Here is a 56,452-nt window from a genome sequence, read left to right as displayed (position 1 = left end):
GCTCTTGCGGCGGCCGGTGCCGTAGAACTGTTCGGGTTGCTGAATCGGCATTATTTGACCTCGAGCGTCTGGGGCTTCTGAGCCGCGTGGGGGTGCGTCTGGCCAGCGTAGACCTTCAGGCGGCTGTGCATGGCGCGGCCCTGACGGCCCTTGGGCAGCATGCCAAACACGGCGTGTTCAATGACGCGCTCGGGGTGCTTGGCCAGCGCCTGGCGGGCGGTTTCGGTCTTCAGGCCACCCTGGTAGCCGGTGTAGCGAGTATAGACCTTGCCGTCCAGCTTGTTGCCCGTCAGCGCGACCTGGGAGGCGTTCAGGACCACCACGAAGTCACCCTGAATCATGTTGGGGGTGAAGTCGGGGCGGTGCTTGCCACGGATGCGGCTGGCGATCAGGGTCGCAAGGCGGCCCAGGGGCACGTTGGCTGCGTCCACGACGACCCAGTTCTGCTCGTCATTTTTGGGGATGTAGGTTTTCACCGTCAAACTCCGTACAAAGGGGGATTTGGCTGCGACACGCCCCGCGGTTTCGGGGGAGAAACCTGTGCGTGCGTGTCCGGGTGCCTCCCGGTCGCCCCGCGCTCTACCAAGCGCAAGACACTAAAGGCCAAGGTATCAGAAATGGGGGAGTGTGGGCAAGAGCCGCTGTATCCGCCGCGCTCTGCTGGAATTTCATGCAGCAAGACACTGAATGAAGTTGGAGTCTGTATTCAGTCCTCTTGGCGGGGCCAGAGCCGTTCTGGGGCCTGGGAAAGTTGCCACTCGGCGTATTCCTTAGGTGGTGCGCCGATATCACAGATATGCTCTGCCTGAAAAGGGACTTCGGCACCAAAGACGAGGTAGTGATCTGGCGGAGTCGAGGCCGGCTGAGAGTCCAGAATTCCGATGTAGCCCGTGCTGGTGCGTCCGGCCACGATGACCCACATGCGTTCTGTACCGATCTCGTGGGCGCCAGTCTCAGTTTGAACAAGAATATCGAACAGCAACTTGGCCGCCTGACCCCGCTGCAAGTTCTGCCGTTCTGCCTCGGGTGGCAGCCAGAATGTTGCGGGTGAGGCCTGATGCTGCTGCTCTGCCGACACCAGTTCAAAGCTGTCACGATCAAGAGCGGGCAATCTCACGCTCTGTCCTCCACCAGCGCTTCCATGCCCAGCCGGTAACCCAGGAAGCCCAGGCCGCTGATTTTGCCCCGGCACACGGCGGCAGTCACACTTTTATGCCGGAATTCCTCGCGCGCGTCCACGTTGCTGATATGAACCTCGACCACCGGCACACTTTGCCCGGCAATCGCATCGCGCAGGGCGTAGGAGTAATGCGTCAGGGCGCCGGGGTTGATGACAATGCCTGTAAAGCCGTGCTCCTGGGCGTCCTGCACCCACTCGACCAGCTGGCCCTCGTAGTTGCTCTGACGGCAGGTCACCGACTCGCCCAATTCGGCGCCCCAGGCCTCACACTGCCGTTCCAGGTCTTCCAGGGTGTGAGTGCCATACACCCCCGGTTCACGCAGGCCGAGGCGGTTGAGGTTGGGGCCGTTCAGAACGAGCAGCATGAAAAGAAGGTAGCAGTGAGTGGGGGCCGGCACGCAGGAGAAGAGGAGGGGTTGGTTAGCTCTCTGCGCGCCCGGCCGCCTGTAGCCCACGTACCTCTGCCTGCCACCCTTCAAACTCGGCGCGCAGCACAGGTTCAGGCACCCGCCCCAGATACGGCTGGGCCAGGTCTCGCAGCAGGACAAAGCGCACACCATCGGCATCTGCCTTCTTGTCGCGCGCCATGTAAGGGGCTGCGTCGTCATAGGTCAGGGGGGGCAGGGGAGCAGGCCGCTGCCAGCGTAGGAAGGTCAGGGTGTGGCCCGTCAGGTCAGCGCCGCCCAGCGCGCGTGACAGCCGCGCCGCGTAGTGCATCCCGTACCCCACCGCCTCGCCGTGGGAGATGGCGTGATCGGTCACGGCTTCTAGCGCGTGGGCCAGCGTGTGCCCAAAGTTGAGGAAGGCCCGCTCACCCTTCTCGGTTAGGTCGCGCGTGACGACCCCGGCCTTAACGGCGATAGCGTCGGCCACGGTGCCTTCCAGAGTGGGGCCGCCGGCGTGAAAGTCCGGGCTGGTCACGCGGCCCAGTAGGGAGGGGTCGGCAATCAGGCCGTGCTTGTAAGCTTCGGCGGCGCCTTCGCGGAACACCGCGCTGGGCAGGGTCGCCAGCGTGTCGGTATCGCACCACACCGCCTGAGGTGGCCAGAAAGCCCCCACCAGATTCTTGCCCTCAGGGAGATTCACGCCGGTTTTGCCACCTACTGCGGCGTCTACCATGCCCAGGAGGGTCGTGGGTACCGTGTAGAACGCCACGCCGCGCAGGTAGCTGGCGGCCACAAAGCCAGCCAGGTCGGTGGCCGCGCCGCCGCCCAGCCCCACCACGGCGCCGTCGCGGGGGATGTTGGCGGCGGCCAGCGCCGAGAGTACCCCCGCCAGCACCGACAGCGTCTTGCAGTCGTCGCGGGCAGGCACGGGAATGGTGACCACGGGCTGCACACTGGCCTGCACCTGCGCCACAAACGCGGGCGGCAGGTCTTCGGGATGAATCAGGGCCACATGGCGGTGGGGCACACGCAGCTGGCCGAGGAGACCTGCCCCCACTGTGACCCTGTAGGGCGCGCCGCCTCCGACCTCAATCTGCCGCACGTTCCCCCAGGTCGGCGCCGCTGGCCCAGGCATGCTGCACATCGGCCCAGGCCCACAGGCGCTCAATGATTTCTTCCACGATTTCCTCGCTGGGGCGGCCGTCGCTGTGGACATGAATGGTGCCCTGGCGGTAGACGGGTTCGCGCTCGTCCATCAGGGTGCGGATTTGACCTAAGGGATCCTCGACGCGCAGCAGCGGGCGGTCGCTGTGCTTGGTGCGCTGATAGACCGTTTCAGGGCTGGCCCACAGCACCACCACAGGGCCGCGTTCAAGGAGGGTACCCCGGTTGTCCTCGTTGATGAAAGTGCCGCCCCCCAGGCTGATGACCGCGTGTTCCAGGCGGGTTACGCGCTGAACGACCTCGTGTTCGCAGGCGCGGAAGTAGCCTTCGCCTTCCTGGGCAAAGACTTCGGGAATGCTTTTGCCGACCACGCGGGTAATCAGCTTGTCCGTGTCCACGAAATGCAGGGCCAGGGCGCGCGACAGTTCCCAGCCGATGCGACTTTTGCCTGTGCCCATGAACCCCGCCAGCGCCACCCACGACACCGGGCGCTCGATGAGGCCGGAACTGAACATGGAGGACAGTGTACGGCAGTCCTCTGAACTTCGATTGAAGCCTCTGTCATAACGCCCGCCGGTCTGGAGGGGCACGAACGGCGCTGCCGTGCCCTGCGCCCGGTTCTCTTCTTCCTGAAGTTCAGCGCGCAGGGCCGCGTCCAACGCTCTGCGGAAGTCGTGCGGGGCGCCTCCCGCCGGGTCGCTCAGCACCGGCTCAGTACGCCTGGGCGTAAGCGCGCGCGGCGCTGACCCGCTCTTGCAGCTCAGGCAGGGTGTCGCCGCCAAACTTCTCCAGCATGGCCTCGGCCAGTACCCAGCCAATCACGCACTGCAGGATGACCCCGGCGGCGGGCACGGCAGTGGTGTCGCTGCGTTCACGGGCGGCGTCGGACGCTTCGTGCGTGACCACGTTGACGGTGGGCAGCGGCTTCATCAGGGTGGCGATAGGCTTCATGGCCACGCGCACAATCAGTTCCTCGCCGTTGGTCATGCCCGCTTCCAGGCCTCCAGCGCCGTTGGTGTCGCGGGCATAGGTGCCGTCCCGGTAATGAATAGGATCATGCACGCCGCTGCCCGGCTTCTGGGCGTTGTCGAAGGCCCGGCCGATCTCTATTCCTTTCATGGCCTGCACGCTCAGGCAGGCGGCGGCAATGCGGCCGTCCAGCTTGCGGTCGGCGTGGACATAGCTGCCTAGGCCCACCGGCAGCCCCCGGAACCGCACTTCCAGAATGCCGCCCAGGGTGTCGCCGTCCTTCTTGGCCTGGTCAATGCGTTCCCGCATTCGGGCCGCAGCGTCCTCGTCAGGGGTGCGCAGGTCGCTGTCCTCAATAGCCTCCAGGGCGTCCCAGGCAAAGGGCGTTCCAGTCTCAATACCCGCCAGGCTGGAGACATAGTTGGCCCCCTCCACGCCCAGTTCAGCCAGCAGTTTCAGGGCCACGCTGCCCACCGCCACGCGCGCCGCTGTCTCACGCGCGCTGGCCCGTTCCAGGACGTCCCGCAGGTCTTTGTGCCGGTACTTGATACCGCCCGTGAGGTCGGCGTGGCCGGGTCGGGCATCGGTCAGGGCCTTCTTGCGCGGCTCGCCGCCGGGTTCGGGTGACATGATGTCGGTCCAGTTGCGGTGGTCCTTGTTGGTGATCGCCAGGGTAATGGGCGCGCCGGTGGTTCGTCCGGCCCGCACACCGCTCAGAATCTCAGTCTCGTCGGTTTCGATGACCATCCGCCGCCCGCGCCCGTAGCCGCCCTGCCGTTTTTTCAGCCAGGGGTTGATGTCCCCTTTGCCCAGCGGCAGCTGGGCCGGCAGCCCTTCCAGAATGGCCGTCAGTTGCGGCCCGTGCGATTCTCCGGCGGTCAGGTACCTCATGAGGCCGACTGTAGCGTGCGCCGCACTTAAGGCGTCCAACCTGCACAAACAAACGCCCCCAGCTAAGGCCAGGGGCGCAGATAACAACGGGATTTAACGGACGACGTTGCCAGTAATAACCACTAGAAGCTGCGTCTGTTCGCGCGAGGTTGTCTGGTTGCCGAAGAGCGCTCCGACCACAGGCAGACTGGACAGGAAAGGGATGCCGCCGTTCGTGGTGGATTCCCGGTTCGACAGCAAGCCACTCAGAAGTAGAGTTTCGCCACTCTTGAAGGTCAGCGTGGTCTGGGCTTCGCTGTTGGTGAACTGCAGCAGATTTGGCAGGGTGGTGGCATTGATGGCCGTTTGCAACGCATTGACCTGACCCCGCACGCGCAGCGTAATAGTGCCGTCGGGCGCTACCTGGGGGCTGTAGAAGTCCAGATTGACGCCGTAGTCAATCTGCTTTTGAATGCTTTCACCATTCCCCTGAGCGGGAATATTCACTTCTAGGCGCCCACCGCTCTTGATATTGGCGGCGGCGGTGCTCGACGCGTTCTGAGTTTCGGTCGAGCTTCCCAACGAGCGCTGACCGCTTTGCATGGTAATGCTGCCGTCATACACACTCTTGCTCAGGCCCTGGGTTTGCAGGGTATTCAGTGTAGCGCCCAGGTTAAAGCCAATCAGGCTCTGGGTTGGGTCGAAGGACGCGGCCAGACCAGCGCCGCCACTGCTGGACACCGTGAAGCCGCCAAAACCCGCCCGCAGATTGACACCCAGGCTACGGGCGGCGCGCTCAGTAATTTCCTGAATACGCACTTGCACGTTGATTTGCGGGACTTGCTGGTCTAGTTGTGGAATCAGCTCGGCGATCTGGGTGACCTGTTCAGTTGTGCCGCGCACAATTAAGGTGTTGGTACGTTTGTCAGCAATGATGGTCGCGGTGTTGGTCTGCGGCGTGGCTGTGGGGGTGCTGGTCGTTGCGCCAGCTGCTGGGGCTGAAGTGACCGAAATGCTGGTGCTGGTGCCACTGGAGGTTGTGGTGGCAGAGGGTGTGGTGCTCCCTGCCCCTGACGTGACCTCGCGCGCCAGCGTGCCCTCCAGTGTCGCTTTGACTTCCTCGGCGCTCGCGTTAATCAGGGTAAAGACGCGCTGGGTGATTTGGGCGCTCGTGACGGCGGGCGCGGCCCGGTCGACTTGTCCCAGGAGCGTCAGGGCGGCGTCCAGCTGGTTTTGCGGCCCCGTAATCACCAGCTGCCCAGTCTGGCCCACCGGCGTGACTTTCAGCCCTGGGTACTGCGCAGCCAGCAGGCCCGTAATATCGGCCTGGGCGCCGCGCACGGCATAGACACGCTGCACGGTCTGCGTTTCAGCTGAAGGGGTTGCGCCGGTGGTCGTCGCTGTCGTGCTGTCGAGCTGCGCCAGCAGGCGCGTGACTTCCGCCACCTCACGGTTGGTGCCGCGCACAATCACGGCGTTGCTGCGAATATCCGGCACGATGCGCAGCGTGACCGAATCCAGTTTCACGTCCACCAGGCTGCGGGTCACGCCCACCGTATTGCCCTGGGCGTCGCGCTGCGGGGTCTCGCTGTAGGTGGGTGTGCCAAAAAACAGCTTGACCTGTTGCGTGGCCTGGGTGGCGTCGGCATTGCGCAGGGTCACCGTGCGCTGAATCGGCGTGTTGCTGACGCGTAGCACGGGCTGGCCGCCGAGTTGCAGCACGTCGTAGCTCAGGCCGTACACGTCCATCAGCAGGGGCCAGACCTCGTTAAAGGGCTTGTTCTGGAAGGAGTACACGATGGGCCGGGCTGTGGTGGTCGCTGTGCCAGTCGTGGCTGTTCCTGCCGGGGCCGTTCCTGTCGAAGCCGGCGTGCCCGCAGCGGACGTGGCCGGGTCGGTCGTACCGCTGGCGGCGGCCAGGGCGTCCACATTGGTGTCCAGAATCAGGCCGTAGCCGGCCGACTTGGCCAGGGCGCCCAGCAAGCTGGACAGTGGCCCGCCGTAGCGGCCAATCTCGATGGTCACGTTGGCGCCCGACAGGGCAGGGTCAGCCGAGGCGGGAACGGCCGGCGTGGTGGTCTGTGCGGCGGCCATGCCCAGTGCGGCAGTCAGCAGGAGGGATGCGAAGCGTTTAGTCATGGCTCACCTTTTATCCAGTTCGAGTGTGGTCGTGTTGTTGCCCAGGCTGAGGGTGGCGCTTGTGGCCGTGACTTCTCTGACGGTCACCTGCGTATCGGGTAGATTCTGGCCCACTGACACGACCACAAAGCCGTCCTTACTGCGGAAGATGGCGGTGTTGACGGGGCCCAGCACCACCGCGTTAAAGCCCAGCTCCTGCGTCTGCACAAAGCTGTCCAGGGCCGTTGTGGTCGTGGCCGGGGTTGTGCCGGTCCCCGAAGCGGGTGCGGCGGCCAGGTCGGTAATCACCTGGGGCGTGCTGGGGGTCGGCGTGGCCGTGACGGCTCCTGTGGTGGTGGCGCTGCCCGTGGTCTGTTCACCCGACGCGCCGGGGGTGCCTGGCACCGCCGCCACCCCTGAGGGCAGGCGCGTCACAGTGGGGACCCGCACGCCAGCGATCGGCGGAGCAGGGGGCGGGGTGGGCGTTGGGGTGGTGGCTGTCCCGCCTGAAGTGGAAGGCGCCGAACCAGTGCTGTTCCCACCTGAGGTGCTGGCGCCAGACGTGCCCGGTCCAGTGGCCACTGGCACCTCGTCGGTGGGGATGGGCGTGACCACCACTGGGCCCGTGCCGACAGAAGTTTCTCCATTGCCACCGGGAATCGGCGAAATCGGGAAAGCACCTGTATCACTGCTGCCCGTGTCGCCTGCACTTCCTGGAACAGGGCTGACACCCAGCACGCCGCCCGTGTTGGTGATGGGCTGTACAGGCGCCGGGTCAGGTGTGGTCGCCGTCACGCCCGTATCCGTGGGCAGAGGCGTGGTGGTGGCCGTCCCTGTTCCCCCCTCAGTCGGGGCGAGCGCCAGCGGGCGGAACGGGTTGTTGCCCGGCAGGGCCGACAGCGCTGTGTCAGGGTTGATGCCAGCCGGTGCGGGAGACAGGTCGTCTGTGCCCGTCTCGCCGAGGAGGGTCTCGCCGCCCGTGGGGAAGGGCGGAATCACCTCGACCTCCACCTGACCGTTGCCGCCCACGCCGCTGGTGGTGGGGCCGCTGGGATTGGTGGGGTCTGTGCCGGGCGTCACGGGGACTGTGGTCCCCGGATCGGTGACCGGCGGCTGGGTGGTCAGCGTGTCGTCGGTCTGACGGTTGCTGGTCAGGATGTACCACAGCCCGATGGCCGCCACCAGCAGCAGCAGCCCCAGCAGCACCTTCATTTCACGGGTGAGTTTGATGGGCGCGCGCGTCACTGTGTGCCTCCTGCGGGCGCGGTGCTGGGTGCGGCTGGGGCTTCGGGGGTGCCGCCGCTGCCTTCGGTGCCTGTGCCCGCCTGCGTGGGGTCAAAGGTGTAGACCGTCAGGCCCATGGTGCTTTCCAGGGTCGGGTTGAAACTGGTGGCCTGCGGCAGTTGCAGGTTCACGCTGGTGACGGTGCTGAAGCGGCTCATGGTTTCAAGTGAGCGCAGGAAACGGAACAGCTGACCAAACTGCCCGCTGACATTCAGGTTCAGGCTGATGGGGCGCACGCCAGCCGGCAACCCCGTGACGTTACCGTTGGCCACCGTAAAGCCGCTCATCTTGGCCCCGGCGGCGCTGGCGTTCAGGCGCACCTCGTCCAGTACGGCGTTGTAATTGGCCGTCTGGGGCAAGGCAGACAGGAAGATCTGCTGCTCGGTGGTCAGGTTGGCCACCTCTTCGCGCAGGGCCGGCAGGCGCGCGGCGTTGGTGCGCAGGGTCAGCACGCGGGCATTGACGCTGTCCAGTTCGCTCTGCAGGCCGCTGATCTCGGTCTGGCGGGCCTGAAAGCGCATGACATACCACAGCGCACCGACCAGCAGGCAAACCGCCAGCACGATCAAGAAGATGTTGCGCGGGGCCAGTTTAGTTGACACTGCCTGCTCCTTCGGCGCTGCCGGCCGGCGCAGCGGGGGCCGGTGCCGTGCCGTCCTGAGCAGGCGCCGCTGGGTCTGTCGCCGGGGGGGCAGTCACCGCCTGCACGATGCCCACCGAGGCGTTAAAGGTGTAGTTGCTGGTTTCGCCTTCGCTTTGCAGGCTGCGGAAGTTCACGCCGAAGTTGGGGTTGTTCTCGAAGGTCCGCAGGAAGTTCACGACGGCCTGCTGGCTGCTGGCGGTGCCCGTCAGGTCAATCTCGCGGGTTACATTTTTGCCGGTGTAAACGCCGGTTTGTTGCAGGGCCGTGAGGGCGTTGGCGTCCACGGCCTTGACTGCCATGCTCTGCAGCGCCACACCGCCGCCAGTGGGCAGCTGCGCGGTAAAGGCGGCCAGGTCGTTGGTCCAGTAGGTTTTGCCTGCCCGCAGCTGCTCCGAGACGGCCGTAACCTGCTCCAGCGTGGTTTTCTGCTGATTCAGCTGGGCGTACTCGGCGTTGGCCGGAGCCAGCGCGGCGGCTTCGCCGTTCAGGGCGTCCAGTTGCTTGCGCAGGTCACCCGCGCGGGTGCCCGTCACGACCTCGCCGGCAATCAGGGCCAGAGCTGTGACGGCGGCCAAACCGATGGCGCCCGGAATCCAGGCGTTCGGCTCGGCCTGCTTGCGGTACTGCTGCGGCAGCAGGTTGACTTCAACCACGGCTGTTCACCCCCCGCAGGGCCAGCCCCAGCGGCACGGTAAATTCGGGCGCGTTGGCCTGAAGGTAGCCGGTGTCCACGTTGGCCTGGTCAGTCTGCACCGTCAGCCAGGGGCTAGCAACCTCGACCCGGAAGCCCAGCGCGTCGCTGATGGCGGCGGCCAGGCCGCGCAGCTTGGCGCCGCCGCCAGCCAGGAACGTCCGGTCAATGACCACGTCGCCGCTCTGCACGCGGTAGAACTCCAGGCTGCGGCGAATCTCGGTAATCAGGTCGCCCAGCACCGGACGAATCACCTCGAACACGCGCGCCGGGCTGTACTGCTCGCGGGCCATGTCGAAGTTCAGCAGGTCTTCCTCGTCCTCGGTGGGGGTGGTCGCCGTGGCGTAGCCCAGCTTCACGTCCTCGGCGGCCGTGAAATCCAGGTCGAAGGCCTTTTGCAGCGCAGTCGTGAAGTCATCCGCCGACACATTGATGTTGCGGGCCATCAGGACACGCTCACCGCGCACGAGGTTGATGACGCTGCTGCTGGCGCCGATTTCCATGACCAGCGCGACCTCGCCGGCCTCGGTGTAATTGGTGCCGGTCAGGGTGCTTTTGGTCAGGTGTTCGCCCAGCAGGTTGCCGCGCAGGGCGCGCAGCGAGGCAAAGCTCTTGAGGTCCACCACCACAGGTTCCAGACCCGCCAGGCGCAGCACCTCGACCTGCCGGGCCACGGCCTCGGTGGGGGCCGCCGCGATGACGACTTCCATCTGGCCGTCGTCGGGGACGTTGGCGGGGTCATCGAGCAGGTCAAAGTCCAGGCTCACGTCATCAATGGGGTAGGGGATATAGCGCTCGGCCTCCCATTTGATGGCTTCTTGCAGGTCCTTGCGCTCCATCTTGGGAACCATGATGTTGCGGGTCACGGCCACCTGATTGGGCACCGCCGTGACGGCGTGCCGGGTGGTGATGCGGTGCTGGGCCAGCAAGTTTTTCAACTCGGTGGCCACTGCTTGCGGTTCGACAACCAGCCCGTCGCGCATGCTGCCGATAGGGGTCGGCACCATGATGGCGTGCTGGAGGGAAGGCGGAGAGCCGGGACGCAGCGCCACAACCTTGATGGCGCTGGTGCCGATTTCGACTCCAAGCGCGTTCGGCCGTGGATTCAATAAGCGGTTCAGGAAACTCGACATTCTCCCTCCAGGGTCACGCGGATTTTAGCATTCCCTCATCTGACTGAGGGAAGGGGGCTGGGGGAGCCGGCAAGCAGGCGACAGAAAAAAGGACGTGAGGGTCATGGGCTTGGGCCATATGACCATCATTCCGCTTACCGAACACTTACATCTGTACGAAACCCAATAACACCGCCCTGGTGGGCAAAATGAGAGCCTGGGCAGATTTGAGCAAGAGGGTCGTGGACAGCGCGGGGAGGCTGGTCAGCCTGAGGCTGCGCAGGGCGACCTGGGTGCGTGTAATGGCCCTCCTGACATCTGCTGATCTGCCAATAAAGCGGGTTTAGCGCAGTCGAAGATCAGGGCCGAACACTCGGATCTGACCGCTGGGCGTCACGGTCACCAGCTGAGCGCCCACCACGCCGATGCGCCCCTCGCCGTGCGGCACACTGGCCAGCACCCGCCCCGTGGCATCCAGTCGTTCCAGGCGCTGGCCTGTCAGGTGGTAGGTGCCGCTGGGTGTCTGCACCTGGGGCTGCGCCGCGCCGACCACACTGTCGGGCGTCAGGGTCAAAAACGCGGCGCTCCCGCTGCCCGTCTGGGTCGCCACCCGCACCACCCGGCCAGCCAGTAACACAAAGTCCTCGCCCTGGGGGCTGGTCAGGGCGGCCTCGGGGGCGCCAAGGACGCCGGGCGCCGGCTGACCGCCGTAGGTCACCGCGCTGCCATCTTCGCGGTAGGCGCGGGTGCTGCTCAGGGCCACTACCTGCCCCACGTTGACCGTGCGGGCGGCGCGGTCCAGGGTGACGGTGACCCCTACCCCCGGCAGAGCGGCCCAGGCGTCCTCGCCCTGCCAGGCGACATCGGTGGCCCTGGGTATGGTCGGGCAGACAGGCGAAAAGGACGGCGCCCGCGCCACGCACGCCCGGCCCCCACTCGTCCACGCCACCCCCAGATCGCTGAAAGCCGCCCGGAACGGCGGCGCCGCTCCAGTCGGTGAAGCCGTCTGGGTTGGCGCGCAGGCGGCGAGCAGCAGTGGGGCAAGGAGGGACGGCAGCAGAGCACGCATGGCTGCATTGTCTGTCCCGGACCGCTGAGGGGCATGAATGTCGGGACGGGCGCTGATGAGCCCATTGGTATCAGCACAGTGCGTGGGCGGCGCAGGGGTTTGAGATGGTGTGAGGACACCCGCAACGCCCTCTCTTTGGAAGTGCATCTCACAGAACAACTCAGATTCGTTAAAGGCTATGGGCCTCAACCATGCTGAGGCGAACGAAGTAAGTCTCTACAAGAGGCAGTGGCGAAAGTAGAATCGAGCGGCGTCCTTAGAGCTAAGGTAGAACTGGCCGCCGCTGTCAGGCGTCGCCTCGTGCTTGCAGCAAAGCCTGCACCACCACGTCCAACCCCACTCCTTCCTGAGCGCGGCGCTCTGGCGTCCAGGAAATGCCGCGGCTGGCCTTAACCAGCACGGTGTCGCCGTCCCGAAGGTCCGCCAGGAGGGCGGCGAGCAGCTCGGGCACTGTGGCAAAGGCCCGTTCGCCCAGCTCGGCGGCGAACGCCCCTACGCCGTAGGTCACGTCTGCCTTCTGCCGCGCCGCCTGGCCGACTTCGGCGTGCAGTTCGCGCTCGGTCGGGCCTAGTTCCAGCATGCGGCCCAGCACGCTGATTCGCCGCCCCGGCAGGGCCTGCAAAGCGTCCAGGGCCGCCTGGACCGCCACGGGCGAGGCGTTGTAAGCATCGTCAATCACGGTAAAGCGCCCCGGATGCACCCGGTAGCGCCCGCCGGGCACCTGCACGCCCCGCAGCCGGGCTGCTGCGTCGGGCAGCGCCACGCCCGATTCACGGGCCAGCACCAGCGCCAGCACGGCGGCCTCGGCCTGCACCGGCGCCCCATGAGGCAGAAAGACTGGCACCCCGGCAAAGGTAAAGCGCGCGCCCTCCGGCGTGATCCTGAGGTTCTCTCCCCTAAAGGTGACGTCGCCAAAGCCGTAGCTCTGCGCGCCGGGATAAGAGGCCGCCGCCTGCGCTCCAACCAGGCCGCGCGTGCCGGCCAGAATCTCACCCTTCTCGCGCGCGATGTTCTCCACGCTGCCCAACTGTTCCAGGTGCGCTGGGCCGATGGTCGTCACCACGCCCACGTCAGGCCGCACGAGGGCCATCAATTCGGCCATCTCGCCGGGGCGGTCAATGCCCATCTCGACCACCAGCGGGCGCCCGGCGCGGCTGTGCTCAATCAGAAAGCAGGCGATGGCGGGCATGGTGTTATACACCGGCATGAACAGGGCCTCCAGGGCCGCCGCCGCGTAACTCTTGGCAGTGGTTTTACCAGCGCTGCCGGTGATGCCCACGACCAGCGGCGCGTGCGCCCGCTCGGCGCGTGCCCAGGCGAACAGGGCCGCCTGGGCGTCAGGCACCCGCACGGCCCCCGGCACGTCCAGGTCGGTCAGGATGAACGGTGCACCTGCCGCCTGCGCCTGATCTATGAACGTGTTGCCGTGCATCCGCTCGCCGGGCAGGGCCACGAACGCGGTGTCTGGCCCGGCCTCGCGCGAGTCCCAGGTCAAGTGCTGTGCGGGTCGGGCCTGCGGGTGGACAGCGGCGCTAAACGGCAATTGATGGGGGTCAAGCATGGCCCGAGGCTAGCAAAGCCCCCATTAGGGGAACCTGGCAGACCAGCCCTGACACTCATCCCGCCTTTTTAGAACTGAGTACAATGAAAGCCTCTTATGAGAAAAACGCCTCTGCTGCTGTTGACTGTGGCCCTGGGCCTGAGCGCCTGTACGACGACCCCGACCACCCTGACGCCCGACCCGGTGAATGTGACGGTGCTGGGCCTGAACGATTTTCACGGCAACCTGGAACCGACCGGTTTTACACCAGTTGGAGCAGAGAAGCCTATTAGCGCGGGCGGCACGGAAGCCATCGGCGCTGAACTGACGGCGGCGCGCAAAGCCAACCCCAACACAGTGTTTGTGGGCGGCGGCGACCTGATTGGCGCCAGCCCCATTACCTCGGGTCTGCTGCGCGACGAGCCGGCGGTGTACGCCCTCAGCGCCCTGGGCATGTCGGTGAGCGCGCTGGGCAACCATGAGTTCGACCAGGGCCTGACCGAACTGCTGCGGATGCAAAACGGTGGCTGTGACAGCAATGATAAGGGCAAGGCCTGTAAGTTTGACCCCAACTACAAAGGCGCGAGCTTCAAGTGGATTGGCGCCAACGTGCAGTACAATGCGTCATCCGGCAAGACGGGCCGCCCCTTCGCCCCTTACGTGGTGCAGAACGTGGGCGGTGCCAAGATTGCGTTCGTGGGGGCTGTCACCAAGACCACGCCGACTATTGTGAGCCCCGAAGGCGTGAGCACGCTGACATTCAGCGACGAAGCCGACGCTGTAAACGCTGTCATCCCCGAGCTGAAGAGCCAGAACGTGGACGCCATCATCATGCTGATTCACGAAGGCGGCGAGATTGTTCGCAAGGATGACAAGGGTGCCGAAATCAACAAGGACGTCACCTACGCGACGGTCGGCTGTAAAGTCCTGAACACTGGCAGTGCGATTGTGGACATTGCCAAGCGCGTTGACCCAGCTGTGACGGCGATCATCAGTGGGCACAGCCACCAGGGCTACAACTGCCTGGTGCCTGACCCCGCAGGCAAAGACCGCATCGTCATTCAGGGCGAGCAGTACGGGCACCTCCTGCAGCGCCTGGACCTGACCTTGGACAAAGCCAATCACAAGGTGATGACCGTCAAGGCCCAGAACCTCGTCGTGAACTACGACGCCCGTAAGGCCGCCAACGAGCTTGACTTCGCACAGACGCAGATTGTGACCACGGCCAAGAGCAAAGTGGCTGCGATCAGCAGCGTCGAGATTGCGCGCCTTGGCTCGCCCCAGATTCAGCGCGGCATTGCCAACGCCCGTAACACCGAGTCAGCCCTGGGCGACGTGATTGCTGACGCGCTGCTGGAAACCGGTAAAGGTCAGGGCGCCGTGATCGGCATCATGAATCCTGGCGGTATCCGTGCCGACCTGCCCGACGCCCTTCAGGTCAAGCCGGGCAATGCGGTCAACTTCGGGGACGTGTTCGCTGTCAACCCGTTCGGTAATACCACTACTGTCCTGACCCTCACCGGCGCTCAGCTTGACGAGCTGCTGGAGCAGCAGTTCTCGGGTGGCAACGTGGCGCCTAATGTAAAGCTGCTGCAAGTGTCTGAAGGCTTTACCTACAGCTACAGCCAGAGCGCTGCGGCCGGCAGCAAGATCGACATTGCCAGCATCAAACTCAACGGCACCGCCATCAGCGCCACCGGCACCTACCGCATTGCCACGAATAACTTCCTGGCGGCAGGTGGCGACAACTTCGCGGCGTTCAAGAGCGCGACCAATGTCGTGCAGTTGCCCGGCGTGGCCGACACCGACGTGCTGAGCAACTACCTGAAGCTCAAAGGCCCCAGCCTGACGAACACCGTCAAGGGCCGCATCGTCGTTCTGCCCTAATCCGGCAAGAACACAAAAGGTGGCCGGGGCTTTCATGCCCCGGCCATCGGCCTTTTGCTCTGGCCGCTCTGCGCCTTACAACGCTCCCCGCGCGAAGTCCGCCATCACGCCCGGCGCTGCCGAATCGAAGCCCACCACGTCTAGCATGTCGGTGCGGTTGGGGTCCGCGATGGTAAACCCGGTGGCGGTCAGGCCGACCACGATCAGGCGCGCGCCGATGCCCATCTTCTGACGGTAGCGGTCCAGTGCGGCGGTCGGGTGAACCGCTCCAGCCCAGGTTTCGTTGTCGGTGTAGACCACGAAGGTGTCCACCTGGAGCTTCTGTTGGGCGGCCCACAGCATGGGCTGGGCGCAGTCAGTGGGGCCAAAGCTGGCGCTCTGGGCCTTACGCATGGCCGCTTCCAGCGTGTCGCGCGCCGTGATGTTCAGGGGCCGGAACTGCCCAGCAAAACCCATCGTCAGGGCGCTCGGCTCGGTGCGCAGGGCCACCAGGCTCATGGCGGCGGCGGCCATGTTGGGGCTTAGGCCAGGGACACCGCCTACCTGCCCGCAGGTCATGGACCCCGAGACATCCAGTGCCAGCAGGTGCTGTGTGCCCGCCGCCTGCACATTGCCGAAGGCCCGGTGAAAGGCGTCTTCCAGTGCGTCCACCACGCTCGGCACCGGCAGCCATTCGCCCTTGCCTTTCACGCCGCGTCCCTGGGCGTAGACCAGACGGGCCTTCAACACATCCAGCGGGTGAATGCGCCCGCGTTTTAGAGCTTCGAGGTTGGTCAGAAGCTCGACCACACTCTGCACGGTGTCACGGTCATTCACTGTCAGGACGCCCACGCGGCCCAGGTTGCCGAGGTTGCGCAGCAGCCAGGTCAGGCCGTTGGTCTGCATCGCCGCGCGGTAGACCTCGGCGCCGCGCAGATGTGTAGGCACCGCTTCAATGGGTAGGCTGTAGCCTTGCATCAGTGTGGCGGCGGCCCGGTCGGTCGTGGCACTGGCCGCCAGCAGGTGGCCTTCAATCACGCGCAGGGCGGGCGCACTCACATCGGCGCCCAGCTCGGGCAGCGCGCCGCCGGCCATGAACTTCAGCACCGCGTTGCGCTCGGCATCCACTGTCTTGGGGTGGCTCTTGCGCAGGGCGTCGCGCTGGCTCCAGCCGTCGCGGCTCTTGTACTTCACCGCCCACAGGGCCAGCTTGCTCACATCGGCGGTCTCGTAAACGTTCGCCACGCCCCGGCGGGTCAGACGGCCCCAACCGCCCAGAGCGTCCGCAAACGCCAGAAAGTGCAGCAGCATAGTGCCGGTGCGGGCGACCTCGGGCAGCGCGGCCCAGGCGGCTTGGCGGTCGGCAGCGCCCGGTGCCGTCTTGGCGATCAGCGCCAGCACCAGTAGTGCAGGGTCTGTCTTGGGCGCCCGGCCAGCGCGTACCACGTCTAACGTCACGCGCAGGGCCGCCGCAGCGTCCACCTGCACGAAGGTCTTCACGAACTCAGTAGCCTGAACGGTGTGGGCCCGTTCTGCAGTGTAGAAGGTGCCTCCCTCTGTTCCCAGGATCAGAAAGCGCGTCAGCCGGGCCTCGTCGCTCAGGCCGTAAACGAACCCACCAGCGTTGTTCTTCACCTGGCGCGGGTCAAGTTGTTCAGTCTGGGGGCGGCGGGCAGGGGTGATCGCGTTCAGCAGGTTCTTCATGGGAATCGGCCCTCCTTCGTGGGGGCAGGGGAGATGGGTGCTGGATATGCGCCAGCGGCGAACCCGGCGCTCATCGCCTGGGTGGTGAACCGGGCAGGAATCGAACCTACGCCTGCTGAGCTTTAATCAGCCGCTCTGCCATCTGAGCCACCGGTTCATGTGAGGTGGAACGGGTGGGAGTCGAACCCACGACCTCTCGATTAACAGTCGATAAGCCAGGTGCCATCGGCCCTAGAGGGCAAGGTGCGGCGCTGGCAAGTGCTCTACCCACTGAGCTACCGTTCCAAAAAAAGGGGTTGGGGACGGGCAGGATTTGAACCCGCAGGAAAATGTTCCCTATAAGCCTTCGCGGTCGGCCCGGAAAACGGGCAAGGTGGTGCCAAGGCAAAGCTTCCCAGAGGAAGCAAACGTTCGTGTCTACCAGTTCCACCACCGTCCCCACGGTGATGTTGCGAAGAAGGGGTGCAGCGGGGCGGGAGTCGAACCCGCGACCTATTGATGAAGAGGTAACCTTTCACAGCGGCCCAGAGGTGGACAAATAGGTGTGAAAGCTGGTGCCAATGGCTCTGCCAACTGAGATACCCGCTGCATGTTCAAGAATGGGTGGATCTAGACTGACCTGAAGGCAAAACATTGCCAACTCTGCGCGGCGAATGATCTACGCTACCTGACTGTGGGGAACGAAACTTTCGTCTCCGGCTGGCAGGTTGGGTATCTGGATTCCGACCAGGAACACCACTCATCCTCAAGCTGCGGCCCAAACGGGGTGTGGAAAGCTGCGGGGCCGTGATACCCATCAGGCGCTGCCCTGCGAGGGGCTGGTGCTCCGAGCTGGATTTGAACCAGCACTGACACGGTTCTGAGCCGTGGTCCTCTACCAAGTTGGGATACCGGAGCATAGGGAGACCTCGTGGGGGCCGGAGCGGTCGGGAAGAGAACCCTTGTGCTTCGGCCCACAGACTGGGCAAGGGTGTGCAAAAGGGACGTGAAGTCCCGTGGAGCAGGGTGGTCGGAATTACACCGCCGTCTCCCGGCGGTTGCCGGGCATCTTGCTGACTAGAAGAAACCTGCGTGATAGGGGGTGGACAAGGCAGAGCCGTGAGGGGATTTCCTGGAAAGGGAGAACTCACGACCTTCGGCCCACCCAGAGAAATGGTTCACCTAACCAGAATTGAACGGGCGGGTTCTGAGCAAATCTCAGGCGTATTCAAGCGCTGATGAGGTGCAGGCAGACCGGGCAAGTGAGCGGCGTAGGGGACGTTGACAGGTAACCCTGCGCCTTCGGCCCGGTCTGCGGGCATGTGGGCAAGTGTAGAGGCCAGGCGGCGCGCGCCACATTCGCCGTTCGGCGCACCCCGGCACTAAGCCAAAGCGCGAAGGCCGGGGCGTATGTGCCCCGGCCTTCTGCGCTCTGCCCGTTATTCCAGCGTGACCAGATAGTCGTACAGGTCGGGGCCGCCCAGGTGGGTCTCGATCTCGGCACCGGCGTGCGCGGCGCCAATTCGGTCGGCCAGGGCGTCCAGGTCGTCCTGGGTTTTCTGCGGGCCACCGAAGACAGTAATGATTTCCTGGCCTTCGTAGTGGCGGCCCAACATCTCCAGCACACTGTCGTCTGGGCTGCCGCCGCTCTGCACCAGTTCGTCGTCCATCAGGCCGATCACGTCGCCTTCTTTGATGTCCAGGGTGCGGCCATCTTTCACGGTGATGTTCGTGGTCCGGCTGGCGCGTGTGACTTCCAGGGTGGTGACGGCCCCGGCGGCCTCGGTCATGGCCTCTTTCAGGTCCTCGGCGGGCGTGTCGGGACTGAAGTTCAGCGCTGCGCCCATCCCCTGTCCCAGCGTGCGGGTGGGTACTACGACGGCGCGGCCTTCCATCAGTTCCATCGCCTTCTCGGCGGCCATCAGGACATTCTTGTTGTTGGGCAGAATGACGACTCGTTCGGCACTCACCGAGCGCACCGCGTCCACAATGTCTTGCACACTAGGGTTGGCGGTCTGCCCACCAGAGACGATGCGCGCCCCCAGGCTGCGGAACAGCTTGACCAGGCCGTAGCCGCTGGCCACCGCCACTAGGCCACTGGCCGGCACCTCTTCCTCGGCGCGCGCGGCTGACCCCGCCATGCCCAGGATCTCGGTGTGCTGCTCGCTCATGTCCTCGACCTTGGTTTTCAGCATCTTGCCGTAGCGGCCGACCGTCGCCAGCAGCTGGTCCGGCTCGTTGGTGTGGATGTGGCCCTTGACGTAGCCTTCAGCGCCCACCACCAGCAGGCTGTCGCCAAACGGCGTCACCAATTCGCGGATCTCCTCAATAGGCTTGGTGGCCTCGCTCATCAGGAATTCGGTGCAGAAGCCGAACTCCTCGTTCTCGAACTGCTCCTGGGCATACGAGGTGATGTCGGGGGCCGGGGGCAGCGCCTCGCCGCGCAGCTGCGCCAGCATCCCCTGCACGATGTACAGGTAGCCCTGGCCGCCGCTGTCAATCACGCCGGCCTGTTTCAGGGCCGGCAGCATCTCGGGGGTCTGATCCAGCAGTTCCTGACCCTTAAAGAGCGCCTGCTCCAGCACGGTTTCGATGTCGTCGCCGCGTGCGCCCTCAGCCACGCCGCGCGCCACGGTCAGGATGGTGCCTTCCACGGGCTTCATGACCGCGCCGTAGCCCACCCGCTGGGCGGCCTGAAAAGCGCGGGCCAGCGTGGGGGCGTCCACCACCTTCTGGTCCTTGATGACCTCGGCAAAGCCCTTGAGCAGCTGCGACAGAATCACGCCGCTGTTGCCGCGCGCGCCCAGCAGCGCGCCGTAACTGATGGCGCGGGCGACCTGCGGCATGCTGGTTTCCTCGCAGGTGTCCAGTTCGCGGCGCACCGACTGCATGGTCAGGTGCATGTTGGTGCCGGTGTCGCCGTCGGGAACCGGATACACGTTCAGGGCATTGACCTGTTCGCGGTAGACGCCCAGCCAGTCGGTGGCGTAGCGCAGCATGCGGGCCAGGTCGGCTGGGTTCAGGTGGCGGTGGGCTTCAGACACGCTGCACCCCCACGGCATGCACGCGGATAGCGGCAAGCTCCACGCCGGCCTGGGTTTTGACGGTGTGCTCCACGCGCTCGGCAATGTTGCGCGCCACGGTGGGAATGCTGACGCCGTAGGCCACGACGACGTACAGGTCAGCTGTGTAGCGTGCGCCGTCCTTGCCGATGACCACGCCGTCACTGACCTGCGCGCGGCCCAGCACGCGGCTGAGGCCTTCTTTGAGATTGGCGGGGGCCATGCCGACCACGCCCGGCACTTCATGGGCGGTCAGGCCGATAAGCGAGGCCAGCGCCGCCTCGGTGATTTGAATGGAGCCGTTCACAGTAAGGGGCAGTATACGGGGCGCTGAGGATGGGCTGTAGGGCGAGAGGAGACTCAGGGAGCCGGGCGTGAGTCAGAAGGAATGAGGACGAGTGGCGTGTGCCGCCTCTGTCTGGCCCGTCTGAACAGTCCCAGCCCAGGCGTGCTTTACTCCGCCCATGCCCCTTGTAAATAGGCTGGAACAGGTGGACCTCTCGCTGGTGTTTGCCGCCCCCGAGCATCCGGAGCGCCTGACCCGTGGCCTCAAATCTGGCGAGGTGCGGCTGCTGTCGCGCAGTGGCACCGGAGATGAAGCCGCCGCCCTGCGCCCCACCAGCGCCGCTGAGGCCCGTGAGCTGGGCGCCGCGCTGGCCAGAACCGCGCGCGACCTCCGGGCGGCCTCGGTACAGGTGCCGGCCAGCGAGCATGGCGCGGCTCTGGCCGCCGCCGCCTTGGCCGAGGGCTGGCGGGAAGGCCGTTACCGTCAGGCGTCGGCTTCTGCCCCAGCGCTGCTGGTCGAGGGCCTGACCGAAGGCGACCACGCCCGCATCAACGCCCTGAGCGCGGGTCTGACCTTCGCCCGCGAGCTGACGAGCGCTCCCGCCAACGTCCTGAACCCGGCCACCCTGGCGCGCGAGGCCTGCACCTTGGAAGCCCTGGGGCTGGACGTGGATGTCTGGGACGGCGACGATATTGAGGCGCGCGGGATGGGTCTACTGGCCGCCGTGGCCGCCGGCAGCGTCACCGGCCCCCGCCTGATCCGCGTGACCCTACCGGCTCGCGGCGAGGCCCGCACGGTGCTGGCGCTGGTGGGCAAGGGTATTACCTTTGACACTGGCGGTTATTCCATCAAGCCGGCGGCCGGCATGAACGGCATGAAAAACGACATGGGCGGCGCGGCGGCCGTGCTGGGCGCCATGCGCGCCCTGGGCGAGTTGCGCGCGCACGTCCCTGAAGGGGTAGAGGTCCGGGCCTACATCGCTGCCGCCGAAAACATGGTCGGGCCCCAGGCCATGCGGCCCGGCGATATCTACCGCGCTGCCAACGGCCTGCACGTTGAGGTCACGAACACCGACGCCGAGGGCCGCCTGGTGCTGGCCGACACCCTGACCGTGGCCTGCGAGGAAGGCGCCACTGAACTGATTGACCTCGCCACCCTGACCGGCGTGAAGGTCAGCGCCCTGGGCAGTGACATCGCGGGCCTGTTCAGCAGCGACGCCGCCCTGACCAGCCGCCTCAAGACGGCGGCCGACGCGGCGGGCGAATACGTCTGGGAACTGCCTCTGCACCAGCCCTACCTGAAGGGCTACCAGAAAAACACTGTGGCTGACCTCAGAAACAGCGATATGGTCCCGGCAGGCGCCAGCATCAAGGCCGCGCTGTTCCTTCAGCAGTTCGTGACGCGCCCCTGGGCCCACCTGGATATTGCGGGCAATGCCACCCGCGAAGAGGTGGCGACCGGCTGGGGTGTAGGCACGCTGGTGGAGTACGTGCTGAGAAGGGTGTAGGAGGTGGGTTGGAGGTTGTGGGAACAGCACCCAGGTTGTTTCCCACAACCTACGACCTACACCCCACAACCTCCTACACCGCTGGGCCCAGTTTTCCCCGCAGCAGCAGGCGCACCCGCTGGCGCAGGCGCCGGTAGGCCGGGGGGGAGTGCTCGGCGCGGAAATCCACCGTGGCCTGTTCGCTGCCCACGTCGCGCCCCTCTTCCTGTGTCAGGAAATAGCGGTGATCCATAATCCACAGGTACAGGTCAGCCTCGGTGCGGCCTGGAAAGCGCGCCATCACGTCATGCTTGCCGATGTTCTCCACAATCCGGCAGTACATTCGGCGGTACCAGCTTTCCACGGCCTCTTCCCAGGTGACGGGCGGCAGGCCTGCGCGCCCCGGCTTACGGTCCAGAAAATACTGGCGCGTGCGGATGTGGTCCAGCAGCTTTTCGTAGCGGCCCGGTGTGGTGAACAGCAGTTCGTGGTGGCCCGGCACCACCCGGTCCAGGTTGGTGGCTTTCAGGAACTGCGCGTACTCCCCCTTGATAATCAGGTCCTTGAGGGTGTCGCCTTCTTCGGGCGGCACCGTAACGTGCAGCTCGATCACGTGGGCATCAATGTATTTCTGGCCCTGGCGCCGCGCCACCGAGACGCGGTGGTTGCCGTCCTTGACGAAGTACAGCCCACCGACCTGATACACCTGAATGGGCGGCAGTTCCTTGCCCTGAAGCTGCGCGGCCCGGACACCAATCCAGCGTTCGTCGAGGTGCCGCTCCCGGGGCAGATACTGACGGTCAAACTCGCGGTAGCGGTCCACGGACCCGATGATGTGGTCCACTTCAATGGTTTGCAGGCCGCGCGGATACTCGCCGTCGGGGGCCAGGTGCCGCACCCAGTCAAAGGGCAGCAGCTCGTTGGGCTGGCGGCGCAGCCGGGCCAGAATGTCGCGTACGTCGCTCAGAAAGCGGGCGCGCTCGACTTCGTGCCGGGCCTGGTCGGTGGTGGACATGGGCAACTCCTGGGTGATCCGTGCACAGACGGGTCAGAAGCAGGCGGGGTGCCAAGGCTGCCGGGGAGCAAGAAAAGGCCCCGGTCTGCTGGTGTCCAGCGTACACCAAAGCCAGTCAGCCTTGTGTGATCGGCGCCTCCGCTGCGCCCGCTCTACCGAAAAACTTCATGCTCCGGGCCAAACGTGCTCTGCGTCCAGGTTGGGCGGCGGCCCGCAGGCTTGAATAGGGGCCATGCTGGGCAAATTTTTCAAGAAGCCGGCCGATGATATGGGAGGCCGTGTGCCGCCGGGCCAGAGTCTGACCACCCGGTTTCCGGTGCTGACCTACGGTCCCACGCAGCGGTACGCCCCGCAGGACGTGGTGGTCAGAATCACTGGGCTGGCCGAGGAGCAGACCCTGACCTGGGCCGACCTGCTGACGCTGCCCCAGACCACCCTGACCTATGACATTCACTGTGTCACCCACTGGAGCAAGCTGGACACCACCTGGACCGGCGTGCGGGTCACGGACCTGATGGATCACCTGCGCCTGAAGCCCGGCGCCACGCACGTGATGCAGCATTCGGTGGGAGGCTACACCACCAACCTCTCGCTGGAGGATTTCGTGCGGCCCGAGAACCTGCTGGCCCACACCTTCGACGGCCAGCCGCTGGACGCTGAGCACGGCGGCCCGCTGCGGCTGGTGGTGCCGCACCTGTACTTCTGGAAAAGTGCCAAGTGGCTGACCGAGCTGGAATTTATGAACCACGACCAGCCGGGATTCTGGGAGCGCAACGGGTATCACATGCGCGGCGACCCCTTCAAGGAGGAGCGGTACGACGACGACTGAGCCCCTGACCCCGGACCTGACTGGCGGCGGCGAGTATCTGGTCCCGGACGTGCTGGACAAGGGTCTGACGCTGGTGCTGGTGGGCACGGCGCCCAGCCGCATCAGTGCGCGGGCGCGGGCATACTACGCCAATCCCGGCAACCGTTTCTGGCGCACCTTACACGAGGTCGGCCTGACCCCCACGCAACTGACCCCCCACGACTACGCCCGCCTGCCCCGCTTTGGCATTGGCCTGACCGATGTGGCCAAGCGGCATGCGGGGGTAGACGCCGCCCTGCCCGGTGATGCCTGGGCGCCCGATGAGCTACGGGCCAAGCTGCGCGAGTACCGCCCGCAGCTGGTGGCCTTTACGAGTAAGCGTGGCGCCGCAGAAGTGCTGGGGGTGTCCACCGGGCAGCTGCCTTACGGCCGTCAGTCAGGAACCCTGGAAGAAGCCGAACTCTGGGTATTGCCCAGCACCAGCCCACTGGGGCAGACCTATTTTCAGTTGGCACCCTGGCAGGCGCTGGCGGCGCGCGTTGCGGCGCTGCGGGTCGAGGTGGGAACCCCCGCCCCCAGCGGCGCGTAGGAGTACCATGGCCCCCCCTCCTTCTTCCAAAGCGGCGCGGTCCAGAGCCGTGTGGCGCGTGGCCCGGTCGGGTGTGCGGGCCACCACCACGCTGCTACGGCCAGTTCAGGGTGCACAGACCGACCCCTGGGCGCTGGCGCCGGCTCGGCCTGCGTCGGGGCTGAGGCTGCGCCGCGCGGCGGGGCTGGGGGTGCTGGCCCTGGTGACGGTGCTGGCGCTCTCCATCCTGGGGACACTGGCCATGCTGCTGGCCATTGGGGTGGCGTCGGGCAGCGATGTGGCTGGCTGGCTCTTGGGGGTCACGCTGGTGCTGGCCGTCGGGGTGCTGCTGTGGGCGCGGGGCCGGCTGATGGGCTGGCAGCCAGCGCCGTCCACACTTCCAACGGAAGAGGCCAAGGATTTACAGGCCCTGCGTGTCCTGCACCAGCAGGCGCGTGCGCTGCCCCGGCCCCTGCGCGCCGACCTGGAACGCACCTTGCAGGCCACGGCCGGCGCCCTGCGCGCCACGGCGGCCTTGCCCACCCTGACCCGCGACGCCTTTGACGTTCGCCAGGCGGCCCGCGCTGACCTGCCCGAGCTGCTGCACGCCTACCACGCGGCGCCTCAGCAGCAACCAGAGTTGCGGGCCTCGCTGCTGGTCATCGAGGAACGCATGGTGTCCATTGCCCGTCAAGGCGAGCAGGACGCTGCCCGCGCGGCCCAGGCCCAGCGCGTCTTTGTGCAGGAAAAATATGCGTCTACAACCGCGCCGGGCGCAGATGGGGGCAAGACGCCCCCAGGACGTTAAATGCTTCATAGACGTTAAGTCCTGGTGCTACACTGCCTGACGTGTTCCAGCCCGCCCTCTGGTCGAACCTTCTCCTGGTGGCCTCGGCGGGGCTGCTGGGCTACGCCACCGCGCGGGACCTGCAGGGCCTGATGATTGCCGCCGCGCTGCTGCTGACGGCGCTGACGCTGGGGCGGCGCGGGCCACTGCGCTGGGCCGGGCCCGCTGGGTACGCCGCCGCCTTTGTGGTGGCGCTGGTGCTGCCGGGCCCGGCGACCACGCTCTTTGACCTGCTGGCCGCGCTGTTGACGCTGCTCACGCTAGGCGTCATGACCCTGAGTGGTGAAGCCAACGCCCGGGAACTGACCTGGCAGCGCAACACCGTGGCGGCCCTGCGTGCGGGCAGCGAACGGCTGGCGGATGCTAGAGACGCCGAGGCCATCATTCGCGCGGGCATCAGCATTCTGGACAAGTTGCAGGTCGCCCCCAACCTGGCGTTCGTGGCCTACCGCCGGGGCACACCGCACATTCTGGCCGCCACGGGGGCTTTTGACGCTTTCTTAGAGCGCCCTATTCATCCCAGTGACAACGACAGCCGCAGTGTGCAGGCAGACCACTGGGTCGCTGAAGAGGTGCTGGCGCTGCTCGACAAGGCCCAGCGCCGCGTCTTTCATGTGGCCCCGGTCTATGGCCGGGCGTCCAACCATCTGGGCGTCATTATCCTGACCCGCCCGTCCCAGGTTCCCTTTGACGAGGATGAAAAGGGCGTGGTGGGCGCCTTTGCCCGCCTGCTGGGGGCACAGCTGGGGCAGTGGCACGCCATCCGCGACCTGCGTGATGCCAACGACCTGACCCTGCGGTCGCTGGGCGCCGCCCTGGAACGTCGGGACGACGATACCGGCGGCCACACCACCCGCGTGGTGGGCATGAGCGTGCGCCTGGCCCGCCGCCTGGGCTGGGACGAGGATCAGGTCAAGGCGCTGCGCTGGGGCGCGTACCTGCATGACCTGGGCAAGCTGGCTATTCCTGACGACGTGCTGCACAAGCGCGGGCCCCTGAACCCTGACGAGCGCCGGGTCATTCAGACCCATACCGTCATTGGGTACGACATGTTGCAGGACCTGCATTTTCTCCCGGCCGAGACCCTGGACCTGGTGCGTTACCACCACGAACGCTGGGACGGCACCGGTTACCCCAGCGGCCTGCGCGGGCAGAACATCCCGGACACTGCCCGCCTGTTCACCCTGATTGACGTGTTCGACGCCCTGACCAACGCGCGCCCCTACAAGCCCGCCTGGACGCGCGACCGCGCCCTGAGCGAGATCCGTTCGCAGGCGGGGCGGCAGTTTGACCCGCAGTATGTGGAGGCCTTCCTGCGCATGATGGCCGAACACGACGACGCCCACCTGGTGAGCTGAGAGTCGGCGGCCTGACATTTGACAGACCCTGGTGGACAATGGCTGTCAGTCGAGTGGGCCTGGACTGCGGCGCCCATCGGAGTGACGGTGTGGTCTGGGTTGGTGTTCTTGATTTACATAAGTGCAAGCAGCGGAAGATTCTCTGCTTTGAAGCGCTAAGCAGAGCGAGAGGTGGCCTGAGGGGTGGCCAGCCTTCAAACCCGGCTTAACCAAGGGCCATGTGGGCTGGAAGGCCCGTATTTGCCAAGGCTGACAAACCTGCCGCCTGCCCCTCAAATGTTGTCAGCTCATGGCGGCCAGATCGGCGCGGGTGGGGGCGTAGGCTCCTGCGTGGGCACAAGCGGTGGCGGCTGCGCGCAGGCCCAGGTGCAGGTGCTCGGTCCACAGGGCGTCCGGGCGTTCGGTGGCGCTCACGAGCAGCCCAGCACACAGGGCGTCGCCGGCCCCGACAGTGTCGACCAGCTTCACAGGTACAGCCGGCAGCGTGGCCTGCCCCGCCGTGTGGTACAGGGTGGCCCCGGCGCCGCCGCGCGTGATCACGATGGGCGCCCGGGCGTTCAGCCCCCGCAAGTGCTGCAGCGCATCGGCCTCGGTCAGGCCGGGAAAGAAAAAGGCCAGGTCCTCGTCGCTGAATTTCAGCAGGTTGGCGCGGCGGGCCACCGCCTCGAACACCGCCGGGTAATTGGGGTGGCGGTGCGTAATGCGCGCGTTGGGGTCAAAGCTAATCTGCACGCCAGCGGCGCGCGCTGTTTCCACGAGGCCCAGCAGGGTATCGGCCAGGGGCCAGCGGCTGAGGCTGATGCCGCCCACATGCAGCCAGCGGGCGTCCCGCAGCCAGCCGCTCGGCAACTGGGTAGGATCAAAGTGCAGGTCAGCGCTGTTTTCGCCCAGAAAGCGGTAGGCGGGCGGGTGGGCGCGGTAGACCACCGCCATCAGGGTGGGGGCCGGGACCCGCTGCAAGAAGCGCATGTCCAGCCCCGCCTCTACCGAGGCGCGTTCCAGGTCATCCCCAAAGTTGTCCTGGCCCACGGCGCCCGCAAAGGCGCTGGGCACCCCCAGGGCGGCGCAGGCCCTCGCCACATTCCAGCCGGCGCCGCCCGGATGAGCCGTCCAGGCTTGCCCGCCCTCTGTCACGAGGTCGGTCAGGGCTTCTCCAGCACTCACGATTAGCGGCAGGGGCGACAGCGACATGCCCCCGATGCTACCCCGCCTGAGGACGTGGTGCGCCTCACAGCGGAACTCAGCGTGGTTGAGGATCATACGTCTCAACCACGCTGAGGCGAACAGAGTGAGTCTCCGTCAGAGACAGCGGCGAAAGTGGAGTGGAGGGGCGCGGTTGGCCCCTCAATGGAACTGGTAGCCGCTGTCAGAAGCTGGTCATGGGCTGGTCATGGCCGCCGCTGATGATGGGCGTCAGGACAGGGTCCAGGTGGTCTGCGGGGAAGACCACTGCGCCGGCCCCCTGCCCCGCCGCTGCCCCCTACCTTTCCCCACCCACACCCAGGAGTCCACCATGACCAAACCCACCGCCGCTGCCAAAGGTAGCGCTCACCCGCAACAGGTCGCGCCCCACGACCTGAGGGCGCTGGCCGAGGAGGTAGCCGCCCTCCATCACAGTGTGCAGCGTTTGGCCCAGGCCGATGATCTGGAGCGCCTGATGAAACTGATTCCGCGTCCCGGCTGGACCACCCCGGCCGAGTACGAACTGGTGCGCGCCAGCGTGGCCCACATGCAGATGCAGGTCAGGACACTGCACGGCGCCCAGAGTGCGCTGCTCAAGGGCGCGCAGTTGGTCGGCACGCGCTCCTGACGCTCCTGATCGCCGACCCTGGAGAAGCGCTATCAGGGGCCTGAGGGCTCGGCGGGGATTGCCCTGAGCCCGCTGGCCCTGCCATTCAAGTTCAGCGTCGTGACCCTGCTTTGGCCCGGTCTACACAGTCAGGCGAACTTGTCTGGGGCAGGCAACTCATCCTCTGGGTGTATGGCGTTCCCTACGACAGCCAAGCGGTACAGGACCACCTCGAACTCAAAGACGCGGCGCTGTCCGCAGCGCTCAAAGCCGAAGGTCTCGTAGAGCGCCTGAAGCGCGGGGCGGTCGGCGGCGGTGTCCAGCTTGAGCCAGGGGCGGCCAGCCGCGCGGGTCTGGATGACGGCCTCGCGCAGCAGCGCCGGGCCCAGGCCGCCTCCCTGCGCCTCTGGGTGCACCGCCAGCTTGTGCAAATACAGCGCCTCGCCAGGCGGGTCGTCAGGCCAGAACGGGGGATCGCTCTCCAGCAGGCAGAAGGTCCCGGCGGCCTGGGGGCCGCGCCAGGCCACGCGCCATATGTGGGGCGGATAGTGCCGGGCCAGCCGCTCCGGGGTCAGGCTTTCAGGCGGCCATAGGAGGCGGCCGCGCGCCTGAAGCTGGGCGGCGCTGGCCTGCAACACCCCAGACGCGGCGCGCAGGTCACCAGTGGTAAAGGTCAGTGGCGTCATGTCTCTAGCCTCCCAGGCTGGGCGCCGGTTCGATGCCGGTGGCCCAGACCTCTGCCCCGCGCAGTTCCAGGCGCACGCGCGGCAGCGGGCCATTGGCCTTGCCGAACACGGCCTGTCCAGCTTGCAGGGGCGAAAACACACTGTAGTGACAGCGGCACCCCAGCTGCGGCTGACCATCGGGCGGGCGGTAGTTGAAGGCGAAGGCCAGCACCTCTGGGTCGCGCACCAGATTGACCTGACAGCCCAGGTGCGTGCAGACCCGCGAAAAGGCCGCCAGATGGACGCCGCCCGGCGCACTCAGGCCACCCTCAACGGGGCGCGGCACCCGCAGCAGCGTGCAGGGCCGACCAGCATAGGAGAAGGTGTGTTCGGCCCAGGGGACGCCCAGGCGGTCCAGCGCGGCCAGGCGCAGGGGCGGCCCGGCCTGAAACTCAGTTGGCCCCACACCGCGCTTGCCCAGCGTGACGCGCGCGGCGTACCAGCCCATGTATCCAAAGGCGCCTGCCGTGCCGGCCACGGGCAGCAGCCACCAGCGTTCCAGCAGCGCCCGCCGGGTCAGGGGCGCGCGGCGGGCCTTCACGGAGCGGCGGCCTTGCCCGGCTGCCAGCCTTCCAGCAGGTCCAGCAGCGCCTCTAGGTCCTGGCCCCTTATCTGGGGAAAGCCTGGCATGGCGCCCTTGCCCTGCACGGTGACTTGCCGCAGGGCGTCCCGGCTCAGGACCGACTCGCGCAGGCTGGGGCCGATGCCGCCGCCGCCCGCTGGTCCGTGGCACGACGCGCAGTTGGCCGCGTACACACGCAGGCCAGGATCGCTGTCGGTCTGGCGGGCACGGATGGCGCTGATGAGCTCGTCGGCGTCGCGGCCCTGGGGGTCCAGGGTGCGGTAGCGCTCCAGCGCACGCAGAGCCTCTTGGTCCTGACCGAAGCGGGCCAGGGCAAAGCCCAGCAGCAGCTGCGACTCGGGTTCCTGGGGCGCCAGTTGCGCGGCGGTGCGGATGAGGAGCGCGGCCTGGGCCGCGTCGCCTGCGCTGGGCGCCGCCCCGCCCTGCTCGCCGCGTGTGAGCAGCAAAATGCCCAGGCGGCGCAGCGCTTCAGGCTGGCGGGGATTGAGTTTCAGGGTGTTGCCGTAGGCACTGACCGCCTGGTCATAGGCTGAGGTGTCAAAGGCCGCCCGGCCCCAGGCCAGGTAGTCAGGCGCGGTGCGGGTCCGTTCGGCGCGTGCCCTGAGGGCCGGCAGGTTCAGCACCGCCTGCACGTTGGCGGCCTCACCGGCGGGCAGGGCCGCCAGTTGCCAGCGCGGCACAAAGGTCACCGCGCCGGCGCCCACCAGCAGGGCCGACAGTCCCAGGGCGGTCAGCGCCCACTGCCGCCCCCGGCGACCATCGCCGCCTCGCTCCGGGCGGGGAGCGGGGGGCAGCGCGTCTAGCGCCCGCAGGGTCAGGGCGGCCCGGCGCTCCAGGTCGGGGCGGCGGCGCTCGTCAGTCAGGGTGGCCAGCTCGGTGTACAGGCGGTCCCGCTCGGCCTCTAGTCCCTCGCGTGCCGGGGCGTCTGGGTCGCTGGGGGCGCCGGCGCGCAGAGGCTCGGTGACCAGCCACAGGCAGACCATCAGGGCCAGCGCCAGAATGCTGAGGCTCAGCAGCGCCGCCGCAGTCACGGCGTCTTCCGCCCCTGGCCGGTGTCGCGCTGCACCTGGGCCAGGTAGGAGTCAAAGGCGTCGTCGGGCTGCTCGGCGGCGTCCGGGGTCGCGCTGGTGGCCGGTCCCCGGCGAAACCGGACCCACAGCAGGGCGCCGCCGGCCGCGAGCGCCGCCAGAGGGGTGCCCCACAGCCACAGGTTGCGCCCACTCTTGGGCGGGTCCAGCAACACGAAGTTGCCGTAACGCTGGGTAAAGAACAGGTAGATGTCGCCGTCACCTCGCCCAGCCGCCACCTGCTGCCGCACCGCCGCGCGCATAGTCGCGCTGATGTCGGCGCGTGAGTCGGCGATGGACTCGCCGGTGTCGCACAGCGGACAGCGCAGATTTTTCTGAATGGCGGCGGCGCGCGCCTCCTGCGCCGGGGTCAGGATGGGGGCTGCGCTGGCCCCGCCCAGCAAGCCCAGGGTCAGCAGAGTGAGGCGTATGGGCCTCACAGCGGAATCCCAGACCCCAGAGTGGTGGAGGCCGGTACCCTTAACCACTCTGGATCAAACGGAGTGAGTGGCGGTAACACACAGCGTCGAAAGCGGAATTGAGGGGTGTTTTTTGGCCCCTCACTGGAGTTGGCCGCCGCGGTCACAGCCCCGGCACTCCGATGGCGCTGAGGCCAGCGTTCAGCTTGTCGCGGGTCAGGCCGCCCCGGTCAAAGTGCTTTACCACGCCACTGGCGTCGATGAACACGGTTTCAGGAATGCCAATCAGGCCGTAGTCCAGCCCTACGGCAGTGCTGGGGTCTTTCAGGTTGGGGTAGGCCAGCGCGTATTCGCGGATGAAGTCACGGGCATTTTGCTCGTTGGTCTCGTTGTACAGGATGCCCACGACGGTCAGGCCCGCGCCACTGCTCTGCCGCTCGCTCAGTTCGCGCAGCAGCGGTGCTTCCTCGCGGCAGGGGCCGCACCACGAGGCCCAGAAATTCAGGACGACGGGACGGCCCCTGAGGCTGGCCAGGCTGACTTCTGCGCCCTCCAGGCTTCGCAGGGCAAAGGCGGGCGCGGGTTTCCCCACCAGGGGGCCGCCCGTGGTGGCGTGACGCGCCGGGCTGAGCAGCGCGGCGGCCAGCGCCGCCACCAGCGCAAAGGCGATCAGGGGGGGCACGAAGCGGCGCCAGGCCGGCGCGGCGGGTGGAGGCGGAGGCTGGGTCATGTCAGTCATCCTTCATGTGGACTCTGGTTGAATCCAGCGTGCTGCTGGATGGAATCCGAGCGGACTTGGAAAGCTGTGGAGCAGAGTGAGTAGGAGAAGCAGAGAAGGGTGAGGTGGCGGCGCAGGCGATGATCTTCTGACTGTACGGTCATCTCGCCGCCCGCCGTCTCAGTCGGTGGCCGGGGCCAGGCGAGCCGCCGCTGGGCGAGCGGCGCGAACAGGGTTGACCAGCGTGACACTGGCCCCCAGGCAGATCAGCAGGGTGCCCCACCACAGCCACGACACCAGCGGGCTTTCAATCAGGCGCACGCTGGCCCACTGGCCCCCTGGGTCGGCGGCGGTGACCACCAGATAGGTGTCGCCGGTCAGGCTATAGCGCACCGCTGGCGCGGGAAAGGGCGTGTTGCCTCCCTGAACGTAGGTGTTCAGGCGGGCGCGGTAGGGCTGGCCGTCGATCCGGACGCGGGCCACCACCGAGCGGCCATCCGAACGGGTTTCGGTGGTCAGGCCGGTCAGTTCCAGGCGTTCGGCCAGCAGGGGCACAGGCCGGTTCAGGTTCAGGGTCGCCTGGGCGTCGCGGCGGTAGGTGCCGCTGTAAGCCAGGCCCAGCGCGACCACCACGAGGCCAATGTGGGCCAGGTAGGCGCCGTAGCGCCGGGGCTGGGCGCGCAGGGTGTGGGCCAGGCCGCCCGCCTGCCGCGCCGCGCGCACCGTCAGTAGCCCCAGGCCCAGCAGGTTATAGGCGCTCAGGGCCAGGGTCGTGAGCACGCCGGGGTGGCGCACACCCAGGGCAAAGGCCAGGGCAGCGGCCCCCAGGCCGGCGGCCAGCAGCGGCCGTAGCGCCCGCCACAGGCCTTGCCCATCGGCGCGGCGCCAGGGCAGCAGCGGGCCCACGCCCATGAGCAGAAGCAGCCCCAGGCCCAGCGGAATGGCGAAGGCGTTGTAAAAAGCAGGGCCCACGCTGGCGTCCCGGCGGCCCTGCGCAGCTTCCACGAAGGTGGGAAACAGCGTCCCCACCAGCACCATCACCGCAAACACCACGAACAGCCAGTTGCCCGCCAGGAAGGCCCCTTCGCGGCTGAGCACGCCGGGCAACTCGGCCTCGTCGCGCAGGTGCGGCGCGCGCCACGCGGCCAGCAGGGTCCCCAGCACCAGCAGCAGGGCCAGAAAGCCCAGGAACACGGGCCCCACCGGCCCGCCCGCAAAGGCGTGCACGCTCTGCACAATCCCGCTGCGGTTGAGGAAAGTGCCCAGCACCGTGCTGGCGTAGGCCAGGACAATCAGCCACACGTTCCACGAGCGCATCAGGCCCCGGCGTTCCTGAATCTGAATGGAGTGCAGGAAGGCGGTGGTCAGCAGCCAGGGAATAAAAGAGGCGTTTTCCACCGGGTCCCAGGCCCAGTAGCCGCCCCAGCCCAGCGTTTCGTAACTCCACCAGCCGCCGGCCACAATCGCGGCTGTCAGGAAGGTCCAGGCCACCAGCGTCCAGCGCCGCGTGACCACGACCCAGTGGTCGGACAGGCGGCCCGTCACCAGAGCCGCCACCGCGTAGGCAAACGGCACGCTCAGGCCCACGAAGCCCAGGTACAGCAGCACCGGGTGAACGGCCATCATCCAGTGGTTTTGCAGCGCCGGGTTGGGGCCGCGCCCGTCGGTTGGCACAGCGGCCAGTGGCGTGAAAGGCGAGGCCACGGTGGCGCACACGCCCACGAAAAACAGCAGGCTGACAAACATGGTGGCCAGCGCCCAGGGCCGCAGGGCGTCGCGCCGCAGCGTCAGGCTGAGGATGAAGGTAAAGCCAGCCAGCAGCCACGCCCACAGCAGAATGCTGCCTTCCAGCGCGCCCCAGAGCCCCGTCACCTTGATCCAGGTGGGCGAGGCCCGCATGGAGTGCTCGGCGACGTAGCGCACCGAGAAGTCGTCGCGCAGCAGGGCGCCCAGCAGCACCAGGGTGCCCAGTGTGGTGAGCGCAAACACCGCCCAGGTGGCGCGGCGGGCGGCTTCGGTCAGGCGGGCGTCGCGGCACACGCCCCCCAGCACCGCCAGCCCCAGGCCCGCCAGGCAGAACAGCAGCGCGCCCAGCAGGCTCAGCTGCCCCAGGGCGCCAGCGGCACTCGACGAGAACGAAATCAGGTTCAGCATGGGCAGGGCGCCGCCTTCACGGCGTGGTCTTGAGCATGTCCTTCAGCTCGGCCTGGGTTTCGGGGACGCGGTATTCCTCGCTGTGTTTGACGACCAGGTCGGAGGCGTGAAAGGTGCCGCCCTGAAACTGGCCGCGCACCACGACGCCCTGGTTGTCTTTGAACAGGTCGCTGACGGCCCCGGTGTACTGCACCGGAAAGCTGGCCCCACCGTCTGACACCACAAAGCGCAGCTGGAGGGTCTGCGGGTCGTACTGTGCGTTCTGGACCAGGCCGCCGATGCGAATCGGGCGGCCCTCCAGATCGGCGCGCTGCTGCTGGTACTCGGTGGGGGTCACGAAGTATTCCAGGCTCTTGTTCAGGTTGCTAAAGGCAATGGCGCCGACCAGGCCCACCAGCGCGGTCACGCCCAGCACGGCTGGCCAGGGACTGCGCCGGCGCTGCCGGGCACGTGGCAGGGGAGACAGGGGCGCCGTCAACGGGGCGCCTCAGCCGCCGATTCGCCCTGGGCGGCGCGCAGCCTCAGCCAGATCCACAGCAGGTAGCCGAACAGCACTCCAAACGACGCCACGTAGGTCACGATCACGTACCAGCTGTACTTATCCACGGGCCACCTCCACCCCGGCGGTGCTCAGGTCGTCACGGGTCAGTTCACGTTCCTCGCGCGCTTCTTCACGGGCCGCCAGAATGCCGCGCAGGCGCAGCAGATAGACATACAGCAGTGTGAAGGTAAAGGTCGCAAACATCAGGGTGGGCAGGTACACCGATTCGGCCTTCCACTGAATGCCGCCCAGCAGCTTGAGGGTCTGGGTCTGGTGAACGCCGCGCCACCACTCCACGGCCATGTAATTGACAGGCACGTACAGCGTGCCCACGATGCCCACCACCGCCGAGACCCGCGCGCGCCGGTCGGGGTCATCAATCAGGCTCCGAATCAGCAGGTAGCCGCCGTAGACCACCAGGCTCAGGGCGGTGGTGGTCAGGCGGGCGTCCCAGACCCAGTAGGTACCCCAGGTGGGTTTGGCCCACAGCATGCCGCCCACGATGGTCGCCAGGGTAAACAGCACGCCCATTTCGGCACTGGCCATCGCCAGGCGGTCCCAGTGGCGGCGGCGCTGAATGAGGTACAGCAGGCCAAACAGCCCGGTGCCGCCGTAGGCCAGGTAACTCAGCCAGGCGGTGGGCACATGCACGAACATCAGGCGCACCAGGGAGCCCTGGTTGGTGTCCAGCGGCGCGCTCAGGCCCAGGCCCAGAACAGCCAGCACACTGGCCAGCGTGACTGCGCCCAGCAGCGTTGTCGTGAGGTCTCGTTTCATATCGCTCCTATTGTGCCCCGCCGCCATGAACATGAACCGTGCCGGAAGCGGCGCTTGCGGGCTCAGCGGTGGTCTGGGCGGCGCCAGTTCGCCCACCATCGCGTCTGGGGGCCCTCCTGGCCAAGTGCGAGTGTCCCCAGGTGCGGCCAGAGAAGGGGCAGGGGAGAGGTCGGAGCAATGGGACGGCGCGGGGTAATTCGTGGGTTCGGTAAGCCTGAGCAGTGCAGGCGGCGCATGCCTGCCGCAAAAAGCGAACGGAGGATGCGAGTCCTCCGTTCAGCTGGGTTGGCCTGCCCTTACTTCCTAACGATTTTGTCCACCTCGGCCGCGCCCGTGTAGGTGGTGGGCGCGTTCAGAAAGCCCTTCAGGACCACGCGCCAGGTGCCGGCGGCAGGGTTGGGAATGCTGACGGCCTCGCCCGTGCTGGTGCCCTGGGCGCTGGAACCGACCAGCTGCCCGGCGGGGCTATATACCTCCAGGTCCAGGTCAAAGGCGGGGTTGCCCCAGTCGGTCGTCACGCGCAGGACGCTGCTGCCCGCAGGAACAGCCAGGCTGTGGCTGTGTTCGGCGTTCTGCACGCAGTTTACTGTGGGGGCGCACACGGCGGTGCTGACCGTGCCGCTCCAGCCGGGCAGCGCAGTGGTCTGTACCGTGGTGCGCGCAGGGTTTTGACGCGCGGCCTCGCGCACGGCGGCGTTTGCGTCCACGTAGCCGAAGCCCACTTCCCATTCCTCGCGCTGCTTGACGACCACCTGGTTGGGGTCCAGGCCACCCGTGGCCTGCGCCACGTAGTACATCTTGCGGCTGGTCTTCTTGAAGGTGGCCAGTACGCTGTCCAGATTCATCTTCGGGTTGGCTTCCAGCATCAGGGCCACCACACCGCTGATGTGCGGGGTCGCCATACTGGTGCCGCTGATGGTGCTGTAGCGGGGGTTATCGGTGTCGGGCACGGTGGTGGCCGCTAGGCCGGTCAGGGCGCGCGCCGCGCTGATGTCCACGCCGGGGGCCGTCACGTCCGGGTGAACCAGGGCGTCGCCCGCGCGGCCCCGGCTGGAAAAGTCACCCAGGTAGCCCTGCTTGTCGCCGGCGGCCACGCTCATGACGCAGGGGCTGGCCGAGTAGGGGTTGAGGGTGTTGGCACCGGGCCCTTCGTTGCCAGCGGCGAACACGACCACCATGCCGGCCTCGTAGGCGCGTTTGGCCGCCAGGCTGATGGGGTTGTACGGCGCAAATTCGCCGCTGCTGCCCCACGAATTACTGATCACGCGGATGTTGTGTGCCTCGCGGATGTCGGGTTTCAGCAGGTAGTCAAAGCCCTGCAGGGCGTACAGGATGCTCAGGCCCTCGCCCGCGCCCACGCCCACCAGGGTGGCGCCGGGGGCCACCCCGCGCCGCTCGCGCCCCCCCGCCGAGGCGGCGCCAGAGCCACCGATGGTGCTGGCCACATGCGTGCCGTGCCCGCTGCTGGTGTCGGTATTGGGCAGGTCCAGGTACAGGTATCCGCCGGCTGGGGTGTCCGTGACAGGGCCCACCAGCTTGACGTTCTTGGCGGTGTGCGCCAGGTCGGGGTGCGTGGCGTCCACCCCCGAGTCAATGATGCCCACGCCCACGCCGCGCCCGGTCACGCCGTAGGTGGTGCGGGCCGTGTCGGCGCCGATAAACTTCACGCTCTCGGCCAGCTTGTAGCTCAGGGGCGCGTCTTGATAAACCGAGACCAGCCCCGGCAGACTGGTCTTCAGCTGCTCGACCAGTTGCGGCGTAACCAGCGTTTTGACCGCCACCACCGGCAGGTTCTCAAGGGCCCCCAGGCCCTGCCCCAGGTTCACAGGCAGGCTGGCGTCCATCCAGGTGACGGCGCGGCCCTTACTGGCGTCATCGGCAAACGACAGAATCAGGGTGCCCACCTGGCCGTAACGCAGGGTGCTGTCCACCTGCACGTCCTGCGGCGCCGTGGCATACAGCGCCGAGCAGGCCGACAGAGCGGTGCCCTGCGCCTGGAGGCGGCCCTGGGTCTGGCTGGCCACGGTCGCCCCCGTGCCCTGGGGGGTGCTTTGGCCGCAGGCGGAAAGAAGGACGGTCAGACCCAGAACGGTGGTGGACACTTTCTTCATGGCAGGCTCCTTGGGAAGGTACAGCGCAGGAATTTGAAGTGACCCCATTGCAGCAAACGGCGCTCAAAAAAAACACAAAATCCCCTCAGTGACCTTGAGGCCCCGGCCAAGCCTCAAGCCTTTCTAAAGGCGGGTCATGCGGGAGGCTGTTGGGGGGCTGCTCAGGGCGCCTCTCGTTGAAAGGCGGAGCACCTGATCTTCATGGCCACGTCACACGAGCTTGACCGTATGAAAATGGCTGTGGGACACTGTTAAGCCCTCTCTACTTTCGGGTGGACGTACGGTCTAACGACCGCCTTTATTACCAAGCTCTCCATGAGACGCCTGAGCCGCCGCACCTATACTGGGCCGATGTTGCCCCTGCCCGCCGCGCTGCTGGCACGCCTTTCAGCGGCGGCTGGCGGCGTCGTGGCACCGGTAGAGGTGGGCGGCAATCAGGCGGGCCTGGTGGCCTGGGCGCAGGCAACGGGCCGGCAGGTCAGTGAAGAGGTGCCGGTGAACGGCACTGGCGCCTGGCTCTGGCTGCCCCGGCGCCGCAGTGACCTGGAACGGCTGCCGGTGGACTCTCCCGCACCGCTGCTCCTCAGTGGCTCCGAAGTGCTGGTCAGCGTGGGCGAGTGGCAGGCGGCGCTGCCCGGTCAGACGCCAGCCCAGGCAGCGGCGACCTTCCGTGCCTTCGGCGGCTGGCCTGGGGCGCTGCCGCTGGCCCGCGCCTTTCCCGGCGAGCCGCACGCCCCTCTGCACCCCCAGGCCCACGCGCTGCTGGCGCCGTGGTGCCCGCCGCCCCAGTTGCGGGCCGCCGCCACTCGCCTGGCCTGCGCCGATCTGGTGACCCCCGCCGTGGCCGAGGCGCTGGGGGTGGCCCAGACTGACTTTGAGGCGCTGCTGGACGGCGGCTGGCTGTGGCCCGAGCCGGCGGGAGGCCGCTTTCCAGCCGCGCTGCGCCAGTGGCTGGCGCCGTTGCCTGCGCCCGAGGCTGTGCGGTGTGCCGCCCAGGCCCTGAGCGCGGGGGGGCATCATCCAGCGGCCCTGGACACCCTGGCGGCGGGCGCCTGCTGGCCCGAGTACCTGGAGCGGCTGGCCCAGACCGCGCGCAGCGCCGAGGGTGAGGCGACGCTGCGGGCCCGGTTTCAGGTCTTGCCCGACCTCTGGCGGGCCGAACCCACCGCCCTGTATGTTGCGGGGCTGCTGGCGCGCGCGGCGCGCGACCTGGACAGCGCGCAGGAACTGTACACCCGTGCGCTCCCAGGTCTGTCCACGCCCCTGGCCGCGCTGGCCTGGAACGCGCGTGGAGTGGTCCGCGCTCTGAGCGGCGAGGTGCAAGGTGCCCTGGACGACTTTGACCAGGCGGCCCGGCAGCCTGGCCTGAGTGCCGGCGAGGCCAACCACAACCGCGCTACCTTGCTGGTGCAGCTGGGGCGGCACGCCGAGGCCGAGCGCAGCTTGAACGCGGCGGTGGCGGCCTTCCGCGAGGCTGGCGACCCCAGGCGCGAGGCCCAGAGCCTGGAAACCCTGGGCACCCTGCATTTTGGGCGCGGGCTCTTGCGAGACGCCCTGGCGCCGCTGCGTACCGCGCTGACGCTGCTGCGGGCTGACCACCCGGCGCAGGCGACCCTGGCCCTGCTGAACCTGGCCGAATGCCACGCCCTGCTGGGCGAGGTGGCCGCCGCCCAGGACCTGCTTCAGGAGGCGGCGCTGGTGCAGGCGGCAGACCCGGACCCGCGCGCCCTGGGCTGGCTGCGCCGCTTGCGGGCGCTGCTGGCCCTTCAGGGAGGCGAACCCCGGCAGGCCCTGGCCCTGCTGGACCTCGCCGGCGCCGAAGACCCCAGTTTGCAGGCTGAAATGGCGCTGCTTCAGGTCCGGGCGTGGCGGGAGCTGGGTCAACCGGACATGGCGCGCGCGGCATTAGACCGCGCCCGGCCCCTGGGCCTGCGCGCCGACCTGGAATCGGCGCTGCTGGGCGACGAGAGCCTGGACAGCGTGATTAACGCGGCCCGCCAGGAAGAGGCGCGGCTGGAACTGGCCTCGGCACTGCTGCGCCGCGCCCAGCCTGACGATCTGCGCGAAGCCCTGGCCCTGATTCAGGCGCACGGCTACCTGCCGCTGCTGGCGAGTGCTGCTGCCGCGCCCCTGGCGGCGCTGGCGCACGACGAGGCCACGCGCGCCCTGTTTCCTCTGCACCTGCAAGCGCTGGGGCCACTGCGTCTGACCCACGCGGGGCGGCAACTGGGTCTGGCCGATTTTCCTACCCGCAAAAGTGCGGCGCTGCTGGTGGCCCTGGCCCTGTCTGAACGGCCTCAGCCGCGTGAACTGCTGGCCGAACGCTTCTGGCCGGGGGCCAAGAATCCGCTGGCCAGCCTGCAAACGGCGGTGTATCACCTGCGCAGCGCCTTCTCGGTGCCGGTGGTGGCCAGCGAGCGGGGGCTGCTGTCCCTGCTGTTTCCAGTGCGCAGTGACGTTGAAGAGTTGCGCTGCGCCCTACATGCACGCGACCTGGGCCGCCTGACCGAATTGCTGCGGCCCTTTACCGCGGCCCAGAGTGTGCTGCCCGAACTGGTCACTGAGTTGACTGAGGAGCGAGAACAGGCCGAGCGTGTGCTGCACGACGCCCTGCGCCTGCACGCGGCGGCCCAGCCCGGCGACGATGTGCGCCGCCGTGACGCCCTGCGCGCCCTGATCACCGCTGACCCCTACGACACGGCCAGCCGCGAAGCCCTGATTCGCTGGCACGAAGACCGGGGCGAGCAGCCCCATGCCCAGCAGGAGCGCGACGGGTTGAGGGCCACCCTGCTGACCCTGGGCCTGGAGGACTGACGGAGGCAGGTGAGTCTGAAGCCCAGAGTTACCCTGGAATGAAGCCAGAAGGATTTCGACTCTGGTGATTCGTGCGGGGGTCACCAGTGACGAGTGGGGCTGGGTGGAGGCTCAGGTTGGCTCCCATGCTCTGTCCTGAAGCGCGAGATGGCTTCCAGGTCGCCGTCAGCTTGTGGGGTGGCGAAGCAGAGCGAACAGGACCAACGACGGGGATAGTGGCAGGGGAGACCGATGCCCTTTCAGTGGGCCCTGCTTTTCCACGCCATTCCCTTAAGTGGCGCTGGGCGAGCCAACTTCCAAAATGGTACGGAAGAGGAAGCCGCTGACTACGGACAGCGGCTTCTCTCAACCAGAGGGCAGTGCTTCGCCCAGAGCAAACTGACGAGCTGACCTGACCGCCGTTTGGGCGCTCTCGGCCCGACTCATTTGGCCACCAGAGGGCTGGTGGGGCTTAGCCTTCAGCCGCTGCTGGAAACAGCAGGGTGGCCAAGATCACCGTGCCCAGGTCGAACGCCGCCAGGAACGTCAACCAGGTGGCCACCTCGGCGCTCCAGCCGCCTGTAAGCAGCAGGGTGGTGGCCTTGACGGTGGCAATCACCGCCGGCACCAGAATAGGAAAGGCCAGCGCGGGCAGCAGCGCCTCACGCGCGCGTAGATTGACGGTGATGCTGCCGTAAAAGGTTGTGCCCGAGGCAAAGCCCAGCACCCCCAAGGCGGCGGTCAGGGCCAGGGCCGCCCAGGGCACCGCACGCCCGGTCTCGGCGGCGCCAAACAGCACCAATCCCACCGGCAGGGTCAGGGCCGCCACCAGCAGCAGCGGCGGCAGCACCCCCAGCAACTTACCTAGATACAGTGCGCCGTGGGGGCCGGGGTAAGCCAGGAGCTGCTCAAGTGCGCCCGCCTCCTGTTCCTGGGCAAACGCCCGCTGGGCGCCTACCGCCGCCGCCAGGGCCAGCGCCGTCCAGATGGCCCCCGCCGCCAGCGCCGCCGTCTGGTCGGGCGTGCGCCCACCACCGCCCAGGGCCAGGCCCAGCACCAGCAGCACCAGCCCGGCAAAAAAAGCGGTGGCCAGCAGCGTGTCGCGCGTGCGGCCGGTCACCCGAAGGTCCTTGGCGGCCACGGTGGCGATGACCCGCAGGGCACTCAAGCGCGGTGCTCCTCGTGCAACTGGCCGCCCGCCAGCCGCAGGGTACGCGGCGCCACCGCCTGCGCCAGTGCCGGTTCATGGGCAGCAATGATGAGGGTGACCCCCTGGGCACGCAACTCGGTCAGCAGTTCCTGGACCAGGGCGCGGCCTCCCTCGTCCAGATTGGCGAAGGGCTCGTCTACCAGGGTCAGGGGGCGGGCCAGCAGGTGCGCGCGGGCCAGGGCCAGCCGCTTGCGCATTCCCGCCGAGAAAAAGCGGGCGCGGCGCTCGGCAGCCCCAGTCAGTCCAGTTCGGCGCAGGGCTCCGGCCACGTCGCCGCTTTGCCCGTGCATCTGCAGGGCAAAGCGCAGGTTTTCCGCGCCGGTCAGGTCGGGGTAGAGGCCACCGTCCACGGGCATCAGGTGGGTGACCCCCCGCACCGCCCGGCTATCGCGCAGGTCGTAGCCCAGCAGTCGGCCCTCGCCGCGTGTAGGCCGCAGGCCAGCGGCCAGCAGCCGCAGCAGTGTGGTCTTGCCCGCACCGTTCTCGCCCAGCAGGGTCACGCCCTGGCCAGCAGGAATGTCCACCTCCAGGCCACGCAAGACCGCCTCCCGGCCCAGTCTGAGCCACACCCCGCGCAGTTGCAGGGCATGCGAAGAGGCGGGTTCAGGTGGGGCTACCGTTGCACCGCCCCCGGCCTTCTTCACACCTGCAGCCATTCAGGCATCACGCTGTAAAAGAAGGTCGCCAGGCGGGTGAACTGTCCGCTCAGCATCAGCAGGCCCACAGCGACCAGCAGCGCGCCGCCCACCCGTTCAAAAATGCCGGCGTAACGGTTCATGCGACGCAGGTTGACCCGGTGCCACAGCAGCGCGGCCAGCAGGAAGGGCACGCTCAGGCCCAGGGTATAGGCGGCCAGCAGGCCTACGCCACTACCCAGGCTGGCGCTGCTGGCGGCCAGGCCCAGTACGCTGCCCAGCGTCGGCCCCAGGCAGGGACTCCAGCCAAAGGCAAAGGCTGCCCCCAGGGCCACCGGGCCGTAGCCGCCTGCGTTGGCCAGCGCGCGGGTGTCGCGCATCAGCAGGGGCAGGCGCACTGCGCCCAGCATCACCAGGCCAAAAAAGAGAATCAGAAGGGCCGACAGCTGGCCTAGTAGCGCCTTGTGCGGCGCGATCAGGGCACCCAGGCTGCTGGCTGTGGCGCCCAGCGCGATAAACACCAGCCCAAAGCCCAGGATGAACCCCAGCGCCCGGCGCCACGGCGCGCGTTCGCCGCCCAGCACCCCCAAATAACTGGGCACCAGCGGCAGCACGCAGGGACTGAGAAACGAGACCAGCCCCGCCAGAAACGCGACTGTGAGGGTCGGGGCAACCATGACGCGCAGTCTAGCGGCCACGCCCCAGGCCGCCTGTCCCGCAGCAGGAAAGTGTGCGTAAGGAATCGCTGAGGCCGCTTTAGCTGCACAGATGCGGGGGCAGGATTCAGCATCACCCTGAGCTTTTGTTGTTAAGAGCGCTGAGGCGAGAGGTTTTGCGCCCAGTAGTATTCGGTAGATGATGGTGCTTTTCTCTCGTCAATGCGTTGGAAAACCGCGCTCCATGCAAAGCATTGACAGCAGGCTGCACCGTCCAATCCGTGCTCTCGTCTGGTTCACTGCACAACCAAAGGAATGTCGGCGCCACTGGGCGAAGCCTGAGACTGGGACCGTTCTAAAGGCATAGCTCAGTCTGGAGCCCTATTCCAGCTGGCCGGTGAAGGTGCCTTCCCAGGCGTTCAGGATGCGGCCACCCTGCACCAGCAGCACTGTGGGATAGGCGCCCACCCGCAGTTTGCGGGCAAAGGCGGTGGCGGCCTCGCCGTCCCAGGCGCGCAGGCCGGCGGGCGCCGGGGTCTGTATTCCCTCGGCGTTGACGGCCCGCACCGGCAGTCCCGACGCCAGCACCGCGTCCCACAGGTCACCCAGGTCGCCGCAGTCGTGGCTGTAGACGACCACCACCTCGCGCTCGGCGGCGGTCCAGGGGTGGGCAGGCAGGCTCTCGCCCAGGCGAACACGGGCGTCGGCGGCCGACACCCCCAGGGTCAGCAGTAAGGTCAGCAGAGGCGCGCGGCGCAGTCGCATGGCGGTCATGATAGGCGCCCCAGGGCCGCAGTGCTTGGAGAATGGTGAGGGTCGGGTATATTCCGCGCCCGCCGGCTGTCGAATCGGTTCAGGCCAAGCGGATGGGCACAGCAGAGCGAGCAGGAGCAGGACGTGGTGCACGCAACTCGGTCCTATTCCAAATGTAAGCGGGAGAAGCCGTACTGGACGACTCCCGATCTCGTCGTCTGAAGCAGAGGCAAGAGCTGACGGAACTCGCAGGGGAGCGCCGCCTTCACTTCCGCCAGCCCTTCGAGCTGTGGACGTCACCTACAAGAAAGAGGAGGGCTGACGACCGCCCAGAGAACAGCAGTCGGCCGCCTGTCATTTGCAGACAGGCGGCCCGGTCTTGCTGAACTTACGGTGTGGCTGGGGCGCCCTGCGGTGAGGTGCCCTGCGGCTGAGCGGCCTTCAGGGCGGCCGGGTCAGGGGTTTCATCTTTCAGCGGGGCTGGCGCGGGGTCCGGGGCGTAGGCCGGCAGCGCCTGAAACTCCACGCGCCGCTGCACGATATTTTCGGGCGGCGTGAATTCGGTCGCCAGGCGGTTGGTCACGCGGTCCAGACTGACCAGTACGGTGTTCGGGTCGTCATAGGAAGCGTAACTGGTTTCGCGGAACTGCACAGGTGGAGGAGCGTCCTCCTGCACATCGGTGTTCGCCGCCCCCTGGAAACTCGGGTCGAGCACGGCCATCTGCACATTTGGCAGAAACTGCTGGTCCGGCGCCTCGACATACTGAATGCCTGGCGGCTCGCTGAACTGCCGCACCGCCTGGCCCTCGTGGGCCAGTTCCATCATGCGGCGCCAGATGGGGGCCGCCACATAGCCCGAGTAGTAGTAATCGGGGTTGGCACCGCCCTGCTGCCGGCCCACCCAGGCGGCGCCGGTGTACAGCGGCGTGGTGCCCACAAACCACAGGTCCTTCACGAAGTTGCTGGTGCCGGTCTTGCCGGCCACGGGCCACTCGCCAAACCGGGCGCGGGTCGCCAGGCCACCCTGAGCCTCGCTCATGTCGCCCACCACACCGCGAATCATGTCCAGGCCCAGCCAGGCAATCTGCGGGGTCCAGACGCGCGCCGGGCGCACAGGTTCGCTACCAGCGTCGTACAGTACCTCGCCGCGCGCATTCGTCACGCGCGTGACGTAGCGCGGCGCGCGGTACAGGCCGCCGTTGACAAAGGGGGCGTAGGCCGCCGCCATCTTGACGGGCGTGGTTTCCACAGCGCCCAGCGCGGCGGCCAGGCCGGTGCCGTCGTTGGTTTGCAGCCCCAGCTCGCGCAGCTTGCCGAAAAAGGTTTGCAGGCCAATGCGGTCAGCCAGGCGCACCGTGACCAGATTCAGCGAGCGGTCCAGCGCCTCACGAATGGTCATGTCGCGGTAGGTGGTCGCCCCCTCAAAATTCTGCGGCGCATAGACGCCGTTCTTACAGCCTGTGCAGGGGAAGGTAATGGGGCGGTCTTCCTCGCGGTGGGCCTGGCTCAGGCCGGTGGACAGCGCGGTGGTGTACAGCAGCGGCTTGATGGTCGACCCAATCTGGCGCTGGCCCTGCGCGGCGTTGTTCCAGTCGTCTGGCGGCTCGGTGCCGCGCAGCTTCTGGCCAATCATGCCCAGCACCTCGCCGGTATACGGGTTCAGGATGGTGGCCGCCAGCGTGGCGCCGGGCGGCAGGTAGGTGGTTTCGCGGCTGGCGGTTTCCACGGCGTTTTGCACCTTGGGGTCCAGGGTGGTGTAGACCCGCAGGCCCCCCGAGCCGTACACCTTTTCGCGGCCAAAGCGGCGCACCAGTTCCTGCTCGACCTGATGCACAAAGTGCGGGGCGCGCGTGCTGGTCACGGCCTTCAGTTCTTTCTGGCTGGCGTCCACCAGCCGGGCGCTGGTGATGTTGCCTCCAGCGTCGTACAGCACCTTCCAGCCTCTGGGCTGCACCGGTTCGCGCCACGCGGCGTCCATCTGGGTCTGGGTAATCCAGCCGTCTTGCACCATGCGCGCCAGCAGGATCTTCATCTGTGGGCGCACGGTCTTGTAGTTGGGGTAAAAGCGCCCAGGGCTGGGAACCAGCACCGTCAGGTACGCGCTCTGCGCCAGCGTCAAGGCGGCGGGCGTGGTTCTGAAATAGGCCTGCGCGGCCGAGTAGATGCCGTACAGCTCCACTGGCCCGCCGTCGCCCCAGTAAATGGCGTTCAGGTAGTTCTGAAGAATCTCTTCTTTGGTAAAGGAGCGCTCGACCTGCACGCTCAGCATCCATTCCTTGAACTTGCGGTCTGGGCTGCGCGCCTGCTGGTATTCCTCAAGCAGCAAGGTGTTTTTGATCAGCTGGTTGGTCAGCGTGGAGCCGCCCTGAACATTGTCCCCACGCGCCAGGCGCTGAAACTGCCGCCCAATGCCGTAGGGGTCCAGGCCGTAATGCTCGAAAAAGCGGCGGTCCTCGCTGGAAATTAGCGCGGCCACCATGAACGGGCTGATTTCATTCAGGTTGACAATCGTGCGGCTGATGGCCTGGTCGCCCACCTTGGGAATCAGGGTGCCCAGCGGCGTGTTGTCGCGGGCATACACGCGGGTTTCAGCGCCCAGCGAGCGCGTGAGGTTATCGAGTTCACGGTAGTCGGGCAGTTCGCGGTTCCACTTGACCGCGTAGGTGGCGGCCACGCCAACCCCAGCGACCAGGGCCGCCAGCACCAGCGAGGTGAGGAATTTCAGGAAACGGACAATATAAATCACGGCGGTCCTGCCTTTTTCTGCCGGCTGGTCGGTGCCGGACTGCCTAACGGCGCCGGGCTTCGATCAGCTGGTTGACGCGGCTGCGGAGATTTTTACCGGACAGCGGCTTGTACACGATGTCGTCGGCGCCCACCAGCTTGGCGTGGTCGCGGGTCTGGTCATCGTCAAAGCCGGTGAGCAGCAGCACAGGCGTATCGCGCAGCCGCTTGATGCGCTTGACCCGGGAACAGATTTCAAAGCCGTCCATGTGCGGCATTTTCACGTCCAGCAGCATGGCGTCGGGCGTGTGGTCTTTGAGGTAGTCGAGGGCCAGCCTGCCGTCCTGCACAGCCACAATTTCGTGCCCGTCTGCCGACAAAATGACTTCCAGCATGGTGCGGATGGCTGGTTCGTCGTCTGCGACGAGGATGGTATACGCCATGAGCCCCATGATAATGCAGGCCCGGTCCCTGCGCGTCACGGAGGCCGGTGTCCCCCAGTGGGCTGGTCTCCGACCTCTCCACATCTCAGTGGCACCGTTGGCCAGCCATAAGTGGCTGAGTGAAGCTCACGCCGCAGAAACAGGTGGGCGCCAAATGACCTCCAGGCGTGGCGGTGAGGTCGAGAACAAGAACCAAGCCGATGGACAGGTCTTGAGCGCAGGTCAAGCAGGAAGCGGTGCAGCAGACGACCCTGGAGTGGCGCCGCCCTGGGGCGAAGAAGTCAGTCTCTGGAAGAGACAGCGGCAGAAGTGGAAGTGAGGGGAATGTTTTGACCCCCTCAATGGGACTGGCAGCCGCTGTCAGGAAAATGCTGGCCCTCAGCCAAACTGGGTGTGGCGCAGGTCGGCCAGATACACGTCGTTGCGGCCTTGCCGCTTGACGCGGTACATGGCGGCGTCGGCGCGGGCTACCACCGCCTCGGGGTCCTCGCCCGCCTGGGCGGTGGCCACACCGAAGCAGGCGGTCACGCCGTCCACCGTGCCGTAGCGCGCCCCGCGCAGGTCGGCGCGCAGGGTATCGAGCAGCGCGCGCACCTGGCGGTCACGCTGCTCGGGCAAGATCAGCATGAATTCCTCGCCGCCCCAGCGGGCCGCCACACCGCCGCCTGGCAAATGCGCCTGGACTGCCCGCCCCACGCCCCGCAGCACCAGGTCGCCCGCCCCATGCCCGTGCAGGTCGTTGACCCGTTTGAAATGGTCCAGGTCAAAGAGCACCAGGGTGTAGGTGGCGCCGCGCGCGGTCAGTGCGGCCAGATGTTCCTCGGCGGCGCGGCGGTTGCCCAGGCCGGTCAGGGCGTCGCTGTAGGCCGCCGCGTGCGAGGCCAGCAGCTGCGTGCGCTGCGCTCCCAGCGTGGCCTGAAGGATCGTGAGCACTGCGCCCACCAGCAGAAACTGAAGGGAGGCCCCGGTCAGATCACCCCGGGCTTCGGCGGGCACAGTCAGCAGCAGATTCAGGCCGCACACCGCCGCCGACACCAGCAGCAGGCTGCCCGACAACCAGGTCGCGCGGCGCGGTGGGTAGACCAGAAACACCGCTACATACAGCACGGCGAACCAGTAGGTGTTTTCCATCAGGGTGCGGGAGGCTGGGGTCAGCACGCTGAATTGGTGGTTCAGCGCCAGCAGGAGGTAGGCGCCGGCCCCGATGAACGCGCCGCGAATAGCCCCAGGCAGCTGCAAAACGCCCAGCGACAGCAGCCCCTGAAGCCCCAGCAGGCCCAGCCCCAGGGCTGGCAGCGCCACCCGGTCAAGGGGATCGAAGCTGGGGGCCTGCATCCACAGGGCGGCGCCGCAGGCCAGGCTCGCCAGCCCCACCAGCCACGCGAACATGCGCCGCTGGGTGGTCCGCCAGGCGGCAGGCTCGGGCGGCGCGTCTGCGGCGGGGCGCGGCATCACCGCCGCCCTGGCCTGCAGGCAGAAGGCAGGGGCATCCACATAGAAATCCCCACAGTGTACCCCTGGTCTGGGCACGGCGGGCTGCACCTGTGCGCCGGGGCCGACCCTGGCAGAAAGGGGAGAGAACGCCCAAAAGCTGGCCTCACGGCTGGAGGCCAGCTGCCGATGAGCGGTCAGATGCTCACGCCTGCTTCTGTTTCTTTTGTGGTGGTGGAGAGAGCAGCCCTCTGATATGGGTGCCGTCTGTGATACTCAGCTATCGGAGCAAAACTGGTTTGCTCAAGCCAGGTCTAACCTCACCCTTTTCCAGGTTCGCCAGGAGTCAGCCTTTGGTGCAAACGGTGCAGCCGGCAGCCTACTTATTCCCGCAGTTCGTGGTGAACGCGGCAGCGGGCCTCGTAGCTTTCTTGGGCGCCCACCAGGACCACGGGGTCGCTCAGGCGGGCCGGCTGGCCACCAATCAGGCGCTGGGACCGGGTGGCCGGGGCGCCGCAGACTGTACAGATGGCGGTCAGTTTCTCCACGCTCTCGGCGCGGGCCAGCAGGTCGGGCATGGAGCCAAAGGGCTCGGCGCGGAAATCCAGGTCCAGCCCGGCCAGAATGACGCGCACGCCTACGCCCGCCAGTTCCAGGGCCAGCGGCACCACTTCTGGCCCCAGAAACTGCACCTCGTCAATGCCCACCACGTCGGGCAGAGAGCTGACGCCAGGGTCGCTGAGGAGGGCACCCTCACCGGCCAGGTGGGCGCGAATTTCGGCGGCGCTGCCCACCGCCAGGGCGGCCACGGTGCGCCCCGCGTGGCTGGCGACCTTGGACTCGTGGTAGCGGTCATCCAGCGCCGGCTTGAATACCTGCACGTTCTGGCGCGCAATCACGGCGCGGGTGACGCGGCGAATCAGCTCCTCGCTTTTGCCGCTGAACATTGGCCCGACGATGACCTCCAGGTGACCGCCGTGATAGGGAGACTTGAGCACGCAGGGGAGTATGGCAGATAGGGCCAGGTGAAGGGCGGCCCGCCACCAGTAAAAAAAGCCCCGCCGAAGCGGGGCAGAGAAGAGGCCAGCCGGCCTTACTTCTTCTTGGTGCGGTAGCTGTCGCCGAAGCGCTTGTTGAACTTGTCCACGCGGCCTTCGGTGTCCACGAAGCGCTCTTCGCCGGTCCAGAAGGGGTGAACGCCGCTCCAGACGTCTACGTGGATTTCGGGCTTGGTGCTCAGCGTTTCCATCACGACCTGGCCCTGGTAGATGATCTTGCAAGGAACGGTCCTGGGGTGGATGTCTTTTTTCATAGATGCCTCCTCCGCCACGTCTGCGCCCCAGTGCGGTGGCATGTGCGTAGCGGGCAACCCTGACAGTATACATCACCTGGGCTCAGTCTGCACTGGAAGCGACCAGAGACTTGATCAGACGGCGCAGGCGTTGTCTGCTGTGGCCACAACCCTCCCCCATACCCCCATTAACGACGCCAGATGGGACGTTTCAAACTTGACTATTTCAGTCGGTTTAGTTCAGCATGCTTCAGTTATGTTGAAATCCCTGACCACCGTGACCTTGCTGCTGCTGGGCACCGCTTCGGCCCAGAGCCTGACCCTCAAGCACGACGAGGGCAGCGCCACTGTCAAGAAGGACCCCAAGCGCGTCGTTGTCATGGACGAAGAAGCCCTGGGCTGGCTGGCCGCGCTGGGCGTCAGTGACCGTGTTGTGGGCCTGGGCAGCACCTACTTCACGCCGGCTGACCTGAGCGCCGGCAAGCTGAAGCCTGAAGTCCTGAAGCAGGGCTTTTATGGCCGCGTCAAGCTGAATAGCCCCGCGTACATCGGCGACTGGATTACGCCCAACCTGGAAACCATCACGGCCCTGAAGCCCGACCTGATTGTCCGCATCACCTGGAAGGGCAACCAGAACTACGACAAGCTGACCAAGATTGCCCCCACGGTCGGCTACGCCGAAGACAGCCTCAGCTTCTGGCAAAAGGGCCTGCGCGACCTGGCCAAGGTGTTTGGCAAGCAGGTCGAGGCCGAGCGCGTCATCAAGCAGGTGGCCGACACCAACCGCGCCAACGCGCGCAAGCTGCTGGCGGCAGGCGTGTTCCGCAAGTATTCCAAGGTGGTTGTCGTGGCGCCCTTTGCGGGCGGCAGCAACTGGCTGTACACCGACGTGCGCCTGATCCCCGACCTGCGCACCCTGGGCTTCAAGGACGGCATCAAGGCCAAGGAAACGACGCTGGGCGTCGGCTCGGCCATCAGTGACGAGGCGCTGCTGGGGCTCGACAAGCAGACACTGGTCGTGCTGTTTCCCCCCGGCGGCAAGTACAACGGCGCCGAGGCCTTCTTGAAGACCCCCGTGGGCCAGCGCCTGAAAGACCAGAGCATCGTCTATGTCCCTGAGGACTTCAGCCCCTACAGCGGGCCCCTCATGAGCATTCACAACAGCAACGCCCTAACCAAGATGATTCTGGAGAAGGTGAAGTGAAGCGGCTGCTGGCCTTGCTGGCGCTGGCGGGCGGCGCCTCGGCCTCGGCGGCCTGCGCGGGGCGCGAGATCACGCACTCGCTGGGCACCTCCTGCGTGCCGGCCACCCCCAAGCGTGTGATGGTGCTGGAATGGACCTACGCCGAGGACGTGCTGGCCCTGGGCGTGCAGCCGGTCGGAATGGCCGACATCGCCGGCTACCGCGAGTGGGTCAATATCCCCGTGGCTCTGGCGGCCTCGGTGCAGGACATCGGCACCCGGCAGCAGCCGAGCCTTGAGAAAATCCGCGCCCTGAAGCCCGACCTCATTCTGACGGCCAAGCTGCGCTCGGCCCAGAATTACGCGCAGCTGGCGGCCATCGCGCCCACCGTGGCCTTTGACCCCTACGCGGGCGCCTCGCAGTACGGCGAGATGCGCTCGACCTTTACCACCATCGGCACGCTGCTGAACCGCCAGAACACGGCCCGGCAGGTTCTGAGTAACCTCGACGCCCGCCTGGCGCGCGTGGGGCAGGACCTGAAGGCGGCGGGGCGCGCCCGCGAAACCTACGTGCTGGCCCAGGCCTACACGGGCCGGGGCGGCGCCGCCACCATGCGCCTGTTTACCGGCAACAGCATGGTCAGCGAGGTCATGGAGAAAATCGGCCTGGTCAACGCCTGGAGGGCGCCGGCCCAGCCCTACGGCTTTTCGGAAGTCAGCCTGGAGCCGCTCTCGGCCCTGAACACTGCCAACTTCCTGTATGTCACCCAGAAAGAGGACAACGTGTTTGCGGCGCCCAGCCTCCGGCCGCTGTGGCAGGGGCTGCCCTTTGTGAAGTCGGGCCGCACCTACGCCCTGAATGAAAAGACCTGGACCTTCGGCGGCCCCCTGAGCGCCCTGACCCTGGCCGGCGAAATCAGCCGCGCCATGCTGGGCCGCTGACCATGACGGCCGCTCCCCGCCTGCCGCTATGCGCCGACGTGTCGCGGGGGCTGAACGAAGACCCCATCGGCACGGCCTCCCACTGGCAGGAAGTCACGGTGCTGGAACTGGACGTGCCGGTGTGGGCGCGCGTGCGCGACGTGGCGAACTGGACCCCCGAGCAAAGCGGCCTCTTCGAGCGGCTGCGCGGCAAGGTCGAGGCGTCGGGGGCGGGGTTTGGCCTGCTGATGAGTGCGCCGCGCGTTCCGGGGCAGCCGCTGCGGGTGCGGCACTACACGCTGGGGGCCGGGGGCTATCGCCGGCGCGACTACCACAGCGAGCTGCCGCAGACCGAGTGGGCGCGCGGCCTGACCGACACCCTGCTGGACCGTGAGAACCTGGGCGGGTGGCAGGAAGAGGAAGCGCCCGCAGGCCCCGACCTGCACGTCTGCACCCACGGCACGGTGGACGCCGCCTGCGGGCGCTACGGCGTGCCGGTGTTTCAGCGGCTGGGCGAGGCAGGGGTGCGCGCCTGGCGCACCGGGCACTTTGGCGGGCACCGCTTTGCGGCCACAGCCGTGGAGCTGCCCACGGGCCTTATGTGGGCGCACCTGACCCCCGAGCTGGCTGTGCGGGTGGCCCAGCGTGAGGTGGCCCCGTCCGAGGCCGCGCGGCACCTGCGCGGCTTTGCGGGGCTGCCGCCGCTGGCCCAGGCCGTGGACCGCGAACTGCTGCTGCGCCACGGCTGGGCCTGGCTGAGCGCCGAGCGCCGCGCCCAGGTGGACGGCCAGCACGTCACCCTGAGCTACACCTGGCAGGGCGTAAGCGGCGAGGTGCGCGCCGTGGTGGGCCACAGCCTCCTGAGCGTGCCGGGGTCCAGTCACAAGCCCGATTACGGCGAGGTCAAGCAGTATCAGGTGGCGTGGGCATGACCCGGCCCCTGGCGCAGCCGACCCGCCGCGTCTCGTGGCGCCCGCTGTGGTTGCCCCTGGGCGCGGCGCTGCTGGTCTTCGTGGTGCTGGCCTCGCTGGCGCTGGGGGCCACTGACCTGCCGCTGGCACAGGTGGCGGCCCTGCTGTTTGCCCCCAACGACTCTACCGAAAGCCTGGTGGTGCATACCCTGCGCCTTCCGCGCACGGTGGTCGCGGCGCTGGCCGGCGCCGGGCTGGGCGTGTCGGGGCTGATGCTTCAGGCCGTGACGCGCAACCCGCTGGCCGATCCCGGCATCCTGGGCGTTGAGGCCGGCGGCGCGCTGGCGATTCTGGTCATGGTGGTTTTCTTTCCGGCGGTGCCGGGCTGGCTGTTCGTGCCGGCCGCCTTTCTGGGAGGCCTGCTGGCCGCCACGGCCGCTTACAGCGTGGCGCGGAGCGTGGGCATTACCCCGCTTCGGCTGGCGCTGGCCGGGGTGGCGGTGGCCAGCCTGGTGGGGGCCGCCAGCCGCGTGATTCAGATTCTGTGGGAACAGCGGGCGCAGGGCGCACTGTTCGCCCTGTCTGGTAGCGTGGCGGGCCGCACCTGGGAACACGCCGCGCAGATTGCGCCCTGGATGATCGGCGGCCTGCTGGCCGCGCTGCTCCTGACCCCCCGGCTCAATATCCTGGCCCTGGGAGAGGACGTAGCGCGCAGCTTAGGCGCCCGCCTGGAACGCGACTCGGTGCTGGTCACGGGGCTGGGCGTGCTGCTGGCCGCCGCTTCGGTCAGTGTGGTGGGGCCGGTGGGCTTCGTGGGCCTGATTATTCCTCACGCCGCGCGCACCCTGGTGGGGGCAGATCACCGCCTGAGCCTGCCGCTGGCGGCCCTGCTGGGCGCCGCATTCCTGGTGGTGGCCGATATCGCCGCCCGCCTGGTGGACAAGCCGGCCGAAACGCCCGTGGGCATTCTGGTGGCCGCTGCTGGCGCGCCCTTCTTCGTTCTGCTGGCCCGCCGTGTGGGCCAGAAATAACCTCAGAGGTCTGTGATGAACAAGTTCAGTCGTTTCTCGGTGCTGTCCGCGCTGGCCCTGGTGGCCTCGGCGGCGGCCGTAACCGTGCGCCATGAAGGCGGCACCCTGACCCTGCCTGCCCCCGCTAAACGGGTGGTGGCGCTGGAATACTCCTTCCTGGACACGCTGGTGGCCCTGGGCGTGAAGCCGGTGGGCGGCGCGCTGGGCAACCAGGGCGGTGACCGGGGCGCGCCCCCCTACCTGGCGCCCTTCATGCAGGGCGTTCCTGCCACCGGCAGCCGCGCGCAGCCCAGCCTGGAAGCCATCGCGGCGGCCCGGCCTGACCTGATTCTGGCCGACGCCTTTGTTCACAAGGCCACGCTGCCGCAGTTTGGGGGCCTGGCGCCCACTGCCGCTTTCCAGAGCCGCCGGGGCAGCACCGACGACCTCGGTGCCCAGACCCTCCTGATTGGGCAACTGGTGGGGCGCGAGGCGGCGGCCAAGCGCCTGCTGGCCGACCAGGCGAGCCTGATTGGCAAGGCCCGCGCCTTTGCCAAGAAGGGCGCGCCCGCCTTCGTAACGGCCGTGGTCACGCCGCAGTCCCTGACCGTTCACACCAACCAGAGTTTTGTGGGCAGCTTTCTGGAAGACCTGGGCCGCAAGAATCTGGTGCCGGTCAAGGGTGACCAGACCCAGTACGAGCTGTCCCTGGAAGGCCTGGTGGCCCTGAACCCCCAGACGCTGGTGCTGTTCACGGCCCCCGATGAAACCCCCATCACCGAAACCTGGAAAAAGAGTCCTTTGTGGCAGAAACTGCCGGCCGTGGCGCGCGGGCGCGTGTATGTATTTAACCGCGACAACTGGACGCGCGGCCGGGGCCCGCTGGCCCTGAAACTCATGGTCGCCGAGGCCATCGAGAGCCGCCTGCTGCAAGACGCCGCGCCGGCTGGGCGTTTCCGCCTTCCGTGAGCCCCCTGTGACCACGGCCCCCCGCTTTACCACCGCCCGCGCCCTGGCCCTGAGTCTGGGCCTGGCGGCGCTGGCCCTGGTCCTGTCGGTGCTGGCGCTGGGGGTTGGCGCCGTGCAGACCCCGGCGGCCGACGTGGTGCAGGTATTGCTGGGCGGCGGCGACGACCTGACCCGGCAGCTGGTCATCGACCTGCGCGCGCCGCGCATCGTGGTGGCGCTGCTGGCCGGGGCCATGTTTGCGGCGTCCGGCGCCATGATGCAGGGCGTTATTCGGAACCCGCTGGCCTCACCGGACATCATCGGGGTGGGGGCGGGGGCGGGGCTGGCGGCCACCATCTTTCTGCTCGCCTGGCCCTCGGCGCCCCCAGGTGGCCTGCCCTGGGCGGCCCTGGTGGGCGCCTGGGCGGGCTTTGGGCTGGTGCTGGCGCTGGCCCGCGACTGGACTGGCCCGCAGTCCGGCAGCCTGCATCCGGTGCGCCTGGCGCTGGTGGGTGTGGCGGTGGCGGCGGCGCTGGGCGCGGCGCAGCAGTTAGTCATCGTCCGGGCCCCCGACGGGCTGGGGTCGGCCCTGACCTTTCTGACCGGCACGGTCTACGGCGCCGACGCGGCCCGCGCGGCCCGGCTGCTGCCCTGGGCGCTGGTGTTGCTGCCTGCCGCGCTGCTCCTGGCCCGCACCCTGGATGTCTTGAACCTGGGTGAGGATCTGGCGACCTCGCTGGGTACGCGCGTGAACGCCGCGCGGCTGCTGTGCCTGACGGTGGCGGTGGCGCTGGCCGGGGCCGCCGTGACGGGCGCCGGGATTCTGGGGTTCGTGGGCCTGCTGGCCCCGCATGTGGCCCGGCTGCTGGTGGGCGCGCGCCATTCCCGGCTGCTGCCGGTGTCCATGCTGCTGGGCGCCGCCCTGGTGCTGGCCGCCGATACTCTGGGCCGCTCCCTGCTGCCCCCCATCGAGGTGCCTGCCGGGATTTTCACCACCCTGGTCGGGGCGCCGTATTTTCTGTATCTGCTGAGAAAGGCGAGGTGAGTGGTCAGTGGAACGCAGGGGACGAGTGGCGCCTCAGCCGGCCAGCAGCCGTCGGCAGACTCTGGCTCACCCCCCGGAGCACCCAGTTCACCCTTTCGTTCTTCACTCCCTGCCCTTAAGGACCCCATGACCAACCCTCCTCTTTCGACCAGCGACCTGCGACTCGGCTACGGCCAGACCGTCATCGTGCCGGGCCTCAACCTGCATCTGAAGGGCGGTCAGGTCACGTCCATCATTGGGCCCAACGGCTGCGGCAAAAGCACGCTGCTGCGCGCCCTGGCGCGGCTGTTGCCGGTGGGAGGCGGAAGTATCGAGCTGTACGGCCAGGCGCTGCACGCCCTGCCCAGCCGCGAAGTGGCCCGCCGCCTGGCCATTTTGCCGCAGGGACCCACCGCGCCCGAGGGCCTGAGTGTCGAGGAACTGGTGTGGTTTGGCCGTCACCCGCACCAGGGCCGCTTTCCTGTGCGCCGCACCGAGGACCGTGAAGCCGTGGACTGGGCGCTGGACCAGACCGGGATGCGCGTTTTTGCCGGCCGCTCTCTGGAAGCCCTGAGCGGCGGGCAGCGCCAGCGCGCCTGGATTGCCATGAGCCTGGCCCAGCAGACGGACATTCTGCTCCTGGACGAGCCGACCACCTACCTGGACCTGTCGCACCAGCTGGAGGTGCTGCACCTGGCCCAGCGCCTGAACGCCGAACAGGGCAAGACCGTGGTGATGGTCCTGCACGACCTCAACCAGGCCGCGCGCTACAGCCACGAAATTGTGGCCATGTCGGGCGGCGAGATTTATGCCCAGGGCGCCCCAGAAGACGTGCTGACCCACGAGCTGCTGCGCGACGTGTTTCATCTGCGCGGCCACATCATCCCTGACCCTGATACCGGCAAGCCGCACGTGATTCCCTACGCCCTAACGCGGTAGAGAAGGGCAGCTGGGTCAGGGCGAGGGCCTTGACCCACGGAAAAGAAGAAGGCTCGTCAGCACTCTCCCAGAGACCCGTTGGGAAGCTATCTTCCAGCAGCCTTCTGACGAAGCTTCGCTGTACTCGCCTCAGCGCCACCTTGGGACTAACCCTGAGGTGGCGCTGGGTTTTCCTCTCAGGGCGTCTGGCTGGCTCCGGCTCTGGCCTGCTCAAGCACCCTAGGCAGCTGCGCCGCACAGGCCCAGGTGCGCGTCCAGCCGGGCCAGTCGTGGCCCAGCCGCAGGGCCGGCAGGAGGGCCGAGGGCACCTCCAACCCCCGCGCACCGGCAATCGCCCCCGCCACGCAGGCCACGGTGTCGCTGTCGTCGCCCAGCAAAACGGCCGGCTCAATGCACGCCCACCAGTTGGCGCGGCGGCCGTGGGCCAGCGCCGCTTCCAGGGTGTCCAGCACATACCCGCTTTGCGAGACCACGGCGCCCGCCAGCCCCGAACGCACGCGGGCGCGCACCGCTGCGCGGGCTTCACGGTCAGCGGCGCGGAAAGCCGCGTGTGCCGCCTGGGTCTCCAGGCCCAGTACCCCGGCGTCCAGCAAGGCCGCGCGGGCGTCAAAGGTGTCCATGATGGCCAGGGCGGCCTGAGCAGCCTCCTCATAGGCGGCGCCCTGGGCCAAGGCTGCCAGCAATGCCGTCAA

Annotated in this window: 54 protein-coding genes and 5 tRNA genes (2 of these 59 running past the window's edge); 15 read left to right on the top strand and 44 right to left on the bottom strand. The window is 67.3% G+C overall.

The genetic code is table 11. The annotated features are described in order from the left end of the window. From rpsI to murF, 14 genes are all read right to left on the bottom strand, one after another. Positions 1–51, bottom strand: partial view of a 30S ribosomal protein S9 gene (gene rpsI, locus K7W42_RS12565; RefSeq protein WP_157457503.1) — the 5' portion only. Its footprint begins 351 nt before the window's first position; 51 of the gene's 402 nt are visible here — the first part of the coding sequence; it begins with the start codon at positions 49–51; its stop codon lies beyond the left edge, outside the window. Further along, positions 51–476 carry a 50S ribosomal protein L13 gene (gene rplM / locus K7W42_RS12560; RefSeq protein WP_224575052.1) on the bottom strand — a complete coding sequence of 142 codons (426 nt, stop codon included), beginning with the start codon at positions 474–476 and terminating at the stop codon, positions 51–53. Before rplM ends, rpsI begins: the two co-directional genes overlap by 1 nt. Before the next feature lie 230 nt (positions 477–706). Next, positions 707–1,117 (bottom strand): hypothetical protein, encoded by a 411-nt coding sequence (locus K7W42_RS12555; protein WP_224575050.1) that lies wholly within the window; start codon positions 1,115–1,117, stop codon positions 707–709. Next, positions 1,114–1,545 (bottom strand): type II 3-dehydroquinate dehydratase, encoded by a 432-nt coding sequence (aroQ, locus tag K7W42_RS12550; protein ID WP_224575048.1) that lies wholly within the window; start codon positions 1,543–1,545, stop codon positions 1,114–1,116. Before aroQ ends, K7W42_RS12555 begins: the two co-directional genes overlap by 4 nt. A 55-nt stretch (positions 1,546–1,600) precedes the next feature. Beyond that, a complete protein-coding gene (gene aroB, locus K7W42_RS12545; protein ID WP_224575046.1) occupies positions 1,601–2,701 on the bottom strand; it encodes a 3-dehydroquinate synthase in 1,101 nt (366 codons plus the stop codon). Continuing rightward, positions 2,655–3,245: a shikimate kinase gene (locus K7W42_RS12540; RefSeq protein ID WP_157457508.1), complete on the bottom strand. Its 591-nt coding sequence runs from the start codon at positions 3,243–3,245 to the stop codon at positions 2,655–2,657. The genes aroB and K7W42_RS12540 overlap by 47 nt, the downstream gene beginning before the upstream one ends. Before the next feature lie 196 nt (positions 3,246–3,441). Further along, positions 3,442–4,590 carry a chorismate synthase gene (gene aroC, locus K7W42_RS12535; protein ID WP_224575044.1) on the bottom strand — a complete coding sequence of 383 codons (1,149 nt, stop codon included), beginning with the start codon at positions 4,588–4,590 and terminating at the stop codon, positions 3,442–3,444. 93 nt (positions 4,591–4,683) lie between these two features. Next, a complete protein-coding gene (locus tag K7W42_RS12530; RefSeq protein ID WP_224575042.1) occupies positions 4,684–6,708 on the bottom strand; it encodes a secretin N-terminal domain-containing protein in 2,025 nt (674 codons plus the stop codon). Positions 6,709–6,711: 3 nt separating this feature from the next. Then, complete coding sequence (locus tag K7W42_RS12525) at positions 6,712–7,932, bottom strand: hypothetical protein (protein WP_224575040.1); 1,221 nt, start codon at positions 7,930–7,932, stop codon at positions 6,712–6,714. After that, positions 7,929–8,573: a type IV pilus inner membrane component PilO gene (locus K7W42_RS12520; RefSeq protein WP_224575038.1), complete on the bottom strand. Its 645-nt coding sequence runs from the start codon at positions 8,571–8,573 to the stop codon at positions 7,929–7,931. The genes K7W42_RS12525 and K7W42_RS12520 overlap by 4 nt, the downstream gene beginning before the upstream one ends. Further along, the gene (locus K7W42_RS12515) at positions 8,563–9,267 is read right to left on the bottom strand and encodes a fimbrial assembly protein (protein WP_224575037.1); all 705 of its coding nucleotides are present in this window, start codon (positions 9,265–9,267) and stop codon (positions 8,563–8,565) included. Before K7W42_RS12515 ends, K7W42_RS12520 begins: the two co-directional genes overlap by 11 nt. Continuing rightward, complete coding sequence (pilM, locus tag K7W42_RS12510) at positions 9,260–10,438, bottom strand: type IV pilus assembly protein PilM (RefSeq protein ID WP_157457512.1); 1,179 nt, start codon at positions 10,436–10,438, stop codon at positions 9,260–9,262. The genes K7W42_RS12515 and pilM overlap by 8 nt, the downstream gene beginning before the upstream one ends. Positions 10,439–10,760: 322 nt before the next feature. Then, the gene (locus K7W42_RS12505; protein WP_224575036.1) at positions 10,761–11,486 is read right to left on the bottom strand and encodes a hypothetical protein; all 726 of its coding nucleotides are present in this window, start codon (positions 11,484–11,486) and stop codon (positions 10,761–10,763) included. Between the two features lie 286 nt (positions 11,487–11,772). Then, complete coding sequence (murF, locus tag K7W42_RS12500) at positions 11,773–13,047, bottom strand: UDP-N-acetylmuramoyl-tripeptide--D-alanyl-D-alanine ligase (protein ID WP_224575035.1); 1,275 nt, start codon at positions 13,045–13,047, stop codon at positions 11,773–11,775. Positions 13,048–13,143: 96 nt separating this feature from the next. Between murF and K7W42_RS12495 the strand changes: the two genes are divergently transcribed. Then, entirely contained in the window at positions 13,144–14,913 is a 1,770-nt protein-coding gene (locus K7W42_RS12495; protein ID WP_224575034.1) for a bifunctional metallophosphatase/5'-nucleotidase, read from the top strand. 75 nt (positions 14,914–14,988) lie between these two features. Here K7W42_RS12495 and rsr read toward each other — a convergent pair whose 3' ends face one another. The 8 genes from rsr to K7W42_RS12455 form a co-directional block, all read right to left on the bottom strand. Beyond that, entirely contained in the window at positions 14,989–16,596 is a 1,608-nt protein-coding gene (gene rsr, locus K7W42_RS12490; RefSeq protein ID WP_224575033.1) for an RNA-binding protein Rsr, read from the bottom strand. An 82-nt stretch (positions 16,597–16,678) separates the two neighbouring features. Continuing rightward, positions 16,679–16,753: transfer RNA gene (locus K7W42_RS12485), tRNA-Phe, on the bottom strand. 8 nt (positions 16,754–16,761) lie between these two features. Continuing rightward, positions 16,762–16,881 (bottom strand) — tRNA-OTHER (locus K7W42_RS12480). A 13-nt stretch (positions 16,882–16,894) separates the two neighbouring features. Further along, positions 16,895–17,035 (bottom strand) — tRNA-OTHER (locus K7W42_RS12475). Positions 17,036–17,059: 24 nt separating this feature from the next. Continuing rightward, a tRNA-OTHER gene (locus K7W42_RS12470) sits at positions 17,060–17,185 on the bottom strand. A gap of 230 nt (positions 17,186–17,415) precedes the next feature. Further along, positions 17,416–17,493, bottom strand: a tRNA-Leu gene (locus K7W42_RS12465). 521 nt (positions 17,494–18,014) lie between these two features. Further along, positions 18,015–19,637 carry a DAK2 domain-containing protein gene (locus tag K7W42_RS12460; RefSeq protein ID WP_500786057.1) on the bottom strand — a complete coding sequence of 541 codons (1,623 nt, stop codon included), beginning with the start codon at positions 19,635–19,637 and terminating at the stop codon, positions 18,015–18,017. Continuing rightward, on the bottom strand, positions 19,612–19,944 hold the full coding sequence (locus tag K7W42_RS12455) for an Asp23/Gls24 family envelope stress response protein (protein WP_224575032.1): 333 nt from the start codon (positions 19,942–19,944) through the stop codon (positions 19,612–19,614). The genes K7W42_RS12460 and K7W42_RS12455 overlap by 26 nt, the downstream gene beginning before the upstream one ends. Positions 19,945–20,101: 157 nt before the next feature. On the opposite strand from K7W42_RS12455, the gene K7W42_RS12450 reads away from it, so the two are divergent. Then, positions 20,102–21,430 carry a M17 family metallopeptidase gene (locus tag K7W42_RS12450; RefSeq protein ID WP_224575031.1) on the top strand — a complete coding sequence of 443 codons (1,329 nt, stop codon included), beginning with the start codon at positions 20,102–20,104 and terminating at the stop codon, positions 21,428–21,430. Positions 21,431–21,503: 73 nt separating this feature from the next. On the opposite strand, the gene K7W42_RS12445 is transcribed toward K7W42_RS12450, so the two are convergent. Next, positions 21,504–22,424 (bottom strand): DUF4032 domain-containing protein, encoded by a 921-nt coding sequence (locus K7W42_RS12445; protein ID WP_157457519.1) that lies wholly within the window; start codon positions 22,422–22,424, stop codon positions 21,504–21,506. Positions 22,425–22,656: 232 nt separating this feature from the next. On the opposite strand from K7W42_RS12445, the gene K7W42_RS12440 reads away from it, so the two are divergent. From K7W42_RS12440 to K7W42_RS12425, 4 genes are read left to right on the top strand one after another with little or no spacing between them, the layout of a single operon-like run. Further along, positions 22,657–23,253 carry a sulfite oxidase-like oxidoreductase gene (locus K7W42_RS12440; protein WP_224575030.1) on the top strand — a complete coding sequence of 199 codons (597 nt, stop codon included), beginning with the start codon at positions 22,657–22,659 and terminating at the stop codon, positions 23,251–23,253. Positions 23,254–23,302: 49 nt separating this feature from the next. Further along, positions 23,303–23,821 (top strand): mismatch-specific DNA-glycosylase, encoded by a 519-nt coding sequence (locus K7W42_RS12435; protein ID WP_369411352.1) that lies wholly within the window; start codon positions 23,303–23,305, stop codon positions 23,819–23,821. Between the two features lie 7 nt (positions 23,822–23,828). Continuing rightward, a complete protein-coding gene (locus K7W42_RS12430; protein ID WP_224575029.1) occupies positions 23,829–24,608 on the top strand; it encodes a hypothetical protein in 780 nt (259 codons plus the stop codon). Positions 24,609–24,649: 41 nt separating this feature from the next. Further along, positions 24,650–26,005 (top strand): HD-GYP domain-containing protein, encoded by a 1,356-nt coding sequence (locus K7W42_RS12425; RefSeq protein WP_369411351.1) that lies wholly within the window; start codon positions 24,650–24,652, stop codon positions 26,003–26,005. A gap of 282 nt (positions 26,006–26,287) precedes the next feature. On the opposite strand, the gene K7W42_RS12420 is transcribed toward K7W42_RS12425, so the two are convergent. After that, the gene (locus tag K7W42_RS12420) at positions 26,288–27,196 is read right to left on the bottom strand and encodes a carbohydrate kinase family protein (protein WP_224575028.1); all 909 of its coding nucleotides are present in this window, start codon (positions 27,194–27,196) and stop codon (positions 26,288–26,290) included. 322 nt (positions 27,197–27,518) lie between these two features. Here K7W42_RS12420 and K7W42_RS12415 point away from each other — a divergent pair, with 322 nt between their 5' ends. Further along, entirely contained in the window at positions 27,519–27,815 is a 297-nt protein-coding gene (locus K7W42_RS12415) for a hypothetical protein (protein WP_224575027.1), read from the top strand. Positions 27,816–27,943: 128 nt separating this feature from the next. Here the strand turns inward: K7W42_RS12415 and K7W42_RS12410 are convergent, their stop codons facing one another. The 10 genes from K7W42_RS12410 to K7W42_RS12370 form a co-directional block, all read right to left on the bottom strand. Continuing rightward, on the bottom strand, positions 27,944–28,480 hold the full coding sequence (locus K7W42_RS12410; RefSeq protein ID WP_224575026.1) for a GNAT family N-acetyltransferase: 537 nt from the start codon (positions 28,478–28,480) through the stop codon (positions 27,944–27,946). 4 nt (positions 28,481–28,484) lie between these two features. Then, a complete protein-coding gene (locus tag K7W42_RS12405; protein ID WP_224575024.1) occupies positions 28,485–29,060 on the bottom strand; it encodes a Rieske (2Fe-2S) protein in 576 nt (191 codons plus the stop codon). Next, positions 29,057–30,133, bottom strand: coding sequence for a c-type cytochrome (locus tag K7W42_RS12400; protein ID WP_224575022.1), 1,077 nt, complete (start codon positions 30,131–30,133; stop codon positions 29,057–29,059). Before K7W42_RS12400 ends, K7W42_RS12405 begins: the two co-directional genes overlap by 4 nt. Further along, entirely contained in the window at positions 30,130–30,609 is a 480-nt protein-coding gene (locus K7W42_RS12395) for a cytochrome c-type biogenesis protein (protein ID WP_224575020.1), read from the bottom strand. The genes K7W42_RS12400 and K7W42_RS12395 overlap by 4 nt, the downstream gene beginning before the upstream one ends. Positions 30,610–30,751: 142 nt before the next feature. After that, complete coding sequence (locus tag K7W42_RS12390; RefSeq protein ID WP_224575018.1) at positions 30,752–31,327, bottom strand: TlpA family protein disulfide reductase; 576 nt, start codon at positions 31,325–31,327, stop codon at positions 30,752–30,754. Between the two features lie 159 nt (positions 31,328–31,486). Continuing rightward, entirely contained in the window at positions 31,487–33,460 is a 1,974-nt protein-coding gene (locus K7W42_RS12385; protein WP_224575016.1) for a heme lyase CcmF/NrfE family subunit, read from the bottom strand. Between the two features lie 16 nt (positions 33,461–33,476). Further along, positions 33,477–33,938 (bottom strand): cytochrome c maturation protein CcmE, encoded by a 462-nt coding sequence (gene ccmE, locus K7W42_RS12380; protein WP_224575014.1) that lies wholly within the window; start codon positions 33,936–33,938, stop codon positions 33,477–33,479. After that, positions 33,935–34,066, bottom strand: a complete 132-nt coding sequence (locus K7W42_RS23005) for a hypothetical protein (protein ID WP_255449172.1) — start codon at positions 34,064–34,066, stop codon at positions 33,935–33,937. The genes ccmE and K7W42_RS23005 overlap by 4 nt, the downstream gene beginning before the upstream one ends. Beyond that, positions 34,059–34,778 (bottom strand): cytochrome c biogenesis protein CcsA, encoded by a 720-nt coding sequence (gene ccsA, locus K7W42_RS12375; protein WP_157457529.1) that lies wholly within the window; start codon positions 34,776–34,778, stop codon positions 34,059–34,061. The genes K7W42_RS23005 and ccsA overlap by 8 nt, the downstream gene beginning before the upstream one ends. A gap of 296 nt (positions 34,779–35,074) precedes the next feature. Beyond that, the gene (locus K7W42_RS12370) at positions 35,075–36,889 is read right to left on the bottom strand and encodes a S8 family serine peptidase (protein WP_224575012.1); all 1,815 of its coding nucleotides are present in this window, start codon (positions 36,887–36,889) and stop codon (positions 35,075–35,077) included. Between the two features lie 351 nt (positions 36,890–37,240). Between K7W42_RS12370 and K7W42_RS12365 the strand changes: the two genes are divergently transcribed. Further along, positions 37,241–39,703, top strand: a complete 2,463-nt coding sequence (locus K7W42_RS12365) for a tetratricopeptide repeat protein (protein ID WP_224575011.1) — start codon at positions 37,241–37,243, stop codon at positions 39,701–39,703. A 451-nt stretch (positions 39,704–40,154) separates the two neighbouring features. Here K7W42_RS12365 and K7W42_RS12360 read toward each other — a convergent pair whose 3' ends face one another. From K7W42_RS12360 to rpmE, 9 genes are all read right to left on the bottom strand, one after another. Further along, on the bottom strand, positions 40,155–40,841 hold the full coding sequence (locus K7W42_RS12360) for a heme exporter protein CcmB (RefSeq protein ID WP_157457692.1): 687 nt from the start codon (positions 40,839–40,841) through the stop codon (positions 40,155–40,157). A gap of 5 nt (positions 40,842–40,846) precedes the next feature. Further along, the gene (locus tag K7W42_RS12355; protein ID WP_224575009.1) at positions 40,847–41,548 is read right to left on the bottom strand and encodes an ABC transporter ATP-binding protein; all 702 of its coding nucleotides are present in this window, start codon (positions 41,546–41,548) and stop codon (positions 40,847–40,849) included. Then, positions 41,533–42,204, bottom strand: a complete 672-nt coding sequence (locus tag K7W42_RS12350; RefSeq protein ID WP_224575008.1) for a cytochrome c biogenesis CcdA family protein — start codon at positions 42,202–42,204, stop codon at positions 41,533–41,535. Before K7W42_RS12350 ends, K7W42_RS12355 begins: the two co-directional genes overlap by 16 nt. A 360-nt stretch (positions 42,205–42,564) precedes the next feature. After that, positions 42,565–42,948, bottom strand: a complete 384-nt coding sequence (locus tag K7W42_RS12345; RefSeq protein ID WP_157457534.1) for a penicillin-binding protein — start codon at positions 42,946–42,948, stop codon at positions 42,565–42,567. A gap of 376 nt (positions 42,949–43,324) precedes the next feature. Next, entirely contained in the window at positions 43,325–45,682 is a 2,358-nt protein-coding gene (locus K7W42_RS12340; RefSeq protein ID WP_224575007.1) for a transglycosylase domain-containing protein, read from the bottom strand. Between the two features lie 43 nt (positions 45,683–45,725). Then, positions 45,726–46,112 (bottom strand): response regulator, encoded by a 387-nt coding sequence (locus tag K7W42_RS12335; RefSeq protein WP_157457694.1) that lies wholly within the window; start codon positions 46,110–46,112, stop codon positions 45,726–45,728. Between the two features lie 369 nt (positions 46,113–46,481). Next, positions 46,482–47,597 (bottom strand): GGDEF domain-containing protein, encoded by a 1,116-nt coding sequence (locus K7W42_RS12330; RefSeq protein ID WP_224575006.1) that lies wholly within the window; start codon positions 47,595–47,597, stop codon positions 46,482–46,484. 320 nt (positions 47,598–47,917) lie between these two features. Further along, positions 47,918–48,532, bottom strand: a complete 615-nt coding sequence (locus K7W42_RS12325) for a thymidine kinase (protein WP_224575005.1) — start codon at positions 48,530–48,532, stop codon at positions 47,918–47,920. 95 nt (positions 48,533–48,627) lie between these two features. After that, positions 48,628–48,846 carry a 50S ribosomal protein L31 gene (rpmE, locus tag K7W42_RS12320; RefSeq protein ID WP_224575004.1) on the bottom strand — a complete coding sequence of 73 codons (219 nt, stop codon included), beginning with the start codon at positions 48,844–48,846 and terminating at the stop codon, positions 48,628–48,630. Positions 48,847–49,081: 235 nt separating this feature from the next. Between rpmE and K7W42_RS12315 the strand changes: the two genes are divergently transcribed. The 7 genes from K7W42_RS12315 (at position 49,082) to K7W42_RS12285 (ending at position 55,760) form a co-directional block, all read left to right on the top strand. Continuing rightward, positions 49,082–50,029 (top strand): ABC transporter substrate-binding protein, encoded by a 948-nt coding sequence (locus K7W42_RS12315; RefSeq protein ID WP_224575003.1) that lies wholly within the window; start codon positions 49,082–49,084, stop codon positions 50,027–50,029. Then, positions 50,026–50,949, top strand: a complete 924-nt coding sequence (locus K7W42_RS12310; protein ID WP_224575002.1) for an ABC transporter substrate-binding protein — start codon at positions 50,026–50,028, stop codon at positions 50,947–50,949. The genes K7W42_RS12315 and K7W42_RS12310 overlap by 4 nt, the downstream gene beginning before the upstream one ends. 2 nt (positions 50,950–50,951) lie before the next feature. Further along, the gene (locus tag K7W42_RS12305) at positions 50,952–51,860 is read left to right on the top strand and encodes a sucrase ferredoxin (RefSeq protein WP_224575000.1); all 909 of its coding nucleotides are present in this window, start codon (positions 50,952–50,954) and stop codon (positions 51,858–51,860) included. Further along, the gene (locus tag K7W42_RS12300) at positions 51,857–52,870 is read left to right on the top strand and encodes a FecCD family ABC transporter permease (RefSeq protein ID WP_224574999.1); all 1,014 of its coding nucleotides are present in this window, start codon (positions 51,857–51,859) and stop codon (positions 52,868–52,870) included. The genes K7W42_RS12305 and K7W42_RS12300 overlap by 4 nt, the downstream gene beginning before the upstream one ends. 15 nt (positions 52,871–52,885) lie before the next feature. Further along, positions 52,886–53,818 carry an ABC transporter substrate-binding protein gene (locus K7W42_RS12295; RefSeq protein WP_157457539.1) on the top strand — a complete coding sequence of 311 codons (933 nt, stop codon included), beginning with the start codon at positions 52,886–52,888 and terminating at the stop codon, positions 53,816–53,818. Between the two features lie 7 nt (positions 53,819–53,825). Beyond that, positions 53,826–54,842, top strand: a complete 1,017-nt coding sequence (locus K7W42_RS12290) for a FecCD family ABC transporter permease (protein ID WP_224574998.1) — start codon at positions 53,826–53,828, stop codon at positions 54,840–54,842. Between the two features lie 126 nt (positions 54,843–54,968). After that, entirely contained in the window at positions 54,969–55,760 is a 792-nt protein-coding gene (locus tag K7W42_RS12285; RefSeq protein ID WP_224574997.1) for an ABC transporter ATP-binding protein, read from the top strand. Between the two features lie 176 nt (positions 55,761–55,936). Here the strand turns inward: K7W42_RS12285 and K7W42_RS12280 are convergent, their stop codons facing one another. After that, a protein-coding gene (locus K7W42_RS12280) for an ADP-ribosylglycohydrolase family protein (protein WP_439648862.1) crosses the window boundary here: on the bottom strand, positions 55,937–56,452 show its 3' portion. The gene runs 504 nt beyond the window's last position; 516 of the gene's 1,020 nt are visible here — the last part of the coding sequence; the start codon falls outside the window, past its right edge — the gene reads right to left on this strand; it ends in the stop codon at positions 55,937–55,939.

Source organism: Deinococcus betulae (assembly GCF_020166395.1).
Classification (GTDB): Bacteria; Deinococcota; Deinococci; order Deinococcales; family Deinococcaceae; genus Deinococcus; species Deinococcus betulae.
Note: the sequence above shows the minus strand (reverse complement) of the source record. Positions and strands in the feature narration are given on the sequence as shown.

Coding starts and splice junctions, on each gene's coding strand:
- K7W42_RS12450 (WP_224575031.1), top strand. CDS start 20,102: ATGCCCCTTGTAAATAGGCTGGAACAGGTGGACCTCTCGCTGGTGTTT.
- ccsA (WP_157457529.1), bottom strand. CDS start 34,778: ATGAAACGAGACCTCACGACAACGCTGCTGGGCGCAGTCACGCTGGCC.
- K7W42_RS12530 (WP_224575042.1), bottom strand. CDS start 6,708: ATGACTAAACGCTTCGCATCCCTCCTGCTGACTGCCGCACTGGGCATG.
- K7W42_RS12415 (WP_224575027.1), top strand. CDS start 27,519: ATGACCAAACCCACCGCCGCTGCCAAAGGTAGCGCTCACCCGCAACAG.
- K7W42_RS12420 (WP_224575028.1), bottom strand. CDS start 27,196: ATGTCGCTGTCGCCCCTGCCGCTAATCGTGAGTGCTGGAGAAGCCCTG.
- K7W42_RS12300 (WP_224574999.1), top strand. CDS start 51,857: ATGACCCGGCCCCTGGCGCAGCCGACCCGCCGCGTCTCGTGGCGCCCG.
- K7W42_RS12285 (WP_224574997.1), top strand. CDS start 54,969: ATGACCAACCCTCCTCTTTCGACCAGCGACCTGCGACTCGGCTACGGC.
- aroB (WP_224575046.1), bottom strand. CDS start 2,701: ATGCCTGGGCCAGCGGCGCCGACCTGGGGGAACGTGCGGCAGATTGAG.
- K7W42_RS12385 (WP_224575016.1), bottom strand. CDS start 33,460: ATGCTGAACCTGATTTCGTTCTCGTCGAGTGCCGCTGGCGCCCTGGGG.
- K7W42_RS12350 (WP_224575008.1), bottom strand. CDS start 42,204: ATGGTTGCCCCGACCCTCACAGTCGCGTTTCTGGCGGGGCTGGTCTCG.
- K7W42_RS12355 (WP_224575009.1), bottom strand. CDS start 41,548: ATGGCTGCAGGTGTGAAGAAGGCCGGGGGCGGTGCAACGGTAGCCCCA.
- K7W42_RS12315 (WP_224575003.1), top strand. CDS start 49,082: ATGTTGAAATCCCTGACCACCGTGACCTTGCTGCTGCTGGGCACCGCT.
- rsr (WP_224575033.1), bottom strand. CDS start 16,596: ATGAAGAACCTGCTGAACGCGATCACCCCTGCCCGCCGCCCCCAGACT.
- K7W42_RS12365 (WP_224575011.1), top strand. CDS start 37,241: ATGTTGCCCCTGCCCGCCGCGCTGCTGGCACGCCTTTCAGCGGCGGCT.
- K7W42_RS12440 (WP_224575030.1), top strand. CDS start 22,657: ATGCTGGGCAAATTTTTCAAGAAGCCGGCCGATGATATGGGAGGCCGT.
- K7W42_RS12295 (WP_157457539.1), top strand. CDS start 52,886: ATGAACAAGTTCAGTCGTTTCTCGGTGCTGTCCGCGCTGGCCCTGGTG.
- rpmE (WP_224575004.1), bottom strand. CDS start 48,846: ATGAAAAAAGACATCCACCCCAGGACCGTTCCTTGCAAGATCATCTAC.
- K7W42_RS12430 (WP_224575029.1), top strand. CDS start 23,829: ATGGCCCCCCCTCCTTCTTCCAAAGCGGCGCGGTCCAGAGCCGTGTGG.
- K7W42_RS12305 (WP_224575000.1), top strand. CDS start 50,952: ATGACGGCCGCTCCCCGCCTGCCGCTATGCGCCGACGTGTCGCGGGGG.
- K7W42_RS12460 (WP_500786057.1), bottom strand. CDS start 19,637: ATGCCGTGGGGGTGCAGCGTGTCTGAAGCCCACCGCCACCTGAACCCA.
- K7W42_RS12445 (WP_157457519.1), bottom strand. CDS start 22,424: ATGTCCACCACCGACCAGGCCCGGCACGAAGTCGAGCGCGCCCGCTTT.
- aroQ (WP_224575048.1), bottom strand. CDS start 1,545: ATGCTGCTCGTTCTGAACGGCCCCAACCTCAACCGCCTCGGCCTGCGT.
- K7W42_RS12540 (WP_157457508.1), bottom strand. CDS start 3,245: ATGTTCAGTTCCGGCCTCATCGAGCGCCCGGTGTCGTGGGTGGCGCTG.
- K7W42_RS12390 (WP_224575018.1), bottom strand. CDS start 31,327: ATGACTGACATGACCCAGCCTCCGCCTCCACCCGCCGCGCCGGCCTGG.
- aroC (WP_224575044.1), bottom strand. CDS start 4,590: ATGAGGTACCTGACCGCCGGAGAATCGCACGGGCCGCAACTGACGGCC.
- K7W42_RS12335 (WP_157457694.1), bottom strand. CDS start 46,112: ATGGGGCTCATGGCGTATACCATCCTCGTCGCAGACGACGAACCAGCC.
- K7W42_RS12410 (WP_224575026.1), bottom strand. CDS start 28,480: ATGACGCCACTGACCTTTACCACTGGTGACCTGCGCGCCGCGTCTGGG.
- K7W42_RS12495 (WP_224575034.1), top strand. CDS start 13,144: ATGAGAAAAACGCCTCTGCTGCTGTTGACTGTGGCCCTGGGCCTGAGC.
- K7W42_RS12505 (WP_224575036.1), bottom strand. CDS start 11,486: ATGCGTGCTCTGCTGCCGTCCCTCCTTGCCCCACTGCTGCTCGCCGCC.
- K7W42_RS12370 (WP_224575012.1), bottom strand. CDS start 36,889: ATGAAGAAAGTGTCCACCACCGTTCTGGGTCTGACCGTCCTTCTTTCC.
- K7W42_RS12345 (WP_157457534.1), bottom strand. CDS start 42,948: ATGCGACTGCGCCGCGCGCCTCTGCTGACCTTACTGCTGACCCTGGGG.
- murF (WP_224575035.1), bottom strand. CDS start 13,047: ATGCTTGACCCCCATCAATTGCCGTTTAGCGCCGCTGTCCACCCGCAG.
- pilM (WP_157457512.1), bottom strand. CDS start 10,438: ATGTCGAGTTTCCTGAACCGCTTATTGAATCCACGGCCGAACGCGCTT.